The 57,671-nt window shown below is 45.3% G+C and carries 46 protein-coding genes (1 of these 46 running past the window's edge); 14 read left to right on the top strand and 32 right to left on the bottom strand.

Annotated elements, in window-relative coordinates; translation table 11 throughout:
* The 3 genes from H8K33_RS08265 to H8K33_RS08255 all read right to left on the bottom strand — a co-directional run.
* Positions 1 to 750, bottom strand: partial view of an O-antigen ligase family protein gene (locus H8K33_RS08265; protein WP_186890556.1) — the 5' portion only. 555 nt of this gene lie to the left of the window's left edge; only the first 750 of its 1,305 coding nucleotides appear in the window; it begins with the start codon at positions 748 to 750; its stop codon lies off the left edge, out of view.
* 1 nt (position 751) lies between these two features.
* Complete coding sequence (gene dnaE / locus H8K33_RS08260; RefSeq protein WP_186890972.1) at positions 752 to 4,252, bottom strand: DNA polymerase III subunit alpha; 3,501 nt, start codon at positions 4,250 to 4,252, stop codon at positions 752 to 754.
* Positions 4,253 to 4,523: 271 nt separating this feature from the next.
* On the bottom strand, positions 4,524 to 5,963 hold the full coding sequence (locus tag H8K33_RS08255) for an NAD(P)/FAD-dependent oxidoreductase (protein WP_186890555.1): 1,440 nt from the start codon (positions 5,961 to 5,963) through the stop codon (positions 4,524 to 4,526).
* 371 nt (positions 5,964 to 6,334) lie between these two features.
* Between H8K33_RS08255 and H8K33_RS08250 the strand changes: the two genes are divergently transcribed.
* A complete protein-coding gene (locus H8K33_RS08250; RefSeq protein WP_186890554.1) occupies positions 6,335 to 7,894 on the top strand; it encodes a sigma 54-interacting transcriptional regulator in 1,560 nt (519 codons plus the stop codon).
* 194 nt (positions 7,895 to 8,088) lie between these two features.
* Here the strand turns inward: H8K33_RS08250 and H8K33_RS08245 are convergent, their stop codons facing one another.
* The 7 genes from H8K33_RS08245 to H8K33_RS08215 form a co-directional block, all read right to left on the bottom strand.
* Positions 8,089 to 10,278, bottom strand: coding sequence for a serine/threonine-protein kinase (locus H8K33_RS08245; RefSeq protein ID WP_186890553.1), 2,190 nt, complete (start codon positions 10,276 to 10,278; stop codon positions 8,089 to 8,091).
* Between the two features lie 134 nt (positions 10,279 to 10,412).
* Entirely contained in the window at positions 10,413 to 12,572 is a 2,160-nt protein-coding gene (locus H8K33_RS08240) for a tetratricopeptide repeat protein (RefSeq protein WP_186890552.1), read from the bottom strand.
* A 145-nt stretch (positions 12,573 to 12,717) separates the two neighbouring features.
* Positions 12,718 to 14,043, bottom strand: coding sequence for a lanthionine synthetase LanC family protein (locus H8K33_RS08235; RefSeq protein WP_186890551.1), 1,326 nt, complete (start codon positions 14,041 to 14,043; stop codon positions 12,718 to 12,720).
* Positions 14,037 to 15,128, bottom strand: coding sequence for a T3SS effector HopA1 family protein (locus H8K33_RS08230; RefSeq protein ID WP_186890550.1), 1,092 nt, complete (start codon positions 15,126 to 15,128; stop codon positions 14,037 to 14,039). Before H8K33_RS08230 ends, H8K33_RS08235 begins: the two co-directional genes overlap by 7 nt.
* Positions 15,128 to 16,222, bottom strand: coding sequence for an aminoglycoside phosphotransferase family protein (locus H8K33_RS08225; RefSeq protein WP_186890549.1), 1,095 nt, complete (start codon positions 16,220 to 16,222; stop codon positions 15,128 to 15,130). The genes H8K33_RS08230 and H8K33_RS08225 overlap by 1 nt, the downstream gene beginning before the upstream one ends.
* A gap of 755 nt (positions 16,223 to 16,977) precedes the next feature.
* Complete coding sequence (locus tag H8K33_RS08220; RefSeq protein ID WP_186890548.1) at positions 16,978 to 18,318, bottom strand: hypothetical protein; 1,341 nt, start codon at positions 18,316 to 18,318, stop codon at positions 16,978 to 16,980.
* A 19-nt stretch (positions 18,319 to 18,337) separates the two neighbouring features.
* Positions 18,338 to 20,500, bottom strand: a complete 2,163-nt coding sequence (locus H8K33_RS08215) for a serine/threonine-protein kinase (RefSeq protein ID WP_186890547.1) — start codon at positions 20,498 to 20,500, stop codon at positions 18,338 to 18,340.
* A 307-nt stretch (positions 20,501 to 20,807) separates the two neighbouring features.
* Between H8K33_RS08215 and H8K33_RS08210 the strand changes: the two genes are divergently transcribed.
* Positions 20,808 to 21,698, top strand: coding sequence for a sulfurtransferase (locus tag H8K33_RS08210; protein ID WP_186890546.1), 891 nt, complete (start codon positions 20,808 to 20,810; stop codon positions 21,696 to 21,698).
* Positions 21,699 to 21,827: 129 nt separating this feature from the next.
* Positions 21,828 to 22,712: a tRNA glutamyl-Q(34) synthetase GluQRS gene (gene gluQRS, locus H8K33_RS08205; protein ID WP_186890545.1), complete on the top strand. Its 885-nt coding sequence runs from the start codon at positions 21,828 to 21,830 to the stop codon at positions 22,710 to 22,712.
* Between the two features lie 142 nt (positions 22,713 to 22,854).
* Here the strand turns inward: gluQRS and H8K33_RS08200 are convergent, their stop codons facing one another.
* The 4 genes from H8K33_RS08200 to H8K33_RS08185 all read right to left on the bottom strand — a co-directional run bounded on the left by H8K33_RS08200 (position 22,855) and on the right by H8K33_RS08185 (position 29,983).
* The gene (locus tag H8K33_RS08200; RefSeq protein WP_186890971.1) at positions 22,855 to 24,303 is read right to left on the bottom strand and encodes a DEAD/DEAH box helicase; all 1,449 of its coding nucleotides are present in this window, start codon (positions 24,301 to 24,303) and stop codon (positions 22,855 to 22,857) included.
* A gap of 238 nt (positions 24,304 to 24,541) precedes the next feature.
* Entirely contained in the window at positions 24,542 to 25,702 is a 1,161-nt protein-coding gene (menC, locus tag H8K33_RS08195; protein WP_186890544.1) for an o-succinylbenzoate synthase, read from the bottom strand.
* 11 nt (positions 25,703 to 25,713) lie between these two features.
* Complete coding sequence (locus H8K33_RS08190) at positions 25,714 to 27,132, bottom strand: transporter permease (RefSeq protein WP_186890543.1); 1,419 nt, start codon at positions 27,130 to 27,132, stop codon at positions 25,714 to 25,716.
* Positions 27,133 to 27,226: 94 nt separating this feature from the next.
* A complete protein-coding gene (locus H8K33_RS08185; protein ID WP_186890542.1) occupies positions 27,227 to 29,983 on the bottom strand; it encodes a TonB-dependent receptor in 2,757 nt (918 codons plus the stop codon).
* A gap of 344 nt (positions 29,984 to 30,327) precedes the next feature.
* Here H8K33_RS08185 and H8K33_RS08180 point away from each other — a divergent pair, with 344 nt between their 5' ends.
* From H8K33_RS08180 to H8K33_RS08135, 10 genes are all read left to right on the top strand, one after another.
* Positions 30,328 to 31,554: a cyanophycinase gene (locus H8K33_RS08180; RefSeq protein ID WP_186890541.1), complete on the top strand. Its 1,227-nt coding sequence runs from the start codon at positions 30,328 to 30,330 to the stop codon at positions 31,552 to 31,554.
* A 74-nt stretch (positions 31,555 to 31,628) separates the two neighbouring features.
* On the top strand, positions 31,629 to 32,879 hold the full coding sequence (locus H8K33_RS08175) for a M20 metallopeptidase family protein (RefSeq protein ID WP_222613355.1): 1,251 nt from the start codon (positions 31,629 to 31,631) through the stop codon (positions 32,877 to 32,879).
* An 8-nt stretch (positions 32,880 to 32,887) separates the two neighbouring features.
* Positions 32,888 to 34,006 carry a succinylglutamate desuccinylase/aspartoacylase family protein gene (locus tag H8K33_RS08170; protein WP_186890539.1) on the top strand — a complete coding sequence of 373 codons (1,119 nt, stop codon included), beginning with the start codon at positions 32,888 to 32,890 and terminating at the stop codon, positions 34,004 to 34,006.
* Between the two features lie 68 nt (positions 34,007 to 34,074).
* On the top strand, positions 34,075 to 35,085 hold the full coding sequence (locus H8K33_RS08165; RefSeq protein WP_186890538.1) for a GlxA family transcriptional regulator: 1,011 nt from the start codon (positions 34,075 to 34,077) through the stop codon (positions 35,083 to 35,085).
* Positions 35,082 to 36,125 (top strand): arginine N-succinyltransferase, encoded by a 1,044-nt coding sequence (locus H8K33_RS08160; protein ID WP_186890537.1) that lies wholly within the window; start codon positions 35,082 to 35,084, stop codon positions 36,123 to 36,125. Before H8K33_RS08165 ends, H8K33_RS08160 begins: the two co-directional genes overlap by 4 nt.
* 507 nt (positions 36,126 to 36,632) lie before the next feature.
* A complete protein-coding gene (locus tag H8K33_RS08155) occupies positions 36,633 to 37,907 on the top strand; it encodes a tyrosine-type recombinase/integrase (RefSeq protein ID WP_186890536.1) in 1,275 nt (424 codons plus the stop codon).
* A 46-nt stretch (positions 37,908 to 37,953) separates the two neighbouring features.
* A complete protein-coding gene (locus tag H8K33_RS08150; RefSeq protein WP_186890535.1) occupies positions 37,954 to 38,796 on the top strand; it encodes a hypothetical protein in 843 nt (280 codons plus the stop codon).
* Between the two features lie 355 nt (positions 38,797 to 39,151).
* The gene (locus H8K33_RS08145) at positions 39,152 to 39,796 is read left to right on the top strand and encodes a hypothetical protein (RefSeq protein ID WP_186890534.1); all 645 of its coding nucleotides are present in this window, start codon (positions 39,152 to 39,154) and stop codon (positions 39,794 to 39,796) included.
* Positions 39,793 to 41,364, top strand: coding sequence for a DNA primase family protein (locus H8K33_RS08140; RefSeq protein ID WP_186890533.1), 1,572 nt, complete (start codon positions 39,793 to 39,795; stop codon positions 41,362 to 41,364). Before H8K33_RS08145 ends, H8K33_RS08140 begins: the two co-directional genes overlap by 4 nt.
* A gap of 290 nt (positions 41,365 to 41,654) precedes the next feature.
* A complete protein-coding gene (locus H8K33_RS08135; protein WP_186890532.1) occupies positions 41,655 to 42,182 on the top strand; it encodes a hypothetical protein in 528 nt (175 codons plus the stop codon).
* 783 nt (positions 42,183 to 42,965) lie between these two features.
* On the opposite strand, the gene H8K33_RS08130 is transcribed toward H8K33_RS08135, so the two are convergent.
* The 17 genes from H8K33_RS08130 to H8K33_RS08060 all read right to left on the bottom strand — a co-directional run bounded on the left by H8K33_RS08130 (position 42,966) and on the right by H8K33_RS08060 (position 55,444).
* Positions 42,966 to 43,175 (bottom strand): hypothetical protein, encoded by a 210-nt coding sequence (locus H8K33_RS08130; protein ID WP_186890531.1) that lies wholly within the window; start codon positions 43,173 to 43,175, stop codon positions 42,966 to 42,968.
* Positions 43,176 to 43,559: 384 nt separating this feature from the next.
* Positions 43,560 to 44,405 (bottom strand): deaminase, encoded by an 846-nt coding sequence (locus H8K33_RS08125; RefSeq protein WP_186890530.1) that lies wholly within the window; start codon positions 44,403 to 44,405, stop codon positions 43,560 to 43,562.
* 259 nt (positions 44,406 to 44,664) lie between these two features.
* Positions 44,665 to 44,787 carry a hypothetical protein gene (locus H8K33_RS20075; protein ID WP_281387307.1) on the bottom strand — a complete coding sequence of 41 codons (123 nt, stop codon included), beginning with the start codon at positions 44,785 to 44,787 and terminating at the stop codon, positions 44,665 to 44,667.
* Between the two features lie 11 nt (positions 44,788 to 44,798).
* On the bottom strand, positions 44,799 to 45,278 hold the full coding sequence (locus H8K33_RS08120; RefSeq protein WP_186890529.1) for a hypothetical protein: 480 nt from the start codon (positions 45,276 to 45,278) through the stop codon (positions 44,799 to 44,801).
* A 40-nt stretch (positions 45,279 to 45,318) separates the two neighbouring features.
* Positions 45,319 to 46,182: a GIY-YIG nuclease family protein gene (locus H8K33_RS08115; protein ID WP_186890528.1), complete on the bottom strand. Its 864-nt coding sequence runs from the start codon at positions 46,180 to 46,182 to the stop codon at positions 45,319 to 45,321.
* Between the two features lie 15 nt (positions 46,183 to 46,197).
* Positions 46,198 to 46,719, bottom strand: coding sequence for an ATP-dependent Clp protease proteolytic subunit (locus H8K33_RS08110; RefSeq protein ID WP_186890527.1), 522 nt, complete (start codon positions 46,717 to 46,719; stop codon positions 46,198 to 46,200).
* A gap of 129 nt (positions 46,720 to 46,848) precedes the next feature.
* Complete coding sequence (locus H8K33_RS08105; RefSeq protein ID WP_222613354.1) at positions 46,849 to 47,463, bottom strand: DUF1643 domain-containing protein; 615 nt, start codon at positions 47,461 to 47,463, stop codon at positions 46,849 to 46,851.
* Between the two features lie 391 nt (positions 47,464 to 47,854).
* Positions 47,855 to 47,989 (bottom strand): hypothetical protein, encoded by a 135-nt coding sequence (locus H8K33_RS20070; protein WP_281387304.1) that lies wholly within the window; start codon positions 47,987 to 47,989, stop codon positions 47,855 to 47,857.
* Position 47,990: 1 nt separating this feature from the next.
* A complete protein-coding gene (locus H8K33_RS08100) occupies positions 47,991 to 48,491 on the bottom strand; it encodes a hypothetical protein (protein ID WP_186890525.1) in 501 nt (166 codons plus the stop codon).
* Between the two features lie 12 nt (positions 48,492 to 48,503).
* Entirely contained in the window at positions 48,504 to 48,788 is a 285-nt protein-coding gene (locus H8K33_RS20230) for a papain fold toxin domain-containing protein (RefSeq protein ID WP_186890524.1), read from the bottom strand.
* A 68-nt stretch (positions 48,789 to 48,856) separates the two neighbouring features.
* Entirely contained in the window at positions 48,857 to 49,102 is a 246-nt protein-coding gene (locus H8K33_RS08090; protein ID WP_186891009.1) for a hypothetical protein, read from the bottom strand.
* A gap of 18 nt (positions 49,103 to 49,120) precedes the next feature.
* Positions 49,121 to 49,615: a hypothetical protein gene (locus H8K33_RS08085; protein WP_186890523.1), complete on the bottom strand. Its 495-nt coding sequence runs from the start codon at positions 49,613 to 49,615 to the stop codon at positions 49,121 to 49,123.
* Positions 49,616 to 49,924: 309 nt separating this feature from the next.
* The gene (locus H8K33_RS08080) at positions 49,925 to 50,170 is read right to left on the bottom strand and encodes a hypothetical protein (protein ID WP_186890522.1); all 246 of its coding nucleotides are present in this window, start codon (positions 50,168 to 50,170) and stop codon (positions 49,925 to 49,927) included.
* A gap of 60 nt (positions 50,171 to 50,230) precedes the next feature.
* Entirely contained in the window at positions 50,231 to 52,243 is a 2,013-nt protein-coding gene (locus tag H8K33_RS08075) for a DUF4214 domain-containing protein (RefSeq protein WP_186890521.1), read from the bottom strand.
* A gap of 1,011 nt (positions 52,244 to 53,254) precedes the next feature.
* Positions 53,255 to 54,061 carry a hypothetical protein gene (locus H8K33_RS08070; protein WP_186890520.1) on the bottom strand — a complete coding sequence of 269 codons (807 nt, stop codon included), beginning with the start codon at positions 54,059 to 54,061 and terminating at the stop codon, positions 53,255 to 53,257.
* On the bottom strand, positions 54,054 to 55,142 hold the full coding sequence (locus tag H8K33_RS08065; RefSeq protein WP_186890519.1) for a metallophosphoesterase: 1,089 nt from the start codon (positions 55,140 to 55,142) through the stop codon (positions 54,054 to 54,056). The genes H8K33_RS08070 and H8K33_RS08065 overlap by 8 nt, the downstream gene beginning before the upstream one ends.
* Before the next feature lie 26 nt (positions 55,143 to 55,168).
* The gene (locus H8K33_RS08060; protein WP_186890518.1) at positions 55,169 to 55,444 is read right to left on the bottom strand and encodes a hypothetical protein; all 276 of its coding nucleotides are present in this window, start codon (positions 55,442 to 55,444) and stop codon (positions 55,169 to 55,171) included.
* A gap of 107 nt (positions 55,445 to 55,551) precedes the next feature.
* Between H8K33_RS08060 and H8K33_RS08055 the strand changes: the two genes are divergently transcribed.
* On the top strand, positions 55,552 to 56,439 hold the full coding sequence (locus H8K33_RS08055; RefSeq protein ID WP_186890517.1) for a WYL domain-containing protein: 888 nt from the start codon (positions 55,552 to 55,554) through the stop codon (positions 56,437 to 56,439).
* A 218-nt stretch (positions 56,440 to 56,657) separates the two neighbouring features.
* Here the strand turns inward: H8K33_RS08055 and H8K33_RS08050 are convergent, their stop codons facing one another.
* Positions 56,658 to 57,497, bottom strand: coding sequence for a transposase (locus H8K33_RS08050; RefSeq protein ID WP_186890516.1), 840 nt, complete (start codon positions 57,495 to 57,497; stop codon positions 56,658 to 56,660).
* Positions 57,498 to 57,671 lie beyond the last annotated feature (174 nt).

Raw genomic sequence — 57,671 nt, 5'->3', positions numbered from 1 at the left:
TGCGACATAGGAAATGCCAGCGCCGCCAAGCAACAAAGTGCCGGCAAGTGCACCTAACTGCCACCAACGAAAACTAAAATTCCGAAAAATCAATAAACCACATAAAAGTAAAAACAACAGGCTGGCAGTGCGCGATTTGGTGCATAAGACCAAGGCCGCGACTACATACGCAAAAGTCAGTGCGCGCCATAAATGTAAGTTCTTACGCAGTCGCCATTCATGTAACATCCATGCGGCAGCAATCGCCATCAGCAAACCCAAGAGTATGGATTTATTTCCTTCGTAGACAACATAGCTTTTGAAGAGTTTGATATCCGGCAAAACACCAATACTGTTCAGATAAAACAAGCTTGCTGCAATCACCGCACCCAAAAAGAAATTACGTATCGCTTTTTGCTGCCACTCACCACTCGCCAGACTCAGCATAGGGAACAAAAACCAATAGGTCTGATAATGCGAGAACGCTGCGGCAAATTCGCCAGCGGGATGTGGATGTAAGGTGCTGATGATAATCGACAGTAAACTCAAACAAACAACTGGTAACAACAATGCCGATGACTGAATCCGCGCTAGTTTATTACGCCAATCTCCAGACAAAGCCCAAGCCAATAGAAAGAAAATTAGCCCTGCATACATCAAGCCCACTTGGAAAAATAGTGTGAACGGCAGCAAAGCTAAAATCTGCGTTGGCAATTGCTGACGCCAATCAGACTTTCCATCAAGTGATACTAAGGTCTTGGAATTGCGCATATTAGTTGTACTCAACTTTCACATTAGAAGCATGCAACCAATCACCGAGCTTCTTGCGCAATTGATCGTCAGGATTCACGCGCCAGCTATCCGATAAATACAACTCCGCAGCAGCGGTCTGATTCGCATAGTCAATCAACACCGGACAACCTTCACTATTCAAATGTGCTTGCAAAATCTCGGCGAGTTTTTTCGTGTCGGCGTTCGCATCTAGTTTGATCCGCAAGCCTTGCGAAAACTGCACACGCGCGCGACCAATGTCCATCACGCGTTCTGCTGTGATACGCAAGCCGCCGTTGAACCGGTCTTCAGACACTTTACCCATCACCGCGAGGAATTCATCTTCTTTAAAAATGCCTTTGAATTCTTCTGCCAATTCTCCATACACCGTGACTTCGACGACTGCCGTGCCATCATCTAAAGTGACGATCAGCAAACGGCCACGCTGCGTCATTTGCGTGCGTAATCCAGCGATCACGCCACCGATCAAACGCAAGTCGCGCGATGGTTCAACTTTAGCCAAGGTCGTCTTGATAAACTGACGCACTTCCGGCGCATAAGCATCAAACAAATGTCCAGACAAATAAAAACCAAGTGCTTGCTTCTCTTCCAGCAAGCGTTGGCGATCTGACCAATGCTCAGCTTTGACATATTCTGGTGGTGGAATCATGTCATCATCGTCGCCAAATAAACTGACTTGATTCGCCGAGGCTTCTGCCTGTTCGGCAACTTCTAATGCGAAATCAACCGTCGCCAATAAAACAGCACGGTCTTGTTTCAGACAATCCATCGCACCAGCGCGGATCAAGGATTCGATGGTACGACGATTGACCTGACGTTTATCGACCCGTTTGCAGAAATCGAAAATATCGGTGAACGGACCACCATTTTTACGCGCAGTGACGATGCTTTCAATTGCATTTTGACCAGAGCCTTTGACCGCACCCAGACCGTAACGAATTTGCGTCGCCTTCTTACCTGCTTCACCCACTGGCATAAAGCGATAATCAGATTGATTAATATCAGGCGCCAACATTTTCAACTTGCAGATATCAATCGCATCTTCAACCAAGATTTTTACCTTGTCGGTATCGTCCATCGCCAGCGACATATTCGCTGCCATAAACGCGGCAGGGTGATGTGCTTTTAAGTAGGCGGTGTGATACGACAATAAGGCGTAGGCGGCAGCATGGGATTTATTAAAACCATAGCCCGCGAATTTTTCCATCAAATCGAAAATCTCATCGGCTTTTTCTTGCGGCAAGCCATCTTTCGCTGCACCATCGCGGAAAATCTGGCGATGTTCGGCCATCTCTTCGGCTTTCTTTTTACCCATCGCACGACGCAGTAAATCCGCGCCACCGAGTGAGTAGCCACCGACCACCTGCGCCATCTGCATAACCTGTTCCTGATACACCATAATGCCGTAGGTTTCAGACAAAATACCTTCGGTACGTGGATCAGGATAATCAAACTTTTCGCCGTGCTTACGCTTACAGAAGTCAGGAATCAAATCCATAGGACCCGGACGATACAAAGCTACCAGCGCGATAATGTCTTCAAAGCGATCAGGACGTGCGTCTTTCAACATGCCTTGCATTCCTCGGCTTTCTAGCTGGAAGACAGCGACAGTTTTCGCTTTGGTTAACAGTTCGTAAGAAGCTCTATCATCCAGCGGCAATTTGGATAAATCAAAATTCTCCATCGCTGGATCCAGCATTTTGATATAACGTACTGCGCGATCAAGAATTGTTAATGTGGTCAAACCCAAAAAGTCGAACTTCACCAGACCAACGGCTTCGACGTCGTCTTTATCGTATTGCGATACCACGCCAGAATCGCCACCCTGCGTGTAGAGTGGGCAAAAATCTGTCAACTTACCTGGCGCAATCAAAACACCACCTGCATGCATACCGATGTTACGGGTAATGCCTTCGACTTGTTGCGCTAAGTCGAGCAGGGTTTTAACTTCTTCTTCGTTTTCTTGGCGCTCTGCTAGCAAAGGTTCTTCCACAATCGCTTCGGCAATCGTGACTTGCTTACCCGGTTTAAAAGGAATTAATTTCGATACGCCATCGCAGAACATATAACCAAAATCGAGCACACGACCCACGTCACGAATCGCGCCTTTGGCCGCCATGGTTCCGAAGGTAGCGATCTGTGAGACCGCTTCTTTACCGTAACGATCCTTCACGTATTGAATCACGCGGTCGCGACCTTCCTGACAGAAGTCAATATCAAAGTCGGGCATGGAAACACGTTCTGGATTCAAAAAACGTTCGAACAGCAAGTTATATTGGAGCGGATCGAGATCGGTAATCAAGAGAGCGTAAGCGACCAAGGAGCCCGCACCAGAACCACGACCCGGACCAACGGGTACGCCATTATTTTTTGCCCATTGAATAAAGTCCGCAACGATCAGGAAGTAACCGGGGAAACCCATTTTAATAATAGTGTCGGTTTCAAACTTCAAACGCGCTTCGTAGCGTTCACGGTGTTGTTCGCGCTTTTCAGGATTGGGGAAAAGATTTTCTAAACGGAATTCCAAACCCCGCTTCGCTTCATACACCAGAAAGTCATTGATCGTCATCCCTTCTGGCGTAGGGAAATCTGGCAACTTCGGTTTGCCGAGTTCCAATTTCAAATTGCAACGTTTAGCGATTTCTACGGAGTTGGCGAGCGCGCCAGGAATGTCAGCAAACAAGGCCAACATCTCTTCGCGCGATTTAAAACATTGCTGATCATTGAATTTACGCGCACGTCTACCGTTCGCCAGCATTTCACCCTCGGCAATACAAGTCCGTGCTTCATGCGCGGTGAAATCGTCTTTGCTTAAAAACTGAATAGGATGCGTGGCAACCACAGGCAAGCTCAAACGCTGCGCTAGCTTTACCGCTTGCTTGACGTGCGGCTCCATATTCGGCTGGCCAGCTCTTTGGATTTCAATATAAAAGTGATTCGGGAAAATACTCGCCCAACGCTGGGCATTGCGTTCCGCCAATTCAAAATTACCGTTATCGATGGCAATCCCGACATCACCAAAATGTGCGCCTGACAAGGCAATCAAGCCCTGCTCGCTGTCGTTTTCAAACAGTTCTTGCAGCCATTCGAATTTAATTTCGGCGCGACCACGATGTTGATTCTCTAACCAAGCGCGTGCTAGCAGTTCACACAGACGTAAATAACCATGACGTGATTTCACCAACAATAATAGCCGTGATGGCTTATCTCTATCATTGTCGTTCGTGATCCACACATCGCAACCGGCGACAGGTTTGATACCTTTGCCACGGGTTGCTTTATAAAATTTAACTAAACCAAATAAATTACCCAAATCGGTCAAGGCGAGCGCAGCTTGCTTGTCTTTCACAGCAGCTTTAACCACATCATCTATACGCACCAAACCATCGACGATGGAATATTCAGAGTGCATACGTAAATGCACGAAATGGGGATAAGCGGAAGCAACGCGATCGACGTCTGCAGAGGAATTGGATGACATGGGGGAAGCGAGAGCGAGTTCTGTATTCATCTCGCTATTTTACCGTGTTGCAGCTTGCTTGGAAGACAAACCTAACTAGCTTGTGCCATGCAAGACCAAAGCGGATTGATCAGATTGCCCTCAATCACACCCGGTTAAGCGCAAAATCGCAAGAAGACAGGTTATGCTAGGACTTAAAGAGAGGTAAACCCAGCAAGGTCGCGTCTGTTTTGCTTAAGTCCGCTGTCTTCACCTTGCTGAATGATGCTTAATCGTGTTGCATATTTCTCATTCAATCAAAATACAAGCGTTCTGTATTAAAAAAAACCCGATCTTCTTCATCCTCGTTAGCAATTTCCAAATATCCTAGCTCAATCAACTCTTGCAAGCCCAGCAACACTTTCTGCTCAGGCAAATGCAAATGTCTCTGAACGAATCCGGCAATTACGTCTTTCAGTGGCTTTCCCAACTCACATAACAACCACAAATCTTGCAATTCATTTGCTTTCATATGGGTTGGATTAGGAGCCAGTTTTTGTTCAAAGTAATGCGTTGCAAATACCGTCGCTTCTTTCGATATCGCGATCACCGCGCGACGGCGTGCCCAGAACGTCGCTAAAGGCCAACGCGTTTCACGCTGATAATACTGCCACTGTGTTTGCAAAAATTGTTTGAAGTCTTGCTGAATCGCATTTGCGTAGGTCGTCAGTAAATCGCCGCTGGAGAAAAGTTGATCAACCGCGATAAATGCACCATGTATGCCACTGGCTAAAGCACGCGGTATGCCCGACGACGAAATTGGATCGTAAGATGCAACCGCATCACCGACGGCAACCCAGTCTTTACCACCCGCTTCTTGTAAATAGGATGAGAAGCAAGGGAATGAGCGCGGTTTATCAGGGAACACCAATTCTTCGGCTAATTTACCCATAAATGGCATCGCGCTCAATAATGCATTCCAGACTTCGGGCTTACAAACTTGAATTTTGTGCGCAATGTCAGGATCTGTCATTAAAGTTACAGAAACGCGATTATCGGGCATCGGTGACAAATGCCACCAACCATATTCACATGCTTCAACCTGGCTTTCAATCACGCGGCTATTGGTTTCTGGCAGAGTTCCAATACAAGCAACACCAATCAGCCTATCATGCACCGTCAGCGCGAGGTTCAAGTTGGTACGCATCACACCGCGCCGACCAGAAGCATCGATAATGTATTTGCAGAAAATCGTTTGCATTTCCTGTTGATGAGATTTCACCGTGACACACCAACCACCACTCGCCTGGCGCTCACAAGTAATTACCTGTGTATTACAAACTAATCTGCCTCCGCGCTTGACGAAGGTATTTGCCAATAAACGTTCAAAACTTAAACGATCTAAATTCCAGCCAGTTCCATGCGGCGTGAACATATAGCCTAAACGACGCTGCTGTTCATTGCCCCAAGTGACCTGACTCGAGAAGGGCGTCAAATTTTGACCTTGAGAAAAAGCTTGCCAAACATCCAGATATTCCAAAGTCGAGCGCACTCCAGATGATAGCGACTCGCCATATTTGAGTTCAGCATAGTCATCACGCTCTATCATCATGACATCGATATCACCACGCTTGAGCAGCGCAATGCCAGCCGCGCTGCCTGAAGGACCACCACCCAAAATCAGAACATCAGGAAACTGCGTCTTAACTGATTTCAGATCGCTATCAATGTGCGTCGTACTCTGAACGTCCATAAATTTGCTTGCTACCCAAGTGATTTAGTCAATATCGCCCAAATGTTAATTGGGCGCTCAACATGGCTTTCCATGTATCAATAGCTTTGAGCAAATCACGTGCCAGCTTTTTATTACGCAACAATCTGTCGTTTTTTACAGGAAAGACATGAAATAAACTTATGATGCCGCTAGAATGCTGATACATATATGAAACAGCATTCATCTTAATAAAATTAAAGCTACGAAATTTAAAATTACTGGTGTGAAAAATACCATTTTTGATGCTATTTTCCGGAAATCGAAGCGCAGTTCTCACTACATGTAAAATTCTTTTTACACGTAAATGAAGATTTTGCTAAACCAATTAACCGCTTTTTACGTTATCTCCAATGTCTAACGCTGATTACACCATCACCTCGCCACTGGCCTTTACCACGGCCAATAGTCGTCCTTTACTCAGCCTGACGATTGCTTGGCATCCAGACCCCACCCGAATTGGCGAGCAATTCATCGGCAATACTGAAGCAGAAGTGATAGAGCTGAGTCGCTTCTCTCCGGTATTTCGCCCTATGCATGGTGATGCTCTGCCGATTGGTCATGGTGGCGTCTCTCGCGATCCTTTACGCATCGTGCGTGACAATAGCGATGGAATCACCATCTGCCCACCGAATAGTCGAATGGTTGTGGAAGTGAACGGTGAAGAAATCAAAACGCCTAGCTATCTTAGTCCCGAACAAGTTGACACTGGCATCATCATCACGCTAGGTCGCGCAGTTTTTATCTGCCTGCACTGGATGCGTTGTCTGCCAAAACATAATCCTGTTGATGGTTTTATCGGGATAGGCAGTAGCGCGATCTTGACCAGAGATTTAATTCGTTTAGCGGCAACCAACGACAACACCGTTTTGCTGCTGGGCGAAACAGGTACAGGTAAAGAAGTCGCGGCACAGGCAATTCATAATTTAAGCAAACGAGCAGCCGCAAAAATGGTCTCGGTTAATATGGCCGCATTGAACGAGTCTTTGGCTGCTGCGGATTTGTTTGGCGCCAACAAAGGCGCCTATACAGGTGCGCAAAACAGTCGTGATGGATACTTTAGTGAAGCACAAAATTCAACCCTCTTTTTAGACGAGATCGGCAATACCCCACCGCCAGTACAACCTATGCTGTTGCGTGTCTTAGAAAACGGTGAGTATCGTCCTTTAGGTGCGACCCGAGATGCGCGCTCTACCGCAAGGCTCATCACCGCAACCGATCAAGATTTGTATCACACCAATTTCAACCACGCCTTAGTGCGTCGTTTAGAAAGTTTCATCATTCGCATTCCACCACTACGCAGTCGACGTGAAGACATCGGTCTGTTAATCAACCATCTATCGAAGCGTGCAGATTTTGCACAAGTAAATCTGGGATTAATTCCACCTGGTTTAATCAGCGATATGCTTAATTTCGATTGGCCTGGCAATATACGCCAACTCAGCAATGTCTTAAAACGCGCCTTACTTTCTTTACAGATGGGTGAATATCCACATCTGTCGAATATGGTGGAGAGCCCAAAGAATACACCACCAGCCAGCGCGGAGTTACGTAAAGCACAGAACAATGTCACAGCGCCAGTGGTGATAACACCACCAGCAACATCCACTGAAAACAGTCATATTGAACGTAAAAAATTACGCGATTTAACAGAGCAAGATGTGGTTGACGCCATGCATAGACACGGTTGGACTATTCAATATGCTGCTGACGATTTAGGAATTTCACGTCCATCGATGTACAAATTGATCGAAGCAAATTCGCAGATTCGCCGGGTTGAACAAATTCCTGCGGAAGAGATTCGAGAATATCTGACAGCAGCAAACAATCATGTCGAACAATGTGCTGCGCAATTGAAAACACCGAGCGAAGCATTACGCCGACATTTAAAAGGCTTGGGCTGGATTGATTAATTGATGATTGATTAACAGCAGGGAAAAGTAAGAAAAGCAGAGACCCCAAGAAACCTAAGGGGCCTTTGCGTACAAATGAAGCCGTAATATCTCATGTCCTTGAATTAGCACGATCCAATTTACCGATATCGTCGAAAATACGAAGACGCTATCGCCTATCCACCACTGCATCAAAGAGATCCTTGCACAACACGCTAACGTAAGTATTTAGGGTCGCGTCGCAGGCTGACTAATTCTGGCTCAGACTCTATGGATTTTACGGAATAACCCAATTCTTTGGCGCGTGCAATTGCCACCAAAGCCGGTGCCCGCATATCGATCATTTCTAAACTGACACCTGCGCGGAACTGTACTTCTGCGCTATTAGGAGCGAGTTCAAGTGATTTTTGAATATACATAAAAGCTTCTGCATTTTCACCTAACTTCGCGGTATACAAACCCATGCGCGACAGCAAATCTGCATCGTCTGGATTATTTTTCATACGTGGTTGCAATAGATTCCGAGCACGACTATAAGCTGTTTTAGCAACATCGGATTTTCCAGGCAGCCATGACATGGTATCGCCTAACTTTGCCCAGGCTAAATAATCATCCGGATTACCTTTGCCTGCCGTCACTGCACTTTCAAATGCGCTGGCAGCACCCACATAATCACCGCGTGAAAACAAACTATTTCCCAATGCTTTGTGCAGCTCAGCACCCGGTTTAAGCTTGATCCCTGCTCGCAAAGTTTGCAGACTCTCTTCGACGCGATTTTGCATCATCAAGGCATCGGCCAAACCCAGATACGCAGCACTTCCATCCGCTTTGATTTGCAAGCTAAGGCCATACGCTACCTCCGCCGCTTTGTAATCGCTCTTTAAAAGATAAATCTGTCCCATCAGGTCAGCGAACAAACGTTCGGAAGGAAACCGTTGAATTGCCTGCTTTAAAAAGCCTAGAGCTTCATCCGCACGTTGTGCCCGAATTAACAGCTCGCTCTTCACACCCAAAGCCAATACGCCATTCGGATCGAGTGCAATCGCCCTTTCGACTTCCGCAAAAGCAGCATCAAATTGATCTTTCAATCCCAGCACTTTTGCATTCGCGACGTGACTTAATGCCAGAAAATCGTTGGATTTCACCGCGTTTTGCGCGAGGCTCTGCGCTTTGTCCAACCAGTAGAGATTTTCTTCATCTTGTAAATAGCGATAGCTATACACCATGGAAAGACTGGCGGCAGCGGCAGCGTGCTGAGGTGAATACTCTAAGATTTTCAAGAAATGTTGTTCTGCACGATTGAGCATATCAAATCGATCAAAATTCGAAAATGCCTCTAGACCTTGTTGCATTTCTCGCGCTTCGGAATACGGCGCCATCGAGGAACGTAATTGTGTCCAATACGGTTGCGAATACCACACACCAAATAACACCGCGACAGTCAACAAAATAGCAAACAACATTCGCCAGCGTTGCAAGACCCGCTTCAAACTCATCGTCGAATTCGTTTGTGGCGGCATGGTCGACAATGTCAAATTGAGCGCCGCCAAATTGAATGTTCCAGAATTTAAAGACGGCGCATCAATCGCGGCAATTTGTGCACACTGATGCGCGACTTCTTGCATACTGGCGACGCGATGTTCAAGCTGACGTGCTGTCATTGCCCGAACTAATTGACGCAGAACTTGTGGCAAATGATCTGGCCATGGCCATTGATCAGAATTTGATTGAATTAAGGCTGCGGCCAATGCCAAACCAGATAAATTGGCAAATGGACGTGCACCGGTCAACATCTCGTACAAGATGACACCCAGTGCATAAATATCAGAACTAGGACGTAAACTAGTTCCAGTCAAGACCTCGGGAGCCATGTAGGCAATGGTTCCTTGCGGATCAGATTGCACCAGCGAAGTGGTGACATCTCGATCTGCCTGAATAGCTAAACCAAAATCAAGAATGCGCACCACGCCGCTTGGCTCTTGCATCAAATTGGAAGGTTTTAAATCGCCATGAACCAATCCGGCGGCATGCGCTTCTTGCATCGCTTGCGCCACTTGCAGAACAATATCGATGACATGAGAAATACTTGGAGTCTGCGTTTCAAGTACCTGCCGTAGGGTACGACCAGGTACTAATTCCATCACAATTGCTTGACTGTCTTCGGTCTGCTCTAAGGCATGCACTTTCACAAATGCAGCATGCTGCAAAGATGCAGCCAGCCTCGCTTCTTTCATCAGATCGACACTGGCCGCAATATTTTTTAAGTATTTAATAGCGACTTGCCGATGTAACTTAGCATCCCAAGCTTGATAGACATGCCCAAACCCACCCTCACCCAAGCTTTTACCTAGTTGATAGTGCAATAATTGTTCAGGTTGTGAGGCATTGTCTTTGCTTGCTGACATGAAGAGTAATAACTAAATCCGGTTGAAAAGACTACGTTCTGTATTCTAAACGAATTTCAATACAGAAACACGTAGACTCGCGCTCAGAACAACAAGCAACATGCATCAGCATGGAAAAGTTTTTATCACGACTATCACAACCCCGCGTAGCGCGAATCAGCCCGTAAATCACGCAAACCCGGATGCGTATCTAACATACGCATAGGAATACCAAAATGTTTTGATAGTTTCACTTCGGCTAATGCTTGCTCCCTTTCATGCAACAATTCAAACGTATAGGCCAGCCAAAAATGCACGTACGGATCTTCAGATTGAAGGGCCATTGTACGCTTCGCTAACACTCTGGCTTGGGAAAAATCATTGAGTCGCGCCATGATCATGCTTTTGATCGACAACAGGGTTTCATCATCAGGGGAGCGGTTAAAGCGTATATCCAATAATTCTAAAGAACGCTGATAAGCTCGCTTAGCATCTGGCTCACGCCCTGCAACCCACATTAGTGCCTCTGCATATTCGAACCAACGCAGATAACTGCCTGCGATACCCTTGTCCGGTGACACAGCTTGTGCAAATGCATCGGCAGCATCAGCATATTCCCCAACGCGAAACTTAGCATTCGCCAACGCGCCATACAGATTCGCATTCGGACGCACTTGCAAACCCTGTTGAATCACTTGCAAGGCATCTGCATTGCGTTCTTGCGCTGTTAGACATTCCGCTAATAATGAATAGGCCAACGGTGAATCTGGTTGACGCTGCAAACTCTTTTGTAAAACACGCTCAGCCTCGGCATATTTTTTCTGACTCACATACATGCCTGCCTGCAAGTCGAGCAAGTAGCGATCCAAGGGAAACTGATTAGCACCTTGCATCGCCAACGGTATCGCTTCTGAAAAACGCCGCATCTCCAGCAAAATACTGACATTGGTATGCCAAGACAACAAATTTTCAGGATCGAGACGGCGTGCCCGCACTATCATCGCCAACGCCTCTTCAAGACGATGATGCCATTGCAAGATTCTTGCATTCGCAACCAAGCTCATCGCCAACTCAGCATTCAGTGCCATTGCCTGTTGCGCGCTAGCTTTGGCTTTTTGAAACCAGATTTCATCACGCTTCTCGGCATTGTATTTGGACAAATACAAAATCGACATATAGGCCGCAGCGGCTGCATGTTCTGGGTTGCGTTCCAAGACTTTCTTCAAATGCGCTTCCGCAACATCAAGCAGTTTTGCATCGGTTTTATAGGTGTATTCAGTTAAATTACGCGCAGCTTGCGCCATCTCATTCGATTCGGAATAAGGCGTCAGATATTTGACTAACTGAGGAAAATAAGGTCTCAGTTGCCATCCACTGACACCCACGATCAACACCATCAACACGGCGATCATGCCCCAGTAGCCTAGACGTTGGCGCTGACTGCGTTGTAATTCTTGATGCAAAAATTCTTGCTGCAAATGACGCAAGTCTAGTTGGGCAGCGCTAGACGAAGAAGAGTCTTGCGAGAGCAAATGACGGCAACGCTCTGCGACTTGCTGACAACTAAGACCCTGCTCTTGCTGCAAATCTGTCATTGCGACAATAAGTTCACGCAGATCTTGCGGCAGTTTTTCAGGCCAAGGAAATACTGCATCCTGCAAAGATGTTCGCGACAGATCTGGCATCTGCCCAGTCATCATTTCAAACAACAATAGTCCAAGAGCTAATACATCATGGCGCAGTTCGTCGTGCGGATCATCAGTCAGGTCTAATCTGTGGGAGGTGGTCGTTTGATGCAAAACCAAACTGAGGCTGGGAACACGCACAACTCCTGCGTTATCCATTAACAAATTTGCAGAACGTAAATCGCCAACGACTAAACCTGCAGCATGCGCTTCCTGTATGGCAGAGGCGAGATGTATCACCTGCTTGAGAGCGATTGCTCGTTGACCTGCATGTTGCTGTATCCAGCTTGCGAAAGATTCTCCCTTGACTGCTTCTGTAATCAAGATCAATTGATGATCAAACTCTTCTAAAGCGTGAATACGGATAAAAGCAGCATGTTGCAAAGCAGCTCCCTGGCGCGCCCGCTGCAGGTATAAGATATCCTGATCATTACTACCAAGAATAACTGGGCTGGATGGGATCTCGGGGTGTAGCGGCTGTTGGCGAATAATATGCATCGACACTGCACGCTGTAACTTACTATCCCATGCCTGATAAACACTCAGCAAACTTGTATTCAAAACGCAAGCATCAACGCGATAGTGTTGTAAGTTCTCGGGCAATTGGAACTGAGCAGATGAGGCAAACATGCATGTATTTCAGCCTGAGCGCTGAGCAGATTGATCAGCGTTTGATTCTACCTCGAATTATGCTTGCTGATCTTATCGTAACAACTTGCTGCACATTTTTCACAACGCAAAAAATACGAAAGCAACACCTCAGCCAAGATTCCTCTCATTCAGCCCCAAGCAATAAGATAGATGGGACGCTTTGCACATCGTACATGCGTAAATAAAAATAGCCGATTCCTGCCGTACCTAGCATTAATCCTGGCGATTCGCCCACACCACCATTGCCACAAGGCCAAGGCAGACCTTGTTTGACATAAAAGTTATGACCATCTTGCGCCACTTTTTCTGCGACCGCCATCAACGCAGGATCTTGCAATTCTTTTGCCGCCATGATCATCAATTCTGCATTGCCAGCCGCACCATGACATAAAGAATAATTAAGCTTACCTGGCAACCAAGCCTGCATCAAGGCAGCAGAACTTGAATGTAAAGCAGCTTCCAAGTCTTGCTCAATTGCGCCTGAGTCGCTTGTTTCCGCGTTGGATGTTTGCATCAACAGTTGCCGATTTCTGATTCGCGACAATCCTATCCCCGGCGCACCGTGACACCAAGCCATACTGCAAGTGATGCCGTCTTGGCCGACTTGACCTATTTGCCCACGTTGGGCGAATCGACGTAAGTCTGCCCAATTGGATTGCCCTTGGTCAAACCAATGGCGCTCATAACGCAAAGCTGCTTGCGCAATATTCAGAAATTCCACATCTCTCGTGACGCCATACAATTCCAACAAAGCCGTGGCGATTCCTGCTGTGCCGTGTGAATGTCCAGTCAAATTCGACTGCACCGCAGCGCCTATGGTGGACCATGAACAACCATGTTCACCATGCTCAGCGAGTTGCAGCAAATGGCGTCCGTGCAACTGCGCAAACTCAGTCAGCTCTTCACGCTGATATTTTTTAGCGAGATACAGCAATGCCGGAATCGCACCAGCACTGCCAGAAATCACATCGATATTTTTTACGTCTAAAGGAACATCGCGTAAATTGAGCAAGATGGAAAACCCACGCTCGATCAGCACATCACGCTGTAACAATTCACCAATTCGTATCAAAGCAAATGCTATTCCGGTAGCACCTGAATAAAATCCGTGCTGGGAGTTCACCGGCAATCGTGCATAAATTGACCACGCCTGATTCACCGCGCCTTCGATAGTACGTAATTGTTGACGGTCATGTGTGAATTGGTAAAGCTCTGCCAAAAATAAAGCGATACCGCTAGTGCCACCATACAAATCCGCGCCACAAGCCTTGTATACAGGACTCATGCGCTGTCCGTGCATTTCCTGTGCCCAGCCCAACCAATTACATCGTGCTTGATCCCAAACCGCATCACGACATAAGGCATTGCCAAGACGATTGGCGATTTCCAAATACAAGGAATGGTGTATGGAATTCAATTCAGCAGACTTCAGATCGACTCGCTCTACCATTGTGTTTCTTTATCAAATAATTGGGTTTCGAAAATATCCGTGGAGCCAGGATTCAAATAAGCGCGATCCAAATCAAGTTGATGCGCTACAAACACTTCCTCTATCGCGTGGATTTTTGTCTCACCATCTTGCTTGCCCAACTGCCAAGCATTCACAAATCCTTGGGCTAACAAATTACAACGATGCATCCCGAAACTCATTCCCGCTTTAGGATCTTCTGCGATGCCCACACCGGGAATCAGCGTACGTGAAAACAAGGGATTACCCTCTTTCAAATAGATACAGTCTTCTCGCTGCAAGTCAATAATCAGTGTCGCCACAATCTGGTAATAACGTCGTGCGATATACAAAACTGCGGCATCGGTGCGCGTGTATAACTGTGCTTGTACCAAGGCTTTGAACTTAAACGGGATTTGATAACGATTGAGACTGGCAGTGATTTGCGCCATCAAGTTGGGTGCTTGCTCCGCACTCACATGAAAATAAAAACGTACCAACGCATATTCATCAAACTGATCCGACAAAGTACGTCCAAAGGCGAAGAAAAAACTAGGTTGTACATCGGTACTGCCAGCAAACATACGCACACTGACAAAATCTCCAGCCACTGGCGCGACGCCCGGCCATTTATAGGTGCTATATTCACCCGCCATCACAGCGCGACTGCGATCCCCTTTTTGCACAAACAATCGCCCTTCACCACCGGTCTGATAAATTTGCCAGCCGGGATCCCAGCCATCTTTATTATCATTGGCGGCATGGAATAAAGTTGTCAGATTTTCGTCGAGATTTTTTGCGTTACTGTCTTCCTCCGACGCGTATTCAGCACTGTATAAATGACGTACGTAACAACGCTCATAAAGTTGGCCGGCTAATTTTTCAATCAATTGCAAAGTCGAAGCTGCGTGACTCGTAGGTGCTTCGTTAGTCGGGATCTGAGAAGCGGAATGTATGACAAACTGTGCTCCCGCCAAAGTGAAAGTATCAATAGCTTCTATCTGCACGCTTTGACAGATTTTCTCTAATTGCGCACGCAAAGGATACGCAGAGATTGACGCAGTGTTTCGTTCTGGATTTTGCTTCATTAATTTTCCTCCGCAAAACCAAACAAATTCACTGCCGCTTGTGCAGGTGCATCTAAAATCTGTTGACTCAATTCCACCAAAGCTTGCGCGTGTTGGCTCACTTCCGCAGCACCATGCAAGGATTCAAATGCGGTACACAACATTCTGACCGCAGAAAACTCCAAACACTGCAGTAAATGTAATGGACGGTCTTGCACAGCGAGTTGCATACCATCGCAGTACGCTCGCCAGAAAGTGTCAATGCTGGCAAACATCATTGGCATGCTATCGACAGTATGTTGTAAAAGTTGTTCGCGCTTTTGCGATTGATCTCGGTAGTGGCGCATGATCGAATGTGACAGGTAGGCCTGAAATACCGAAGCGACATCCCAACGTCTGTCGCCAAATTCGACCAGTTCCCAATCAATCACTTTTAATTTCGGCTGACCAGCATCGTGATAAATCAAACAGTTATCCCACTTCAAATCAGCGTGGATCAAAGTTTCAAAACGCCATGTTTCGAATAATCTGTCCAAATGCTCAGTGAGTGCTGGCTTACTACGAAGAAGCTCTGCAAATTGCACAGCACCGACACTCAACGACTTTGGTGGAAAATAAGATTTTTTATAGTAAGTAAAAATCCAAGGGATTTTCTTTTGCAAATCAGGAATCGTCGCATCCAATGCATTCACGTCAAATGAAAGTCGATGATAACAACTCAGTGCCTCTGCCAATAAACCGGCCAGTGAATTGGGGAAAGTATTTTGCTGATAATAGTATTCACGCAAGTTTTGGCTGTCAGATATAAGCTCAAAAATCAGGCTATGTCTGGTCTGATCATAGTCCAACAATACCGGCATCGATGCCGCCCATTCAGGAAATTTTTGCGCCAATCGATAGACCTGCGCCTCCTTTAAGAGCGAACTTTGCGCAAGCCTATCGATGGCCTGAATTTGCTTCACAAAGATTCCGCCACGTGCGCCGGACAAAACTTTAAAATTACGATTATGCTGGCCCGCCTCGATCACGCTGAACTGTCCATCAACTACATCACAGGGTGAAACAAAACCTCGGGCAGTTAAATAATGGACTAGATTGGCTGCGGTTAAAAACATAGATTCATGAAAAAATAGAAACTGAAATACCCAAAGCACATGAAACACTCGAAACAAATAGAAAACCCGAAGCATTTTTTGCTTCGGGTTTTACCAGGTGTTAGGCAATGCCTATTTACCCACTAAAAACCAAGGATAGCAAACAGGTCTTCACATAACGATTAACAGAGGAAAGCAGGTGCCGCTTGAAACGCTTGAGATTGATGTCGATTCTGAGCAGGTGCGACAAAGTTTTGACGGGAGGACATAAGCTCTGAAGCACAAGTTTGAGAACATCCCACAGACGTAGGTCCAGTATCGCAAGTTTGCGAGCACCCAACCGTCTCTGGTCCGTCGCATGTCTGAGAACATCCCGAAGACGTTGGCCCAGTATCACAAGTTTGAGAACACCCAACCGTCGTTGGCCCATCGCATGTCTGAGAACATCCTGAGGACGTTGGCCCAGTATCACAAGTTTGAGAACATCCAACCGTCGTTGGCCCGTCGCAAGTTTGAGAGCATCCCGAGGACGTTGGTCCAGTATCACAAGTTTGAGAGCACCCAACGGACGTCGGTCCGTTCTCAATAGTTTGAGAACCTGTCATCGCTAGTGATGCGTTTTGAAATTCCACTGCATTCATTTCATTTTCCTTTTAATCACAATAAAAAATAAGATACATCCTCGCTGACACTACTACTTCTAATTACTCATTTCTGCTACCGCTATGCTCGTAAATCAAATTAATTAAATCAAAAGACTACTCTATTTAATTTCTTCATCGAATTTCTTCAGATAACAAATCATAAGGAATATTTCCGCCATAAATTTGTATCGAGCCATAACCGCCAGCAAAATAATCACTGAAACTTCCTACCTCTAAAATCGGCTCAGAAACATTCAAGCTAATCACGTTTTCAGTGCTCAAAAATTGAAAATCTGCTGGATATTTATTCGGGTCACAACCTTGTGCCGGATTCTTCACTTGTGCCAATTGTGTATGCGCGCTGTACTGGGTTCCATTTTGCGTCGACGTATAGTTGGTATAGACAGACTGTACACCAGCCACATTATCGGCTTGTGGTGTAACGCTATTATCGAGTGCGCACCAGCCATCAACATTAAAGACAAATCCGTTTGCCCCCACAACCACACATTGCTGCATGATCACAGATCCACTCGAAGGTACTAGTTGGATTTGTAGCGTGGTATTTGTTATCGGCAAATTCTCTCGATTCATGTTTTTTCTGAGTCGCGCGTCATCGTGATCGAGACAAATTTCTATGCCGTAGTTAACCGTAGATGGAACATTATTTTCTCCAAAATTCTGGCTAAAAATTGCGTGACTATCATGCACATGTTTCTTCACATCGCCATCGGATAAATCGATGTACGGATAAGCCACCATTTCTTCGGTAATAACATCTTGATTATTGGTTTCAAACAAAACAAAATCAATCGGTGACAGGAAATACTTCTCGGTCGTTAATGATTGATGTGCTTGGGATTTACCTGGTAATTGCAGACCCAAATTGCTGAACACTAAAGCGCGGTCACGTACTTCAACCGCAGGATTCACACGTAAGTCGGTAATTGTATTATTCAAAATCTGCTCGGTAACACTGCGCGCATTACCAAACTCAGCTTCTGCATTCAGAGCTAAACTTTCCACCAAGCGCTTACGCATCTGTACCGCAGGTGACTGAAACACCGCATCGATATTGGCGACTTTCGCACTGATCATCGTGCCAAACACAAAAGTCCAATTAGGATAGTCCTGAGGATTGAAAGTCTTCGCCAACAATTTCAAAGCAAGTTCAGCCGGATCTTCCTCTACATGACGATAAATATAGGGTCCCAAAGGGCCATGAAAATAAAACTCGGGCGCCATGAAAATATTATTCACCAATTGCGTGTCTTCATCGGCCGGCAATGCCTGTTTAGCGGTATCGACTGCATTTTTTAAGATCGCGATACGCGCCGATAAGTCTTGTAAGACATCTGTCGCGCCAAGATAATTACCCACCAAATACTTCGACAAAATTAATTTATCTTGACTAGGTCCGGTTGGTATTGCATATCCAATAAAGCGACATTGAGCGTATTTGTTTGTGGTCATTACCTTTAATTTCCAACTGTTACATATTTTTAAGTAGCTCTTTCAAAATCGGTTCGCTACGAATCTTTGCCTCACTAAAACCTAATTGTTTCGCCTTGTCGATTTCTGCTAACGCACTAGTTCGCAACCCCATTAATTCGTATGCACAAGCAGCTTGAAAATGTACATCTGGATTATTTGGTGCAAGTGCCAATGCTTTATCCAATAAAGGAAGTGATGTCTTTCCCTCACCAAGACGTACATGAATCATTGCGATTGTTACCATCAGCCATCCATCACTCGGACGTTGCTCCAGCCTATCCTCTAGCAATTTGCGTGCCTTCTCATAGGCTTTTCTTGCATCTACCTTTCTATCAGGTAACTGAATCAAAGCATTGGCGAGACCAACCCAATTTTCATAGTTTTGCGGATTGCCGAGGGCCGCTTTTTCCTGTGCGTCTGCAGCCGCCACAAAATCGCCTTGACTAAACTTAATTTCACCCAAACGCCCATATAAATTCACATCAGAACGGACCTGCAAGCCTTGCTGCAATACCTGCAAAGATTCTTCTATACGACCCTGATATTCCAGCGCCATTGATAAAAAATTATAAGAGAGCATCACATCGGGATGCGTTTTAACATTTCCCCTGAATATAGCTTCGGCATTTTGATATTTCGCTTGATTCATATAAGCGATCCCCTTCAAGTTGGGAATTAGCCAATCATTCGGAAATAGCTTTAAAGCGGAATCTGCACTTTTTATAGTTGCTTCAAATTGACGCGCGATCAAGTATGTACGTACCTCAGTTTGCCAAGCCAATAAATTATTCGGCTCCATTTTTTTAGCTTTTTGCACTGCAGCCATCACCGTATCAAATTGACCGTGCGGGTCTAACGCCAACGCGTAAGCAATTTGGGTAATTGCCAAATCAGGATTCAAATTGATCGCTTGCTGGGCACTTGCCAAAGCACGTCCGCGCCACACAACATCTCGACTATTGCTGCGCAAGCGATAGCTATACACAATCGACAACCCTGCCGCCGCACGCGCATTATTCGCGTCGTGCTCCAGCACGGTATTAAAGTGTGCAGTCGCTTCATCTAACTTACCTAGCTTATCGTACATCGCCAAGGCTTGCATTCCTTGTCCTAGCTCTACCGATTCTGAGTAAGGCTTTAGTGCCTTTGCGATTTGCGCCCAATTTGGCTTGGCCTGCCAGATCACCATGCCACCAACGCATAGCAAACCAGCCAACACCAAGCCATAACGCCAGCGACGACGGCGGGCTTGTGCGTCTAAATGCAACTGTAGCGCATGGATTTTCGATTGACTCACACTGCTGGACGGAGATTCTTTTACCACCAATTTTTGGCATTCATCCTGCACTTGCTGCCAGTTAAGACGCTTGCTGACATCACGCTTGGTCATACCTAAAATTAAATCACGCGAGGCTGACGAAACCGATGTTGGCCAAGCCCATTGTTCAGACGCAGTTTGCGCTTGCGCTGCCACCAAGACTAAGCCGCGTAAATTGCTAAATGGTGTTGCTCCAAGCAGCATCTGATACAAGATCGTTCCTAGCGCAAAGACATCACTCGCAGCAGTTGCCGCTTGCTCAGAAAACCGCTCAGGCGCAAGATAAGCGATGCTTGCTTGCGGATCAATCTCTGCCACATTTTTCACCACGTGTGGGTCGTAATGTGTTGTGAATCCTAAATTTAAAATACGAATTTTGCCAGCGGCATCCACCATTAAATTCGTTGGTTGAAGATCGCCATGGATAAGTCCGGCTGTGTGCGCCTCTTGCAATGCAGCAGCAATTTGCTTGATATGGATTAAGGCAAGATTTTCTTGGCCTTGATGCTCTTTCATCCACTGACCAAGTGTTTGTCCTTGCACCATTTCCATCACAATATAAATATCGTGATCGACTTCTTCCAATGCATGAATTTTGACAAAAGCTGCATGCAGCAAGCCAGCAGCAGTTCTGGCTTGCTTGAGCACAGCATCAAATTCACCGCCAAGATTACTTAGACGCTTAATCGCAACTACCCGATGTAGTTTTGTGTCCCAAGCCTCATACACCGGTGACAGCGTATCTGCATCGATACAATGGCGAATTTCGTAATGCTTGAAGGCTTCCATCGTCGTCAAATTTTGCCCTTGATCACTGCCGCTATTAAAATTTTCTGGGTGCATTATGTCAGTGCGAATATTTATTGTTGTTATGCGTTAATTTTCGACTTTACCATCAAAGCGACAATTCATCGTTACCAAAATAGCGATTTTTACATGTCAAGTAGGTTTTTTACAAATTAAAAATTCATCGTTGACATGTAATTCTCTTGGGCTTCATTGCCTAAGCTGACTGGCTTAAAAATCAAATGGCTGCTCATAATGATTTGTCTAAGGAGCAGTCCGCCCATCTGAAGCGAGACGAATGCCTCCATTTCGTCTTATAATGCTGCCAAATCAAAGACTTACTTCAATCTCATTTAAATTATTCATGCAATCCTCCGACACACCCTACGTCAATATTTCAGCCTATAAATTTATTACCTTTAACGATACGGCTGAAAAACGCCAAGACTTTATCGATAAATGTCAGGAGCTCAATTTAAAAGGCACCATCTTACTCACACCAGAGGGAATCAATATGTTCTTGGCGGGTTTACGTCATGAAATCGATGCCTATATGGATTGGCTGCACACCGACCCCAGATTTTCTGACATCGTTGCGAAAGAGAGCTTTTCTGACCGTCAACCATTCACCAAGTTATTGGTCAAATTAAAGCCAGAAATTATTACTATGCGCATGCCGCTGATCAAACCTGAAGATGGTCGCGCCCCTTCCGTCGAAGCAAAGACATTGAAACGCTGGCTTGATCAAGGACATGACGATAACGGTAAGCCCGTTGTCATGGTCGATACCCGCAATGATTTTGAGGTGGATGTCGGCAGTTTCGACAACACGATTGACTATCGAATTACAAAATTTACCGAATTTCCGGCTGTCATTGAAGCGAATCGCGAAGCACTGAATGACAAAACTGTCGTGACCTTTTGTACCGGTGGCATTCGCTGCGAGAAAGCGGCGATTCACATGCAAAATGTCGGCTTCGACAGCGTGTACCAACTCGAAGGCGGCATCTTGAAGTATTTTGAAGAAGTCGGCGGGGATCACTATCACGGCGACTGTTTTGTATTCGATTATCGTACAGCGCTCAATCCTAAGCTCGAAGCTACCGACACCACGCAATGCTATGCCTGTCGCGCTGTTGTCACACCACGCGAACAATTATCACCTTGGTACATTGCAGGAAAATCCTGTCCGCATTGCAAAAAGTTGTCGCGCGAAACTACTGAACAGGATGTTCAAAATGCTGCCTCGGCATAAACTAGCAAGATCAATTAAGAATGTGGCGCTGCCTTGCTTGGCAGCGCTATATTGAGCTTCCTTCTTAGATCACAAGTCATGATTTAGACGAGATTTTCTAGCTGTCTTGCCTGAGTATCACATCACACTATGTCTAGTTATCGCGGTCGTTTCGCCCCTTCACCCACTGGCCCCTTACATCTCGGTTCATTAGTCGCCGCAATGGCAAGCTATCTGGATGCGAAGGCGCATCAAGGAAGCTGGCTGGTAAGAATAGAAGATGTTGATTTCGATCGCAATGTTGCCGGTGCAGATCAGGCCATCTTGCAATCACTACAGCGTTGCGGCATGCATAGTGATGAAGAAATTCTTTGGCAAAGTCAACGCAGCGCTTTATATCAATCTGCCTTAGATCAATTAGCCGATCACGTATTTGCTTGCAGTTGTTCACGCAAAGAAATTGCCGACTCTCGCTTACGTGCAGGCTTATCTGATTCGCAGATTTATCCTGGCACCTGTCGTGCAGGTATCGCCAATAATAAAGCAGCACGCGCCTATCGGCTACGCGTGCCTGATGGCTCGGCAGCGCAAATTGAATTTGTGGATCGCTTGCTTGGTCCACAGCGCCAAGATTTAAGCTCTGCAGTCGGTGACTTTGTTTTGAAGCGTGCTGACGGATTTTGGGCTTATCAATTAGCCGTGGTGGTCGATGACGCCTTACAGGGAATCACCGATGTTGTGCGTGGCGCAGATTTACTCGATTCCAGCGCCAGACAAATTTACCTACAACAATTACTTGGCTATCCCACACCACGCTATTTGCATGTACCTGTGGTTACAAATTCCGCCGGAGAAAAACTATCCAAACAAACTGGCGCTGTGGCATTTGATCTTGGAAATGACGATATCTTGCAAGACGCCTTAATTCCAGCCGCCCGATTTCTGGATCTGCCACTCACATCGACACCATCAAGCGTCGCTGAGTTTTGGTCAGTTGCGACCACATTGTGGGCGAACAAAATGGGCATACGATAATGTCGTCAGACATTTCCTGCTACTAAGGCCATCGAATCTATTGATTAATCTATTCATTAAGCACTCAGGCTTAACAATAAAAAAAAGCAGAAAACAAATCTTGTTTTCTGCTTTTTTTATTGAAGCAATTTGCATTTTCGATTTAGTTGGTTTTCACGAACCCGCCTAACAGTGCCGCTTTCTTTTGCGGTTTCAACACTTCGTTTGTGGCATTACTCAATAAAGGTTTACTTGGCGCCGGACTAGCACTTGGCTCATAGGGTTTCAAAAACCATGGATCCACTTTTTCGCGTGGTGGCTGATAACTACGCACAGGACGTTCCGCCGTACGCTCAGCTGGGCGTGGACTACGCTCTGGACGATCCGCAAAACTTGCTGATTTACGTTCTGTGTGCAAAGAAGTAGCGATAAATCCAGCCAGTTGCAAACGCACGATTTTTTGCTTAATCAATTTTTCGATATCAACCAACAAACGTTCGTCTTTATCAGTATGCAAAGAAATCGCATCACCCTTTGCGCCAGCGCGCCCGGTGCGACCAATTCGGTGCACGTAATCTTCGGCGTTATAAGGCAAATCGAAGTTAATCACACATGGCATTTCAGATATATCTAGACCACGCGCAGCCACATCGGTAGCGACCAGAATTTCGACTTCACCACGTTTGAAGGCTTCTAAAGCGGCCATGCGTTCTTGCTGAGATTTATCCCCATGAATAGCGGTAGCCTTAATGCCCTGCTTCACCAAATGTACCGCGACACGCGAGGCACCTATCTTGGTATTCGAGAATACAATGACTTGCTTTAATCCACGTTCACGAATAATGAAAGCAACTGCATCACGCTTTTCATCTTCCTGAACTTTATACAAAACTTGGGTAACATTTTCTGCTGTCGCATTACTACGCGCCACTTCTATCGTGACCGGGTCATTTAAGAAACTTGCCGACAATTTCTTAATCTCGGGCGAGAATGTCGCAGAGAACATCAAATTCTGACGCTGCTTAGGCAGTAAATTAATGATGCGCTGTAAATCAGGGAGAAATCCCATATCCAGCATACGATCCGCTTCATCCATAATCAGAATCTGCGTCTGTGAAAGATTCACAGATTTTTGAGCGACGTGATCCAATAAGCGACCTGGCGTTGCGATAACAATTTCCACACCATTGCGCAATATTGCCGTCTGCGGCGCCATATCCACACCACCAAACACAACCGTCGCACGCAATGGTGTATGTCGTGAATACGCCTTCACGTTTTCTGCCACTTGATCAGCCAATTCACGCGTAGGCGTTAAAATCAATGCTCTTACAGGATGGCGCGCTGGTGATGCGCTGGTATTGGCATGTGCCATCAACAACTGAATAATCGGTAACGAAAAACCGGCTGTTTTACCAGTTCCTGTCTGTGCTGCGCCCATCACATCTCGACCTTGCAGCACCACAGGGATTGCCTGTGCCTGAATTGGCGTTGGATGCACATAACCCTGATCATTCAGTGCGCGCAAAATTTCTGGCGCCAAGCCAAAAGAATCAAATCGAAGAGTATCAGCAGCCAGTTCGGCAACCGTTGGAACAGAGGTTTCGGTCATGTTATGCATAGTGTGCCTCCCGCGGGTCTAACACTGCATCAAAGGTGGAAATTTGTGATGTTGCGTCAGCAAAGAGTAAGGCGTGGAAGAAATTCAACAGGGCGCATTATAACACCATGCATGTCCAGAACTATTTTTCGATCATGGTTATCAAAAAACCTACTCTAAAAAATAGTCAATTAAATGCACGCTTAGTGTGCGATCTACCCAAGGGATGCCACATGAGGTCGAGAACTTATTAAAGAATTGACTCACGCGCCAAAGTAAAGCGCGCCACACGGTCTTCCAGCACAGTGACGCCTATGCCAGGCCCCTTAGGTAAATCAATGAAGCCATCATCTGCCAAAACCACAGATGGTGCAACGATGTCTTGGTTAAAATAACGTGCCGTTTCTGAGGTGTCTCCTGGCAAGTTAAAGCCCGGTGCAGTCTGTAGTTGGAGATTGAAAGCGCGACCTATGCCCGTTTCATCCATACCGCCAGACCAAACAGCGATGCCAGCCTGCTGGCACAAAGCGGCAATACGCAGCGACTCGATCATGCCGCCGACTCGTCCCTGCTTAATATTGATGACACCGCAGGCCTTCAGTGCCAGCGCCGAACGGGCATCGTCAAGGTTGTGAATCGATTCATCCAAACACAGTGGCGTAGCCAGCTCACCTTGTAACGCAGCATGTTGGACGATATCGCTGTAAGACAAAGGTTGCTCTATCATCGTCAAATGAAAAGCATCAAGTTGGCGCAAGTGTGTTGCGTGTTCAAGGCCATAGTCACCATTGGCGTCGGCCATCAGCGTCAGCTTTGGATAGGCAGCGCGCACCGCGCCCACCCACGCAATATCTTTACCTTGCATGATCTTCAGCTTCACACGGTGATAGGGTCGACTTGTCGCTTCTGCCACTGCCTCTAGCAATGCTGGAATTGATTCTTGAATGCCCAAACTAATGCCCGACTGTATGCGCCTTTCTGAGAATCCCAATAAGGCGTGCAAAGGGCGATCTTGCTGTCGAGCGATCAAGTCCAGCAAAGCGTTTTCGACCATCGCTTTTGCCATGCCATGTCCCCGCACAGGACTCCAACGTTGCAGCAACTCACCGATGGTTTGTCCAGGCGTCAGCAATGGCAATAGAAATTCCTTAAAAATATGACGTACGGTTTGCGTCGTTTCACTGGCATAAAAAGGATCGGGATCAGCCACACATTCGCCCCACCCCACCACGCCATCCGATTCTAGTCGTAACAACAAGGCTTCTTTTACAGCCCAAGTATGGACGCTGGTAGCAAAAGGCTTTACAAACGGTAAACGTACTGTGATCAAGTCGATGCGATGCAGAACCGGAATGTGCGCATCAACTGCCGGAGAAATCGGTACTGAACAATGCAGAAATTGTTGATCCATTTTCAAACTCCTCAGGCATAACCAATCGTTACGGCAAAAGCCACCATCGCCATTGACATCAGCAAGATCAATAATTGGAAACGCCAAATAATGCCAAACCAACGCGTCCAAGGCACGCCAGCGACGCCTAAAGACGCCATCAAAATTGCGCCAGTTGGCACGCTCATATTCGCCATGGCATTACCTAATTGGTAGGCCAACACAGCTGTTTGCCGCGTCACACCGACCAAATCGGAAAGGCCAGACATTAGGGGCATATTAATCGCTGCCTGCGCACTACCGGAATGGATCACAAAGGTGAACATCGTTTGTACTGCCAACATACCTTGTGCCGCCATCTGCGCAGGCCAAGTTTCTAACATAGTTCCCATGCTGTGCAAAAAGGTATTCAAAACCGAAGGCGCGTGTGGATTCGCGCCCCCCAATAAATATTCGATCCCTTTCGCCAAAGAAATCACCATCACCGCCGACATGAGTTGCTGCGCTCCACCAACAAAAGCTTCGGCTGCTGCATCGGCGGTCAAACGTTTGGCAATAATGGCGACAATCGCAGCGAAGAAACATAAGCTGACAAACTGAGTCGCAATTTCTGGAATAAAGTAACCCGCAGTGACGACACCCCAAACGATCCAGACGATAGTCGCAACGATACCAGCAAGGATCAATCGATCCGCAAATGCAAGTGGTGGCGTATCCAATGGAATCGCAATTTTTCCATCGGCTCCCAACTCAACCTCGGTACGATGACGTTGCGCATACCAGAGCGTAAATGCGATCCCGGTGCTGACAAATATAAAGAACATGGCAATGCGCAAAGGGGCGCCTGACAGTAGCGGCACGTTGGCGATGCCTTGCGCCAAAGCGACTCCAAACGGATTCATCCATGAGGTACCGAAGCCGATCTGACTGGCGACATAGGTAATCATCACCCCAACTTCGGGCGGATAACCCATACGCAAAATCAGCGGTAACAATAAGGCCAAGAAGGCGATGGTTTCCTCGCCCATGCCAAATACAGCACCACCCGTGGCAAAAGCAGCGAATAAAGATCCCAACAACAAACGTGGATGATGTCCGGTAATCGCAATCAGACGTAACAAACCACGATCAACTGCGCCGGTCGCATTGATAACACCAAATGCACCACCGACCAACAGAATGAAAGCGATCACACCAATTGCAGAACCGCCACGACTACCTGATGTCATGCCTTCAAATGGCGCGTTGAGAAAGCCAATTTCCTTACCTGTACCAAACACCGAAATACTGATGTTATGTTCTGCGACCCGATAAGATTCGAGCGAAATTGGAACACCTTTTTCAAAATAACCTGCCGATACCCAAGGTACCACCAAGGCAATCAATAGCGCGCCAAAGAGCAAGATGATCAGGGTATTGGGAACTTTAAATGTACTTGGCTTGTTGCTCATGCTTGTAGCTCCGGCTAACAGTTCAGGCAGTTTTCCCTCTTATAAAAAAGCCCCACCTGAGTGGGGCGCAAAGGGCTGGGGGAGGTAATTCGATCTACTTAAATTTATACTGCAAATTAACAAAGAATGAACGTCCACGCGGATCACCATAAGTCGGATCCCAAGTCACGTGGAAGTAGCGTGACTGATTCGTAAATGGCGGCGGTGTATCTAACAGATTGATCACACCAGCACGCAGCTTCAAGTTCTTGGTGAACGCATAGCTGCCAGACAAATCCCATAAGGAATAAGCTTCGACATCACGATCGTTCCAACCAGCATCTGCCAAGCCCGGAATATTTTGATCACGATACCCAGCAAAGTAAGTGTTACCCAAAGTCAGATTAAGTTGACCATATGCCCAATCAAGATTGAGCTTATGACGCCAACGCTGGACAGCCTTATCGTCACGGAACACACCAAGACCATTCGTCAATGGCGAATTTGGGTCGGACTGGAACTTATACTCAGTCAAATATGTGGCGCCGAGATTAGCACTGAAGCGACCAATAGAAGTGGCATCACCACGCCAGTTGAGTGCCAGATCAAAGCCCGAGGTATTTAACTTGCCACGGTTCTCTTTCTTAAACTGCAAATAGGACACAAATCCATCGGAATCACGAATAACAATGTTCGGATTATTGTAGTAAACCGGATTATCAAAAACAGTCTGCTCGCCAATTTCTGAAATAATGTCGGTCTTGCGAATCATCCAATAATCAATACTACCGTTCCAGTTTTGATTAGGTTCCAAAACCAAACCAATCGAGAATTGTTTTGACTTTTCTGGTTTGAGCAAAGGGTTACCATAGCGATCCAAATCAAATTGCGCGATTTCACCTGAAACTGGATCTTTCACAAAACTCGCGATCGTACCGGAACGCACCGGCAAGAACATTTCAGAAATCGAAGGTGCCCGGAAACCAGTACCGAAAGAAGCACGACCTAACATCGCTTTGCTTGGACGATAGCTAAGAGCGATCTTGGGATTAGTCGTATCGAGATTTTGTGAAGTCAATCCTGACAGTGGATCTTTAACACCTTTGTAGTGATCGTAACGTACCGCAAATTGACCTTCCCATTCTTTGGTAAATGGTGCATTCACTTCTGCGTAAAAACCAGCAATATCTCGTGAATTCGATGAATCTGCGAGCAATTCATCGGAGCTGGAACGGTCGCCTTGCACATCATTCGTTTTTAACGCAGCAGTCGATGTGAATTCCGTTTTTTCACGACGTAATTCCGCACCGAGAGCCAACATGACATCACCGCCCGCCATAGCCATCAAGGAGCGAGTCAATTTACCATCAAAACTATCGCTCGTGCCTTGAGAAATACGCGCAGCCCCCGAAATCTTAATCGAGTTCATAAATTTTTTGCCAGAGTCATCAGTTGGCGCGACGAATGGGTTATATAGACCTTTAGCGATACCATCCAGCAGTTTAGAGCGTGATACCCAACCATCGATATCGAGATCTGTCGCTTCATTGACGCTATGGTTATAAGCCGTATCGTAATCCCAGCTACCAATACGACCATTGGCACCCAATACAATACGCGAGCTTTCACTGGTGACCTCAGTGGTGCGACGTCCTGCGTCAGTTAAGCGAAAGCGGAAATTCACAGGCGTCGTGATACCGGTTTTGGCTTGCAAATCTTTGGGCAAATAAATTCCCGTACTGGTGCCGTTGATGCTACCTGAGGTCGCAGGCGACGCAGCATATGCTGTCACCGCTTTGCTCTTCAAGGCTTCGAAAAATAGTTGATGATCATCCGAAACCAAGAAAGTCGCGCGACCAATAAAACTTTGTTTTTCGCTCTTTGGATAGACTTCCGAATCCCCCATGTAATTAAACGAACAGCCCTCCGTACCGCCTGGGCCAAGTGGGCGAACAACATTCGGGCTGCCATCGACACAGGCAGCTTTACCAAAACTCACGCGTCGGCCTGGTGAAGGCAACCACTTACCGCCAGGCCCAGAACCAAATAAATAAGAGGAGTTATTGAGTGCAGCAAGCTGGGCTGCGCTTAAATCAACGTTGGCTGGAAATGAGGTGCTCGATAACTGAGGTGATAAACGATCAGGCAAGCTATATTCCTGCATAAACTTGCGCTCTGAAGTGGCAAGGCGTTCCATTCGCTGAACATCTAAAGCACCAAATACATTAAAACGGTCTTTTCCAAGATCACCGAAGCCGCCAGAAATAGAAGCGGTTTTTTTACCGCCACCACCTTCAGATGTATTTAACGCATAAACATTGATGTCCGCACCTTGATAATCCTTGCGCGTGATAAAGTTAATCACCCCGCCCATCGCATCCGTACCGTAGATCGCTGAAGCACCATCCTTCAACACTTCCACGCGCTGAATCGCGCCAGCGGGAATACTATTCAGATCGACACCAGAGTTATCACCAGGGCTGGCAAAGTTGGCGAGTCGGCGACCATTGAGCAACACCAAGGTACTAGAGACACCGAGTCCACGCAGATTAGCGCCGTTAAATCCACGCTGCCCACCCATCACATCGCTGACGCTAGTGCCATCAGTGAGTCCGCCAACATTTGAAGATATCTTCTGCAGCAATTCAGCAGCCGTTGTCACCCCGGTCTTGTCAATATCTTCGCGTTTGATGGTTTCGATTGCCAATGCTGTTTCGCCTTCAATACGCTTGATGCTGGAACCTGTGACTTCGACACGCTGCAAAGATTGTGCGACAACGTTCGTGCTCAAGACGCTCAGAGCGAGTAATACTGCATGGGTGCATCGGGAGCGGCGGAATACCAACGCCGCAGGCTTGCTGGCTAGTTTCATGCGAAAAATCCTCGAAAATGTGTGTATTAGACGCAAGCACCGTGCTTGCAGTGCCCCTGCGCAACTTTGGAACGTCTTCAGTGTAAGCAGTGTTCAGTTTCTTGGGTTTCCTATTATTCGATTGGGTCGCACAGTGAGAAGCTGGTGTCGCATTCTTGCAATGTTGTTCGGCATAGAGTGTTGCAAACTTCCGACAGTGCGACATGCATTTACTAATGTGCGCAAAGATCACTCCCTACATGTCAGAAGAGGACAGATTGATGGCAACATCCGCTTCAATGAGTTCTTAGCGAAAGGCCTATCCTTTGAAATCCCTAACTATAGTGGCGCTGCTCGCAGCGAATTTGACAACTAATTTTGTACACGCCGAACAAACTTCAACAAAACCTTCGTTCCAGCCAATACCAGGAATCGTTGTTCCTATGGGGGGAGCGGTGCGTGGCGATAATGACGAGTTGCGACAGCGCTTGGTAGAACTTGCCGGCGGTAAGGGGGCGAAATTTGTCGTCATTCCGACTTCCTCAGGAAATCCGATTGCAACAGGTGAAAATGCCGCACATGAACTCAGACGCCGTGGTGCGCAAGTAGAATTGCTGAAAATCGCACCGCAATGGCCAGGAGAAAATCTTGAGTCAGCGCGCCGCGCCGCAGCTGATCCTGACAATGTCGCGAAAATTCGCGCGGCGAATGGCGTGTACTTTACCGGTGGTGCGCAAGAACGTTATGCCGATGTACTCAATCCAAATGGCGTGGCATCGCCAGTGCTGCAAGCTGTACGTGAATTACAAGCACGTGGTGGTGTGGTAGTTGGAACGAGCGCGGGTGCGGCAATTATGAGCAATGTCATGTTTCGTGATGCACTCAATCCGCTATTAGTGCTCAAAGGCTTATTGAGAGATGGTAAAGAAATAGAACGCGGCTTAGGATTTGCTGGCGAAGAAATTTTTATTGATCAACATTTTCTTAAACGCGGAAGAATTGGTCGCCTGCTCGCTGCCATGCTCGCTAAAGGTTATAAGATTGGTTTAGGCATCGATGAAAATACCGCTGCCGTGATTCGCGGCAGCGACGTCGAAATCGTCGGCGCTACCGGTGCACTTTTAATTGATCTGCGTGATGCGACGATAACGCCAGGTCCCGTCAATGTGAGCAATATTCGCATTTCTTATCTGGATAATGGCGACCATTATGATTTAGCCAATGCACAAGCCAGTGTTTTTCCCGCTAAGCGCGGCAAAGGAGAACTAAAATTCAGGCAGCCTGGTTTTGTTCCTGAACTGGAAAATCCGCGTCTCGATTTCCCCGACATCTTGGGTGAAAACGCCATTCAACGTGCCTTATCACAACTGGTGGATGGCAATTTCGATCACGTCATTGGTTTTGCCTTCAGCCTGCTTCCTGCCAAGGACGATCCCGCACCTGATCTCGGCTTTGAGTTTTTGTTACGGCGGGATGAACGTACACGTGCTTGGGAGAGTACAGGCATCGACGGCAAAGACTATTCAGTGTTTGATGCGCGACTCGACGTGCGACCAATACGTATGAACACTCCACACTACAAATCATGGTAATGGCTATGCGAAACCTGCGACATTTCTGTCTGCTCATACTTTCCACTGCACTATGTACGCAGAGCGCTAGCCTCATGGCACAACAGCGTTTGTTTGATCACGCAATGCTGGATGTCGCTGCGGCACGTGTATTACCTGAAGTGATTAACTGGCGACGCGATTTACACGCACATCCAGAGCTCGCATTTCAAGAACATCGCACTGCGAACCTCGTCGCAACTGAGCTTGCGCGCATGGGCTACGAAGTGCGTCGTGGCGTCGCAGGAACTGGCGTTGTTGGCTTGCTCAATACTGGCCGACCAGGCCCTGTGCTTGCATTACGTGCAGACATGGATGGTCTGCCTGTTGCGGAAGACACCGGCCTGCCGTTTGCGTCGAAACAACGAATCAAACAAGGCAACACCGAAGTCGCCTTAATGCATGCCTGTGGTCATGACATGCATGTAGCGATGCTATTAGGTGCGGCGCGTGTACTCGCCGATCTGCGCGGACAACTTTCCGGTACCGTTAAACTGATATTTCAACCAGCGGAAGAAGGTGTCGCAAATGCGGCAAATGGCGCAGAGCGCATGGTGAAAGCAGGCGTCCTCGACCATCCTAAAGTCGATGCCATGTTCGGTTTGCATGTCGGCATCACGCCTCAACCAACTGGCACACTTTCGCTACGTACACGCGGCTTGATGGCAGGCAGTGATACCTTTGATATTGTCGTCAAAGGTCGCCAAACGCATGGTGCTTTACCATGGAATGGCGTCGATCCGGTAGTGGTCGCGGCGCAGATCGTATTGGGGCTGCAAGCTATCGTCAGCAGGCAAACCAATCTCACAGTTGCGCCAGCTGTCATTACCGTTGGCACTATACATGGTGGACAAAGAGCGAACATCGTTCCGGGCGAAGTCAAAATGAGTGGCACCATGCGTAGTTTTGACCCCGCCGTGCGCGATCAGATGCTGGCACAACTTAAGCGTACCGCAGAGAACCTTGCTTTCGCTTCCAACGCGACAGCAGAAGTGAGCATTGATGCTGGTTATCCGGTGACATGGAACGACCCAGACCTCACCACAAAAATGCTGCCAAGTTTGCGCCGTGTAGCAGGTAATGCGGTTCTGACGGACATACCGCCAACCACAACTTCTGAGGATTTTTCTTTTTACGGACAACGTATCCCAACAATGTTATTTTTTCTCGGTGTCAACCCGCCTGGCACACCCCCTGCAGACTGGGCACCGAACCATTCACCTCGTTTCAATCCTGACGAAGGTGCCTTACTGACTGGCGTACGCGCACTCGCTAGCCTGGCCGCTGATTATTTGACAGGGAACTGAAACCTCTCATGGAACTCATATCAATTCCCCTCCCCTCGCCTGCCGCCGGCACTAGTCGGGCGCTGCCGTTTTTGCGATTTGGAAAAGAAGGAACTGGCCGCAAGGCTTATATTCAAGCATCACTTCATGCTGACGAGCTACCTGGTATGCTGGTCGCTCACCACCTGAGAAATCAGCTTACCGAGCTTGAGCAACAAGGTCAGCTACTTGGTGAAGTCATCTTAGTACCCACCGCAAATCCGATCGGACTCGCACAAACCTTGCTGGGCACCAGCCAAGGCCGCTTTGATCTGCGAACCGGACAAAATTTCAATCGCCTGTTTCACAATTTATCAGAAGAGGTACTAGAGCGCGTCAGATCTCAACTAAGCTCTGATCCACACGCAAACCAAAAACTGATACGAACAGCGATTCGCGATTATCTGAAAGAACAAACCACCATAGACGAGTTATCTGCACAACGACTAGCGCTAATGCGTCTCGCGGCCGATGCCGATGTGGTACTCGATTTACATTGCGACTGTGAATCGGTACTACATCTCTATACCGGAACACCATTATGGGATCGCGTTGCACCATTGGCAGGATTGCTCGATGCGCAGGTCGCCTTACTGGAGACTAATTCCGGAGATGACCCTTTTGACGAAGCTTGTTCACGAATTTGGTGGGACATTGCAGCCTTGGTTGGGAATGAATTTCCGATACCTTTAGCCTGTCTTGCGGTGACCGTTGAGTTACGCGGCTTTACCGACGTCAGTCACGACGTCGCTGAACGCGATGCTAATGCATTGATCGACTTTCTGCGCTTACAAGGCATCATTGCCGGCCCTTTATCACAAACCATGCGACCTGCCTGCGAACCAACTCCGTTAGCTGGTTGCATACCGCTGACCGCACCTTCAGCCGGACTGGTCGTCTACTTGCGAGAACTTGGCGAAACCGTCAAAGCTGGAGACCCACTGATCGATCTGATTGATCCGCTGAGTGGTGAGGTGCAACAATTGTTATCGCCAGTGGATGGAATTTACTTTGCCCGCGAAAATCGTCGTTTTGTGCCGCCTGGGACCCGTCTGAGCAAAGTTGCAGGCCATCAAGCGGTACGGCGCGGCTCACTGCTGTCGGCTTAACACGATCGAATTGTCCATGATGTCGTCATTGAATATAGAATCTAGCTAGCATTCCCAAGAAAGAATCCATGCCGACGCCTTTTTCTGTTTCGTTGATATTGCTTCCTGGTTTTTCACTGTTCGCCTTAGGTGCGATACGCAGTGTATTCGCGGCGGCCAACGAAGTAAGTGGCGAGCTGCTTTATCAAATCGAACAATATGCGGCAGATGGCGCGCAAGCTCTGACGCAATGCGGTATTTCACTAAAAGCGGAATCACTCGACAAACTAAATTACCAACAGGTCGACTTGCTCATGCTGATCGCTGACGAACGTGTCGATGAACATATTTCCCATGTCGTCGGCGAGCATCTCGTACAAGGATTACATCGCTCTCAATATACTGGCGAGGTCGTGGTAGGTGCATGTGGCACAGCGGCACAGATCCTCGCGGAACACGGCCTATTGGATGGTCACCGTGCTGCCATTCATTGGCAGATTCTGGCAGATGCAATAAAACGCTACCCTGTAACTGTATTCACGCCGGGTTTGTTCGAGATCGATAGAAATAGAATCAGTGCGGGTGCAGGTGCTGCAGTGCTTGATTTACTCTTGCATTGGCTTGAACTGCGTCATGGCAATACTTTTGCCGCTGAGGTAGCAGCGGGACTAGGTTTGGATAGATTACGTGGCAGCGACGAACGTCAGCCGGTACCAGCATCAGCGCAACCGGCACTTGGATCGGCGCGCTTAAAAGAGGCGTTAGAACTGATGGCAGCCAATCTGGCCGAACCTTTGCAAGCGGAAGATATCGCACAATTAGTCGGTGTGTCGCGCAGACAATTAGAACGATTATTTCGCCAGCATATGGATACATTTCCATCACGCTATTATCTCGAGTTACGACTCAAACATGCACGTCGCCAATTGAAGCAAACAACGCAATCAATTCTGCAAGTCGGGCTTGCTTGTGGTTTTACTTCAGGCCCGCATTTTTCCACCACCTACCGTAATTATTTTGGTTACACTCCGCGCGAAGAGCGCGCCCGCCACAGCATGCCGCAAGTCGTGACGAAAAACGCCGAAGAGGACATTCAATGAATCACATGGACTATCTGTTACGCCCCGCAACACTAGATGATCTCGATGCTATCGAGCGCTTCTCGAAAGCTAGTACTTTCGGCATTCATACATTAAAACCAGGCCGAACACGATTGGCGGAACGACTTGAACGATCGCTGAAAGCCTTTGCAGGCAGCGAACCAGTGCGCGGCGATGAAATCTACCACTTCGTTCTCGAAGATCTCCGGGCAGGTCGTGTCGTCGGCACCAGTGGCATCGTCACCAGCGCAAGTGCCAACCGGCGTTTTTACTGTTATCGAAATGAATTCTCGGTACATGCGAGTGAAGAACTCGGCATCAGCAATCGAGAACATACGCTGCGTCTATGCGAAGACTTGTCTGGTCACACTTTGCTTAGCTCGTTTTACATCGAACCGGAATATGGCGCGACCCTAGCACCACAATTGCTTTCGCGCGGACGCTTACTTTTCGTCAGAAACTTTCCCCATTTGTTTGCGGAAAGAATAGGCGCGGAAAATCCTGGCTTATGCGACGAAGCTGGAAATAGTCCATTTTGGAATGCATTAGGTGGGCGTTTCTTGAAAATGCCATTTCCTGAAGCTGAGCAACGCACTGGTGGAAGATCCAAGAGTTTCATCGCCGAATTAATGCCACGTTCACCAATTTACGTTTCCTTACTCGCCGAAGATGCTCAATGGGCGATGGGACAATTACATCCTGATGGAGAATTACCATTTGGAATTTTGGTGGCGGAAGGATTTGATGTAGATTCCTTCATCGATATTTTTGATGGAGGACCGATTGCAGAGGCGCGCGTGGCAATGCTAAACACGGTCGTGTCCGCGCAAGATGTGGAGTTGCGGACAGCACATGATTTGAAAGGCGAAGCCTGTTTAGTCGCGAATATGGAACATGCAGGATTTTGCGCAACATTGGCACTCGGCGAATTCATTGACAATACCCTTCAACTGAATCCCTCTGCAATTGAGCGACTCAAATTGACCGTAGGTTCACGTGCATGTGCTATACGTGCTAATGAGTCGTCATTAGCAGTGTAGTTACCCATGCAACTAAGCTTGCAATTACGACAGCCAGAGCGTCCTCAATCCACCAGCAATTATCAGATTTGCTTGGATCGCACCGTGCCGTTTATACATTTCTGATGTCACAACATGCGGTTCGATCTTACAAAACGCAAAGGAACAAACAGAAAATTTCAGCAATTAAATGATGAAGATTTATTTAATCTAGATGCTTCCTACAAGGTCAGCATCTTGAATGAAAGCAGCCACAAAAATGAAAAAAGCTCCAACGATTTCTCGTAAGAGCTTAATTCAAATACCTAAATTCTGGTGGGCCTCCCGTGAGTCGAACACGGTACCAACGGATTATGAGTCCGAATAAATCAAAGTTTATTGCTATTCATTTGTGTTGATGAAAATCCACATCTGCTATGAGATTCAATCAAACTATGAATTCAGAGTATCTATTGGTGTTGATAAAAATTGTTTGGTATATACTTTAAAAACCTACATAACGCCTACATAGTCTGAGATTCTTTAACCATGAAAAAAGAAAATTTTACGCGAGAAAGAATTGAAAATTTTCAGTGCGAAGAAGGCAAGGGGCAAAGTATTTTTTGGGATGCAAAAACACCATCCCTGGGTCTTAGGATCACATCCAATGACGCAAGATCCTTTATCTTTGAAAGCAGAATCAATGGCAAGACCATTCGCATCACAATTGGAAACACAAAAACGTGGAGCGTAAAAGAGGCACAAATCCAAGCAAATAAATATAAAATACAAACTGACAACGGTATCGATCCACGCTTAGTCAAAGCAGAAAGCGTAGCAAAAGCGACTTTAGAAAAGCTTGAATTCGAAGCAGCTCAATTAAGAGACAAAGTCACTTTAGCTGAGGTATGGGCTATATACATCAAAGACCGCGAAACCAAATGGGGGGAGCGTCACAAGTCAGATCATGAAAAAATGATCAAATGTGGTGGCATCCCTAGAATGAAAAGTAATAAAGAAGTAACGAAAGATGCCCCACTAGCATCACTCGCGAAACTTCGATTAGTCGATTTGTCCAGCGAACGAATTGAAAAGTGGGCTGAAACTGAATCAAGCACCCGACCAACACAAACGCGCTTGGCCTGGAGAATGCTCAAGGCCTTTATGACTTGGTGTGAAGAGCACGAAACTTATGGCCAGATTGTAAAAGCGAACACGGCAAAGAGTAAAAAGATTAGAGAGAATCTCGGTAAGCCGAAAGTAAAAAATGATGTTCTTCAACGTGAACAATTACGTTCTTGGTTTAGCGCTGTTCGACAAATAGCGAACCCAGTTATGTCCGCGTATCTGCAGTGCCTTTTGATTACCGGCGCAAGGAGAGAAGAAATACGCTTACTTAAATGGGAGGACATCGACTTTAAGTGGAAAAGTTTAACGATTCGAGACAAAGTTGACGGCCTTAGAACTATTCCTTTAACTCCTTATATTGAGCAAACACTTTATAGTCTTCCACGCCGGAATCAGTGGGTGTTTTCTAGTCCCATGTCTGCTGATGGAATAATATCCGACCCCAGTAAGCCACATGACAAAGCTTGTACGATTGCTGGGCTGTCACTATCAATTCATGGATTACGTCGTTCTTTTGCTAGCCTCTGTGAGTGGACAGAAACACCGGCGGGAATTGCAGCGCAAATTCAAGGGCACAAACCTCAAGGGGTTAGAGAACAAAACTATATTCGTCGACCATTAGATTTGCTACGCGTTTGGCATACCAAGATTGAGGCTTGGATGTTGAAAGAGGCGCAGATCGAATTTACAGCGTAAAAGCAGATTTACTAGCATTCTATACTCGAGCATTATTCAATAAATTATGCCAAAGAATTTTTATACGTTTCCTGAAGCGATTCGCTTAATTTCCAGCAAAACTAATATTGAGTTTTCAAGAAATGACTTATTGCAATTAAACGAAAAAGGCCTTGCGCCAATTTACTTCGAATACAAGGGAAACATTGGTATTTTCCATGAATATTCAAACGAGGTGTCTCCCTGGCTCTTCCCAAAAGCGGTTTTTCAAATTTACATCAACGGAATTATTAAAAGCAAATCAAATTGCCAGAGAAATATTACATCTACAACAGAAAATTTTGGAAAACCGCAATCAAAAATTAACTTACGCCAGCACAAATCGAAATCAGACATTTTAATACCACATAAAATTGAAATTATACCAACTGAAATCATTCATTCAAATCCTAATCTAAATGAAATACCAGTGGCATTTAATAGTCGTGAATTTTTTGTAGGGCGCGTACGAGAGGGTACAAAACACGAACTAGACACGACGACGATGATTCCAGATTCGGAGTGGTTGTTTAAAATTTCTGATTTATTAGCAATTGTGAACTCTGAGGGCGAAAATCAATCGATCGAATCTGGTTCAAATCAAATAACAGAACATCCCTCAAAACGACTTAAAAAAAGAGAACAGCAAATTTTAGCAATAATCTATGAGGCGAAAAAAGCGGGACATGATCTGTTAAAAATTGAAGATGGAGGGAAACAATCATTAATGGCAAGCTGCAAAATCAATTATCCCAAACTATTTGGCGCTGGCAATGATCCGTTTTTAAAAGCTTGGAGCGTAGCTGTTAATTCAAACCCTCCTAGGCTACGGATGCGAAATCATAGTATGTACGCAAGTGGGAGTAGGTAAAAAACAGCCTACATACACACTCTTGTCAACCTACTCCCCCCTTGGTTTCTAATGCATCATCTTCAACACGTAGCGATACGGAAAGGTGATTCAAAATGAAGCACAATCAACGTCAACAGGTCAACTCAGCGCAAGGCTCGTCAGTTGACAACAGGCTTAATAACTACACGTCACTAGAAACAGAAAGTCGCACACATGTCGAGACTGCATGTGCGGCATTCCACCTAACAAGAAAAAGCCAAACTTTGCGAACTTGGGCTTGCTTTGAAAACGGTCCGATACGTCCGATTCGCATAAATCGGCGACTTGCATGGTCGGTATCAGACATTAAACGAGTATTAGCAGGAGACATAATATGAACTCCTTCAAAAATACCTCCTCGCGCACAAGTGAGTTTCACAACCTATGGATTTCAGAGTTTCGAAATTGGGTTCAAAAAGAGTTTGACGTCAATCTTGTGCACCCAATACCCGATGGTTTCGAGCATCAAGTTTCTGGTGTTCGATATTGCTTAAAACTTAACACACTAGATCCGAATGGATATGTCGACATTGGATATGGTCGTAAAGACTGGCAGCCGAAGTATCGGGATGAAGCAGGCAAATTGGATTCTCGTCAACTGATAGCTGCGCATGGATTATTTTCTGAGAAGTCGGCGTGGCATTTTGATAAAAAATTTGAACCCAAGTTCATCCATGAAATAAAACTTCCCACCCGTGCTGAAATCATTCCCGCAATAATCGCTTCTATCGAAGTGGTTAGCCTTTCCGGAATTTGGGGAGGCCCTCGATTTTCAAAAATTCAGGTGGTCTTTGACACCGAATTTGGATCCGTATCTGTTCCTATAAATATCGACTGCACAAGGAAAATCGTTCCGGCTGGATGCGGATCACTATCGGCTGGATCTAAAGTTTTATTAGACCTGGCTCAAAAAACAGGCCGCCTTGTCCAATTGAAAGCAATATATGAGGACGTAACTCTTTGTATGGTGCAAAGATGAACTTCTGGTCTAGATTAAGTGATGGAAATCAAATTATTCCAAAAGAAAATCGAAGCGAGTCATCGCCCAAAAGGTCTAATAAAACATCGTCGAAAAACTATAGTCCATCTATGGAGGGAAAACACCTAAGTCAGGCATCTTACTCAAGCACTTTAAGCAATCAAGCTAAACCTAAAATTAGAGCGCCTAATGCAGACATTCGAGATGGCACTAACGGTCATCCACTTACCGAACTTGGAAACGCGGGACGACTGTACGACCTGCATCACAAAAAACTTAAATACTGTCCTGAGATGAAAGCTTGGCTGCACTGGGAAATTAATCGTTGGGAATGGGATAACGATGGAAGTCGTACTCGTGAACTAGCCTGCCAACTACCTGAAATTATCTACGGAGAAGGCGTCAAAACCCTTGAGAATGACTACTATTTGAAATGGGCACGAAAATCCGGAGAACGAAGAACGATCGATAATGCAGTGACTTTGCTATCTGATCGAATTGATATAAGAATCGATTTAGCGTCAATTGATAGTGACCCTTTCGTCTTAGGAATTAATGAAGGGCGCCAGCTTGTTGATCTAAGAAATGGCAACGTGCGTAACACGCAACCATGCGACTTCATTACAAAAAAACTTATGGTAAATCGCGTTGGTGATGCTGCAGATGCAATCAAATGGATTCGATTTCTCAATCAAATTTTTCTAGGTGATCAAGAGTTAATTGAATGGATTCAGCGACTATTGGGGTATTCACTCACCGGGAGTACGCAAGAACAAATGTTCTCCTTCGGATTTGGATCGGGATCAAATGGCAAAGGTGTATTGATGTCATTACTAAGACAAATTTGGGGAGACTACTATCGAACTGTAGCAGTGGAAACACTCATGAATCAAAAACGCACAGGTTCTGCACCCTCTCCAGATTTAGCAGATCTTGTTGGCGCACGTTTAATAATGTCTGGCGAAACGGAGTCGGGTGCTGCGTTGTCGGAATCCTTAATCAAACTGCTAACCGGTGAAGATAAAATTAAATGCCGTCGGTTGCACAAAGACCCATTTGAATTTACACCTCAATTCAAGATATTTATGGCTGGAAATCATAAACCAACTGTGAAAGGTATCGACAATGGTATCTGGCGTCGCATCCGCCTAATTCCGTTTGACAAAATCTTTACCGCGGATGAGCAAGACAAAACACTAGTCGCCAAATTACTGGAGGAGCGGGAGCACATCCTTGCATGGCTAATTAATGGATGTCTCGCTTGGCACAATCATGGCCTTCAGAATATTCCTCATAGAATCAGGTGTGCGACAGAAAATTACCGTGAAGACCAAGACATTGTGGGTCAGTGGTTAAGCGAACGCTGCACACTCACTCCTGACGGGAGAACGATGGCAAGAGATTTATACAATGATTACGTAATTTGGGTATCAAAGGCCGGTGATCATAACCAACTAAGTGAAGTCAAATTCGCTAATAATCTAGCAGTACGGCCAGGAATAGCGAGAAAATCAATTTCAGCCGGCCGTATTTATTTAGGCGTTTCGTTACAACCAATGTCATGCTGACGATAGCAACATCCATCGTTGATGATGGGTATGGTGGGTTTAATCCAGTTATTACTAAATGCACTTGGAACTATTGTATTGACTGACTATATAAAAAAGTCTATCAACCCACCACCCTACCATTACGTCTAACAAAGCACAAAAAGCCAACACTCAATAGCAACAAAGTGTTTTTACAGGCCAACGCCTAAGTGCAATTCCAAAATCACTTTTTTTGGGGAGTTTTAAAACCCAAATAATGCCACGCGAAGTGTCGTGAAATCACATTGGTATTTTCGAAAGGAAAAACCGTGGATATCAACTACACTTCACCATCAATCGCGCCAAACCTGACTCTTTTTGCTTGCGAAAAACTTCATGCGCAGCTGACACCGCAAAGCTGCTCCAACCATTTTGAGAATAGTCGATACATTCAATGTGTCGGCTGTCCAATTGGCGAATACCATACACCGAAAGTGAGTAACAATTGTTCAAACAATCGATCACAAAACATGGCTCCAAATCCAGCTTGCACAAGGTGCCAGAAAGCTGGAAGACGTCTTGTATTTAAAAAGACATTATGCATATCCTGCGCAAACCGAGAATACGAGGTTCGTAAAGGAAAAAATAGTAAAGGTACCGAGCCGATTCTTGCACAGTCTCGGCTTAGAAGAGTAGTGGTAACTCTTATTCACAAAGAAAATGAGTGTAATTGGGAAGGGCTCGTAGTTGATGAATCTGAGGCAAAACGAGTGATTGAAAGATTGTATTTTGGTGCGTTGATTAGCACTGTTTTCTTCTACGAACACAGCGATGGTGGGAACCAATCAAAGGAGTAAAACAAGCTCAGACTTTTGCAGTCTCAATTTTGTCTCAATCAAGTCTCAATGAAATCTCAAGCTAGTCTCATTAAGAAACGTGAACGACAAGACTTGATTCATAGATCGTCGATACAATTTCAGCTTACGGTTTGATCAATACATTTTTTTCAGTGCTCAAAATCGAGAAAGAAAATATCACTACAATCTGAATGAGATGATAAACAGATTAAGCTAGCGCGAATTTACAAGAGCACACAATTATGATTTAAGAAGACCAATACTGACCTTCAGACAATGACTCAAGTTGCCGTTTACGCTCAACATAAAAATTTTTCGATATCGAACAATTTCACTTATTTGTCGCCTTCAGACATATGGTACTTCGCATAATCTTGAGCGACCTTGAGGACGAAATCCCGGCCCGTATCAGGCAAATCATTAAGATGGGAGTTACCCGATGACCTTCTCCAGTCTTCGTACTCTAGCCTTCGTTTAGATATCGATTCGGCTTACCGTTGGATTGCTAACTTGTTTCCTGCAACTGATAGCCCTCAAATTCGATAACTTGAGCGGCAAAGATCAACAATACCGGTAGGACAGATGTCGAGAGTTACTTCACAATATGAAAAAACAGGTGTCGCGTTCATTTAACAACTGGAATAGCCCCGCCCTTATTTGCGCTCTGTTACGTCGAGAATCCAATTGACGGGGGAGGTTAAGTTCATTGCATTGATGACAGATGATCACATTCCCTATTTGGGTAAAGACTAATTTGATCTTTTGCGCTTTAATTGTGGCAGTTCACAAAACCTGAGTTGCTGCGATTGGCTGCAATGGATCATTAAATTTTACATTTTCTAATTCGACTTTTCTCTCATTTTGATCTGGTACAGCAGGAATAATGATCTCTCCGAGGTCACCAGTAACACTTAGCTTGCTTCCTATACCAACCTGACCGCTGGCCGCAGCAAATTGTGTCGTTTGTTGACCGCATGCAGCGATAGACAACACGCCGACTAACCAAAGCTGTTGGCGCGCACTCGATTTTGACTAGCCGGGGGTGCGGATAAAATCTTGGACTACGTTTACCTAGTCAATTTTGGATGCGCGTCAACAGTCCTTGACCAAATTGTGTGTCTGACGGTTTTATATCACTTTTCCATTGAGTCAACGACGGCCGGTCTTGGTTAGTTGGCAAGTCTAGATAAGTTTCAAGATTCACTATTTTTCTTCCTCACTTCTTTTACAATCCATCAGTGAATAGAATGGTTGTTTCGACGTTAAATTTTATATCGCTTCTGTGGACAATTTCTTTGCCGCTTCGATCATGCATGCACAAAGTACCGAGCACAATTTTAGCCTACCTGGCATGAATAAATAAGTATCACCAACCGACTACCATGTTCCAACTTGATAGGTTATTTTTAGAGAGGTATTTGGTGAACCAAAGTCAGGACCGCTATGAACTTCCTCAATTCGAACTAAGGCAAAGCCTGTTTCTGATGTGAACACGACAATTTCTCCTTCCTTTGGCCGAACCATGTGCTTACTGAAATCAAATGCCTTTGGATCGTCGATCTGGTCAAAGGAGGTCGCATATTTTGCAAGAGCGACCTTGACATCGCCGTAGGCTAGTGCCTGAATAGAGCGAACTCCACTTAGTGTCCAACAAGTCCTGATCGATCTTATGTCATCCTGCGAATAACATATGTCAAAGTTCCCTCCGTTCAAATTGTAATCAAACTTCGCCCCTCCCTTCGGCCCTTTCCCCTGAACGAAACAAGTGACAAAATCCTTGTTCAGATCATCTATCTCATTGCGAAGCTCATCAGTGAAGTCCCTGCATACAATACCCGCGTCAGTAAGGTGTTTCCACCCAAGGCGGTTGATGTCTGGATGCGTGTCGTACCTGCCGATGTAAGCGTGACTAATTCCACATTGGGCGATAAGAGCGGAACACGGCTCTGTCCTGGAAACCAAACTTACACAAGGTTCAAGAGTTGTGAAGATCGTCGTGCCCTTCAGTTTTACTCCCGCTGCGTTGGCAGCTTCGATTGCTACACGCTCCGCATGCTTACCGTTGTGCCGGTATCCTGTGGCAACGACTTTACCTTCCTTCACGATGACTGCGCCTACCTTTGGCTTTCCCTCACATTTTTGCATCTCAGCAATCGCCAGACGCATAAATACTTGGGCTTCTGGTTCTCTCATCTCTTCTATAGTGTCCGAAGATATAGTCATATTTACCTATGATAGAAAATTAAAAAAATTGTGCGTCTATCGTACCGAACAGCACTTATATAAATTCACCCTTCGTAATCTCTACCGTCCACGCTCGATACAGATCTCGGAAAACGATCCACAGCCGCGCCTGTCCTTCTGGAACACTGTCTGAAAGCATTGGTGTTGGCGCGCACTCAACTACTTTTACATGGTCAATTTGGATGCGCGTCAACACATATGCAACTTCTAGGTGTCGCACACCACCTTCTAAAGCAGATTAGTGACTTTCAAAAATTGGTGCCGAACAAAATGATTTGATAGAACTTCCTTCAGGCGCGATCACAACAACTGAAAATTTTTCCGAATCAGAATCAAAAACAGAATCAATATTAGTTTTCATAGAATTTTTCCTTAAATACAGTACTTCTGGCCAATACCAACCGCTTCGTCTATCGCAGTTTGCGTTTTATTGACCAAGTTCTCAATATCGTCTTGATAGTTACCTTGCGCGCTGTGATTTAGTTCCACAATTGCATTTCGCATTTCTTGATAGTGTCCAAGAAGCGATTCTAGTTCGTTCGCCTTAAAAAGAAGGAGAAGAGTACTCAGGTTTTGTCGAATCGTTCGTAATGCCAATGGCAGGTCATCAGATATCAACTCGCGCTCTTTCACTGCAAGTACAGTCACTCCCATGACTTCCATATGTTTTGATTCAAAGTAGAATCTCACGGCTTCCAGACAATGAACGACGCTTCGTAGCGCTTCGTATCGATCCACCCAAAGCCGCTCTCGCTTTGATTTTAAAACCGCGAAATAGGCACCAAGCGCAGCCCCAAAGAATGCGACCAGTAATGGTATTAAACCTGATATCGAAATACCTTGTGGTGTCATGGATTTTTCCTAAGTTAGATGTATTTTGCAGCAGATTTTTTTACGTCAGTTCTATTTCATTCTTACTCACGATACGGACGGTCACAATTTCTTCAAGACGTTTATAGTGCTCAAACCAATTTTTTAATGCACTCCTTCCGTAAATACGGGGGGTGTGGTTTACTTGATTCGTTTTCCTGTCGACTAAAGCACGTATCAAAGCGCGTGAGTCACCACAATAGATGGAAATTTCAGTACCGTGCTCTGGAAAGAAATCGGAGAACTTCATTGGAACATTAAAGAACCCATTTTGATAGTAAGTCTTGCCAAGAGTAACCTGAAACATCGGCGATACTTTCATTATTCCCGCATCTTCTAATGCCTGCAATTCAATTGTAGATGCGGCTTCATCTTCATGGCTCGCAATTGGCCGAAGGGACGTAAGTGCTATCGCAGCATCCATCGACTTAACACTGATCATCGACTCTGATTGCTGCAAAGTAAGTTCAGGAATACCAATTTCGGCTTGAATTGGAGACCGGGTACCATTCCAAGGAGGCATGACAGTCTTAATAATACTGTCTTCCAATCCGGCAGCATAATTCAGGTGGAACTCCCCGATTCTGTGATTGCCTGAATCTGCCCAAGCGTAAATTTCGATGTTTTTGTTCCGTCGTAGCAGCTCTAGCAATGCCTGATTATTTCGAACGTTGGTTCGCTGCGTTGAATACGGCTTAAGGTATCCACCCATCCTGCTTTCCAGTGAAGCAGTGGTCTTACCAACATAAAGAACCAACGTATCCTGGATAAAAGCGTATAAAACATTGCGTTGTGCATTCATCCTCGTTAGTTCTAGCGTTAATTTATGGTCGTGTAATTGCCAACTCCCGACTTGTTCAAAACCAATTGCAAGCAACCGTTTCATCAACATTTTTCCTGATTAGGGTACAAACACATTTAGAATTTCTGCGCCTTCTGGAATTTCTAAATCCAATACCTCATGAGCCATACCGAATTCAACTGAATCATCAGGAGAAATATATTGTTCTAGGCCAGAAGAAAAGTATTTCTGAATTCTGTCATCGTCCCAATGAGCAATCTGACGAAACGGAGCTGAGATGAGGCTTGTGTTCTCGGAAACTTGAGCGACTCGTGAACCGTCCACGTAAGTTGCTGCATGCAAAGAAAACATTGATGCCTTGGCAGTCGTTCGCCTCGCGCCAGCAAGGAACATTGTTGCAGCAATCGATCCGCACATCCCAAAATTGTGGATGCTGATCTGAACTGGAAGTGATTTTAAGAAATTGAAGATTCCAATTCCAGAAGTTACGTCACCGCCGCCACTGCACAATAAAAGGCAAAGCTCAGTCGCACCATCTTTCACAGCACTCAACACTAACGTTTGCAAATTCATGGTTCCAACATGGTTGATTGGCCCTTGATAAACGATAAATTTTTGCACTTCTTTCCTTTGTTGGTAGACGGGTAAGTGGCTTCTATCCACATGGCCTTCTATTGCACCAGCACACCCTGAGTGTGGGCAAATCAAAAGCATACCCGTCCATTGCAATATTTCCCGATGTTTAACGCCTCAAACATCGGCGCAGCCTTGCTGCGTCCGAGTGATTTGACTTGTTACGTGCTGAACCCACTCAAGTTGTTTTACGTAGATTCTCGGTAGTGGGTGGTAGTACGAGTATCTTGTGTTTGGCTTTAAGATCCCCAAAGGGTTGTTAATACGCAAGGATTCCATTGCATTTTTCGCAAACGGAATTAAAGCTTGGTTTACGCCCCAGCCAAAAATCACTGGAACGTCATTGACGAATAACTCCGCCAATTCAGATTTACGGTTAGTCGAAAAAATAGAATGTTCTACAGAACTACACGTTTCGGATTTCAAGAAACGATATAACTCATTGGAATCTGATGTACGGATGTCCGACAAATTTAGAATTCTTGCGTAGTTAAACGCCGCTGCATCCATGACCTTCATGATTTGTTGCTGTGTTGTATCTGGCTCTGCCTCTGACGGCATGGCGTTATTATCTATACCGTCCAAAGGGTAAGAGGAACCAGGATTCATCATTACAACCATGAGATCAGGATCATTTGCTTCTGCGCTAACTCTCTTGATGTCGAGATACTTTCGTAGCTTGTGTCCGTTGGTCTCATAAAAGAGCCCTGTAACTTCAAATTTAGTACGCAACTCTTTTCCTCTCTTATCAGATTCCACCGCCGATTACCGGTTGTCGCCTGTCGCTATTTGCGAGAAATCTGAATACTTACTGGCTTTCCACACTTAAGCGCATTTATCCCATTCGCAATAAAAATCTTCTCTATGAGATCGAAGCTCATACCGATATTTTCCGGACTATGATTTGATTTATCACTCAAATATTTGAGACGAACTTCGCTCGGTATTACGATGCAATTCAATTTCCTTTAAAATTAATTAAGAAATTTCCATTGCACATTGATTTAAACTCATCTGATACCTCTATAGGTTTTTGAACAGGCACAGCGCTTACCCATAAGTAGACGATACCTTGAATAACCAAAGTGATTCGAGTCGATATTTCTCTAGTTGATTTTTCCTATTAGCCTTGTTTCGGTGGTTTAATTAATGGCATAGGAGGTGCCGGACGTGTTGGTGGCGGAAGATTCGCTCCTTTTTCCACGTGATCGGGACGATTTGTAGGTTGATTTGGTTGAGGTCGATTAGGTGTTGCCATTTTAAATATCTCCGAAATGATTGCTAAGGTACTGCTCTGCCTCTACTGTCGCTGCCTCTGTCAATTGCTTGTTTTTTGGCAAGCCATCTAGTGGAAAATGGTTTTTCAAGGCTTTGGATATTTTTGATTGTAATTCTACGCGCGCCTTGGTTATTTGCGTTTCTGTTAGTTCGCCATCAGCTATGTCGCACCATTTCGCCTCGGCCCAATTTTGAATATCACGATAATCGTGAAAGCATGCTGCGGAAGCCTTGAGTCTTGAAGAGTATGGTAAGTATTTAGCGGTGGCCGTAACTATCTGTGTAGCAACAATGATACCTGCCCAAAGAGTAGGATAAACTTTAAATATTGCCCATATTCCTAGACTCGATGTTGATGCCACGGCTAAGATAATTTTTACCTTACGATCTACTTCGGCAGCACGCTGGCAATGCATTTGCAAAAGATATCCATGTACAACTAACTCATAGAATGCATTCCAAAACCTATTCGGAGAAGTCATTTATATTCCCGTTCAAAAACGAACTGTATCAAAAAGGACCGAATCATTAGATATGGTGTAATCAGTGATGGTTAAATGCGTTGGGCACTCCAAATGATTAAGATAAAAAAACTTTTCTAACCAGGCGTCAATCTGCATCCCATCAGGATAATGATTGGAAAATACTTTATTGTGCAACACAACTCCGTAGTGATTCCATTCTTTCGAAATGACGTCACCTCTGGGAGATTCCTTCACAATAAACGGGTAGGATGCATTCACTTTCGTGTTAACGTAAATGACATCTGTGAACGTCATCCATACCTCGAAAATATTGAATTAGTTTTGCTTCAACTACACTTAAAATATACGTTTCCATTTCTTTCCTAGTTTCGGTTGATTGGCGAAAATCCAAGTGCCTTCATTCTACCTTCATAGGTATCTAACCCCAATCGAGTTCGTTCTCTCGCACCTTTCTGAATTTGATCTTTCATTCTAGAGATTCGTTCTTCATGGCTAATTTCTGGAAGCTGCATGCTACGGTTGCCATGGACTTGATCATATTGCCGATTAGTTCCGTTTGAACCAAGGTTTGCATTCTGCATGTTGGCTTCATTATCTTTTGGTTTCATTTACTTTCCCTTGCTCTCTTAAAACTCAAGATTAATTAGGTTGCGGCCACTTGCCCATCCAAAGATAAACTGGCGTAGCTCTTTCACTCGATCTGCTACATGTAATTTACCATTCTGCATTTTGACCGTTGCCCCAGCGTCCACGAGGTAATCAATTAAGTTCAAGGTATCTCGATATTTACTAGAATCGTGATAGCCTGGATTTAACCATTGCACGTAGAGCTCGTACCCATTATTGATAAACCACGGCAAAGTAGCATTATTGGTGACGTACTGAGTGGAGCACAAAACGACACGTGCACTATGTGCGGCGAAATTATTTGCAATTGGTTCATTGCGCTCCTCAGGCGAGCCGTTCACTAAAAACACGTCTTCCATGTAGTGACACTTGGTTAAATTGAGCCTCCTTCCATTCTGCCCTGTTCGCACTTGCGCCCCAAAGAGCTCATACCAAGTAGTTGATTTTCCAGAATTCCTGTTACCTAAAATTACAACTGCAAGCTTATCTTTCATGGCAATTTTCTCTCAATTCCATTTTTCAAAAACTGACCACCGGCTAGCACGTATTTCTCTATGACGCCGATCGTTTGGATAAAGTGTTAAAGCAATTCCTTAAAAACTGCTCTGGCTCAGGCATTGGATGTGTTTTACCTGGTTTTGTGTCGCGTTCATGATCGCAATATGTCTTTTGAATTCTTGCCCAGTCTTTAGGATGTAACTCTTTAATTTCATACTAAAATCATTTGACGAAAAGCCAGTCGGCAAAGTCGCTACAACAACGGCAATCTTCTCAGTTTTTTTACAATTACTACCATATTTTTCCTAGATAACTTTTACGAGCGCCACTATTGACGTTTTTTGTTCGTCAACTTGACGTTGTGCCACCGTCAATTTCATACTGGCTTGACGCCCCATTTCATCGTGACGGGCATCTTGGGCGCTGCTACCATCACGACGATTTAAATCTTGATCCTGCCAGTTGGACAGCCCCCGCTCTGCGCCCGCAAGCTCAGTTAAGTCACTTTCCAATTTTGCGACAGCCTGTTTAAGCTCTTCAATTTTGTTCATGTATTTCTCCTTGTGTTTCTCTTTTGATGTATTTTTTTATGAAAGTCAATTTGAGTGCGCTTACTTCACTGGAATTACATTCACATCTAAAATTTTATCTGTGAACTGGATATACTCCACATCTCTAATGACGATCGATTTATCGATTAAAAGGAGTGAATCGGTTAGTGAACCCGGTGAGTACCTTCCGTAACCGAACGCAGCTACTTTTTTGAGTGCAATCCCAGAGCTGGAAAAACCAACAACGAGCGTATCGGTTCCAGGTCCACCATCAACAAACGACGAATTGTATTGATATGGTTTAATTTCGATTAAATCATTTCCCGCACCTGCATAAATCATGTTGTTTCCTTTGGTCTTTCCAACAATTTTGTCATTCCCAGACCCACCATAAAAGCCAAAATCAATGTATTCAGCATACTGCCCAGTCGCAAAAGTGGAGAGGTCAATTTGTTGCCCTCCATCGATTCCTTTGGAATCCGTATTCACCTCAATAACCAAGTCTGCATTTTTAAATACGGGTGATGTTCGTGAAGTCACATCAACGTAAAGGTATCCACTCTTTGCAACCAAAAGTCTTCGAAATATGCTTGATGTGGTGCTTGAAGATGGAGCACAAGAAAGTCCTAAAGAAAGTCCAAAACTATAACCAGCCTCATCGTATATCTGCATGCATGGTCCCCAATACGAAGAGGAAGAAAACTGATAGAAATATCCTTGCGTTACAGGTACTTTAAACAATCCTTGTCTCGCATAAGTAGCTTGCATCTTCCATCCTGCGTCGTTAGATGGTGATGCTCGAAAAGCGGATTCATCGGCAAGAGTTGCCAAAGCTGCCGTTGCATTTGTTAGACGAAAAGTTCTATCAAGGTCGACAGGGTAAGTGATATAGGGGGATACCGTGAGTAGTGGTGTCGGAGCTGCAGTAGCAGACACTTTTGTCGTTGCAGAATGATTGCTCTTCCCATCACTGACAGTCAGAGTAACAACATATTCACCAACTAAATCAGCAGTGAAAGTCGATACGACGGAAGTTGGTTGAATGAGAAAGGCTTTGCTACCTTCTGGTTTGGAATCGAGCATCCATGAGTAAGTCAACTTGTCGCCATCCGAATCAGTACTTGCGGCACCATTCAAAGTAATTACGCTGCCCATAACTACATTTTGGTGGGTTCCAGTTTTCGCGATCGGAGGTGTATTAGTTCCCACGGGAGTTCTCGTGTTTGCAGCTCGCTCATCGACCAGTTTCATGGCCTTTGAAGTGTCCTCCGCCGTGACTAAGGCTAAAATAGCCATGCCGTTAGAAATAGACTCACTTGGGCTATTGAATGTCACTCCACCAAAATTCGCAAAATTATTGGCTACGATGAATTTGTTATCGAGTAAATCCGCGACTCTACCCCATACTGGATCACCTTTAAAGGTATGCGCTGAGTTAAGGATTGTCCGGATTAACGTGCCCCGTGTTTCGGATCCATTGGCGAGCGATTTAGACCAATAGGCTAACCCTTCTTGGTCAACTTCACTTCTTCCAAGTACATTTTTATAAATGATTTTGACGAAATCCTCATTCGTCATATTAGACGTGTAGCCACTGAGGTCACTATATTGGAGTCCAGCGTTATAGAAACTATTGGCAATGTCATCGATGCTCATGCCATCCTTAAATCTCGAAATCCAGTAACTTAACCCTTCGGCATCTGGTAGCCGATTAAAGAAAGCAATATAGAGTTCGATCAAGTTTTTATAGTCTCCACTGCCTATTTTCGAAATGGTTTCACTCATGTTCAATGTGAGTGTGACATCTGAAAATTTGATTTTTTCGACCAGAGGTATACGCTTTAAGCCTTCGCTTCCGACTACATCCTGGACACTGTAATCGTTAGCATTTTTGACGATGAAGTAGTTAGATCTTGGCCCAAGAAAAGTAGGCATATTTATTGGTGCGCCGGTCATTGCTGGATTAGCCGACAGCTTTAATTCTTCGATTGAATTTCCACCACATCCACTCAGGAGCGCTGCTGAGACAACGAAAGATCCAAAATATGAGTATTTAGATAGTTTGGATGGCATTCGTATGGCCTTTTTTTGTATGATTTGAAAAGAACAGTGTAAGAACAACTGGTGGCTAAGAATTTCGTAAAAGCAATTAACGTGCCGATGAATATGATTTCTTCAAGGTTACTCAACTAGTACATAAGTATCTTTATACTGCAGACGTACTTCAGCGAACTTAGTCAGTTCCGGGCAATTCAAATTAGCCCCAATCACCCATTGTTTACATGTAAATTACATGAAAAATGATTTTCACATGTAATATCCGATCTTTCTTTAATCTACAAACCAACCACGTTTATTAAATTCACGCAGCACATAAAATACATGCGTCTTTGAGTACAATTTTTTAATCCACCTCTAATTCATCACCTTTAAAAATATCCGCGTAGATCAAACTAGGTATGACACGATCTTGATTAATGTCGCAAAAATCATAATCCCCTCTTCGTTTTTCGATTCAACCCCATCATCGCCTCACACAAAACCTTAGTGATAACTCGCCATCTTTCCTTTACTTGATTCCATTCTATGCCAACTCGGCTTCAGAGCGCGTCGGCTTTTTGCCCCCACGCCTCTGCTCCGCCTTTCAACCACTTAGCATCGTGAACCGCGTCGGAGGATTCTGCGAGACGACTGCTCATATTCTGTAGGTTCATTTTGAACTAAGCGAACTCTAGTCGTCGACACCTGAGGGTGATACCCCGCATCGCTGAGTCCATCGCAGCATGCCGCTTCTGGAACACAGATTTGCCATCCAAGTAATCGAGGCAGTCGGCAACCTCAAACTTCTCGGTGCGGCAAAATCAGCTGAGTGGTTCTCCATGAACGCTTCCGATTAAACGGCGGACAGGAACCTTTATCAGTTCGTGTGCCTGTCGCACCGGATGGGTGCTGCATCAGCAACCGCTGATCGCACGGTTGGCCGTGACGATAACGTAACGTGATTTATCTTACCTGAGATACGTATCAAGTTAGCTTCATAAGTCGAATTAAAAATATAGATCTAAATGATTTTTTAATTCAAGTTTATTTCTCGTCGGCAAACTTTTTTGCTTGAACATGAAACTCTGAAGGGGCAGCCTCAAGAATTGCATCTATATATTCTTTTGAGGGAGAAATTCCTCCGTCATAGTGATCCAATAGTCGATGAGTGATTCCAGCATATTGCTCTTCAACACTGCTATTTGCAGCATTAATTTGAAACAGTTGATCTAACGTCTTAAGTACTTCGCTGAGTTCGAAGCGGTCAAACAATTCGATATTAAAATCTACAACTTCAATATATTCCTGTTTCAATACGAGATTCATGGTTCGAAAATGCGCTTGAAATTTACTGTTTGCATCTATTTCTGTCACCAGATTCGTCGCATCTACCTTATCAAAAAATGCACCATTCAAGTATCGATAACAGCCATCACCATGATGTGTCTCATACAGATCTTCTTTTAAAATCGCGTATGCATAACATTCATTATCTGACTGCTTTTCTAAGAATTCTGCAATGCATCGATAATCACTAGCGCGAAACGAATTTATTGATGGCTCTAGTCGATCTTTGATCTCCAGTGTTGGAAAAACATACTCAGGTAAATCCGGAAGACTTTCTACTTGATATGCCGCCAAAGAGGTTGCGCGTTGATTCCTATAAATGCCTTGATGATAGTAATCAAACTGCGGTGAAGCATCTGGCAAAAATTCCCATTCTGAGCGCCCATCTACCAAGGTCTTAAGCTTAAACATTGCAATCGCTGCCATCACGCCAACGCAGGCAATTATTGGGCCGTCAACATCGTAGTACTCTGCCGCATTTTTCTCGATCAAGATCTTACTCATATTGGTAACCTAACTTTTTAATGCTCGCTTGATAGCCTATCGTTTCTACTACTTCGCCATCATCGAAACACAAAGTACGCTCTGGCCAACGAAGTGCCGCCAACTTAAAATCAGTTTCAGGAACCTTGCTTTTCTTGCGCGCGACCCAGCGACCACCAACCGAGAAATCCACACAAAAAACATTACTATGTATTCCGTGCCATGCGTATGGGTGCGTACCGGAAAACAAATCAGGATCACCTTTTCCAACAGTACTACGATCAATCTTGCTAACTCGACGCCAGTAATGCCCTATCACCACCGGAACCTGACTATCGTATTCATCCCACCATTGAACTCTTTCGGAAAATCGCCATTTCCCACTCGAATAAAATGGAGAGCCACCTTTGCGCTCTACCCCAGAAGTCAGAACTCGAAGCGGATTCATCATTTGCTTAACTGAATCATGGGCTGCATGTGCATGCAAAAATGGCGGCTCGTTATGCTGATCTTCTAAACTGAAATTCCAATCTTCTAATTCAGTTTTCATTGACGATAAAAAATCACTCGCATGGTCATGCGCTAATTGATCCCACTCGACATAAGACTGGATTTGACTTCCGATGGAACGACTTTTTAATATTTGAACTTGATCCTGCATCCATGCTGCATGCACAACCCGAAGATCTTCCCGCTCGAGAGCTATTGGCAGCGTCAATAAGAAAGAGATGATTTTTTCTCTATCGAGTTGCTCCACCTTCTTATATGGCGAGTACTTGTGATTATCTCGCTCAACACGCTCAGTGAAAAACCAACCCGAGCCATCTTTAGCTTCTGCACGAAGGAGATTAAGTTCATGATTCCCCAAAACAGCGACCGCACGTTTGGCAACAATCAGTTGCTCAATCAATGCGAGCACCGCTGGACTGTTTGGGCCTCGATCGCAGAAATCACCAACAAACACAATTGTGCGGCCATTTGGATGATTTCCAGCATAGTCATAACCTAAGTGTTTCAGTAAATTTAGTAAAGCATCGTATTCCCCATGAATGTCACCAATAATATCTAGCGGGCCATCAGGTATTTGCTGAATCAAACTCATTCTTTACCTTTCAACTTAATCATCTGCTACAGATCCAGAATCGCTTTCTGCAACACGGTTAGCATTCCCAAAACTACCATTTGATTATTAGCGTTCAGTACCTCACCCTCCAACAATAGTTGGTAAGCACCATCACTCTCCAAAGTAGCAGCAACGATACCCTTCACTTTGCCTGCCTCAGCCTGTTTTAGTAGTGCGCGCAACAGAACTACCGTATTCAAACAAACCTGTGGCTGCGGCGGTTTTGCGACTACGAATGGGAATGCAAAGGGAACTTGCGGCGGATTTTTGGTATCGTCCATTTCAATTTTCAATCGAATCAAAAAGATCTTATAAATAATATAGCATCAAAATGATTCGAATGATAGAATGTTTTTGGATTTATTGAGATTTATTTTAGGTCACCGCAATGTCAAATTTTTTACTCGATACACTTTCAACTTCTCAGCGCGAACGCTTGGCGTTTATTGAATTTAGGTTGTGGTTCTTGGGGAAAGTAAGTCGCAAAGATGTATTAGAACGATTTGATATAGCGACCGCCGCAGGCACACGTGATTTAGTGCTTTATAAGGAGCTAGCTCCCAACAACCTCATTTATATTGGAAAGGCTTATCAATATGGCTCAGACTTCAAACCAATATTTCAACACCAGCCCGAACGAGTCTTCTCTGCACTGACTTCGGGCTTTGGTGATGGCGAACGAGGAACAGATTACACGCTACTACCGAATAGTGTTCCAGCTCGATTGAATCAACCACCCTTGAGACTTTTAGCGACCATTACGCGTGCAATTCACAATCGAAGGCCGCTCAAACTGATCTACCACTCTATGAAAACCGGTGCTAATCCTCGTGAGATTGTTCCACTTGCCTTGGTGGATTCGGGTTTGCGATGGCATGTTCGCGCTTTTGATCGCACAAAGAATGAATTTCGCGACTTGGTTCTTACACGAATGGAAAAAATTTCTGAGTTCAATTTAGGAGACATAAGACAGGAAATACAGACCCACGAAGACTTACAATTTGATGAGCAATGGCAAGAAATCGTTGAACTTAATTTAGTGCCACATCCATCCCACCATCACCCAGAAGCAATCATGCGTGACTATGGAATGGTTAAAGGAGTCCTTAGAGTAAAAACCCGTGCAGCCTCAGCTGGATATGTATTACGCCAATGGCAGGTCGATTGCTCAAATAAAGGAATATTGTCTGGGGCTGAATTTAGACTGTTTTTGAACAATAAGAAAGAACTAAACAAGGTCGATAATTTAGTCCTTGCACCTGGATACAAAATATAACTTATCAAGTATTTATCGAGGGAACCTTAAAATATTTTTTCTCAATAGCCTATAAACTCTATGGCAGAAATAACTTATCTAAAGTTTGCCGTGATTGCCGCATGTTTCAATCTAAGGTCGACTGATATAAGAATTAGTCTTATATGCAACTTTGCTTTGATTATAAATTTAGAGGTTATAAAATTTTTTGGGTTGCCTCGTTACAAATTCATAGAGATCTAAACAGATTCAGAGGCACGAACTGCGCGACTTACCGTCATGTAATGTACACCAAAGTAATCTGCAATTTCTGTCCTCGTATAGGCACCAGAGTGGTATGCTAGTACCATCGCCTCGTTACGATTACTTGATTGGATTTTATATTCGAGCAAACTCAATGCCAAGCTACGCTTGTGTGCAATTGACAACTCTCGCAGATTGCCATCTTTGAATGTCGCTTGATGTTGTTTGATGAAATCCTCGTCACCCAACAATAGTTGATGTTTAGTTGCAAGCAAAGGGGAGGGCAACCCTACACCTTGCAAGACAAATTCTTTAAAAGTCAGTCGCGCTGCATTGCGCCGAGTTCCAAATTGCCCCAACAGCCAATCGGTATCAAGCCATTCAGGTGCAAAAATATCGGAGATCACAAAAGGATAACTACTCCAAGGCCACTCTTCTGCCAAGTTGACCATCTTTGCCCGCACTGGGTTGAGTACTACATAGCGTGACAACTCCAAAAGATGCCCCTCCTTTTGCACCAAGATCGCCTTGTACCGACCTTGAAACAAATGCCCAACCATGCCATGCCGACGATTAAAACGCTGGGTATACAAACCATTCAACTGCCGCATCCCCGCTGACAAATTACCCTCAATGGTCTCCGCCAACAGATGATAATGATTCGTCATCTGACAATACGAATGCACCACCCAGTTAAAGCGATCACATACCAACGCCAACACCGCCAACCACTCACGCCGGTCATCGTCATCTAAATAAATATCCTCACGCCTATCCCCACGGGATGTCACGTGATACACAGCGCCAGCAAATTCTAATCTTAAGGGTCTCGCCATTTCAGAAGACTACTATGTTTTGCTTTCTAAATGTTTGAATGTTAGAACTGATAATCATCTAGCCGCCTCCCTCCAATAGCGTATGTCGTTGGAGTAAAGTTGAGTTGCGAAACGAAACTTTAACGGGGAGGACGGTATGTTATTTTGCGGCATAGACCTACATTCGAACAATAG

The organism is Affinundibacterium amnicola (assembly GCF_014284275.1).
In the GTDB taxonomy this organism is placed as follows: Bacteria; Pseudomonadota; Gammaproteobacteria; order Burkholderiales; family Burkholderiaceae_D; genus Undibacterium; species Undibacterium amnicola.
The sequence above is the reverse complement of the archived record's forward strand: the minus strand, read 5'-3'. Positions and strand labels throughout refer to the sequence as shown.

What these genes read in the sequence shown, in the direction of transcription:
- dnaE (WP_186890972.1), bottom strand. Translation starts at nt 4,252, where the DNA reads ATGTCATCCAATTCCTCTGCAGACGTCGATCGCGTTGCTTCCGCTTAT.
- H8K33_RS08255 (WP_186890555.1), bottom strand. Translation starts at nt 5,963, where the DNA reads ATGGACGTTCAGAGTACGACGCACATTGATAGCGATCTGAAATCAGTT.
- H8K33_RS08250 (WP_186890554.1), top strand. Translation starts at nt 6,335, where the DNA reads ATGTCTAACGCTGATTACACCATCACCTCGCCACTGGCCTTTACCACG.
- H8K33_RS08245 (WP_186890553.1), bottom strand. Translation starts at nt 10,278, where the DNA reads ATGTCAGCAAGCAAAGACAATGCCTCACAACCTGAACAATTATTGCAC.
- H8K33_RS08240 (WP_186890552.1), bottom strand. Translation starts at nt 12,572, where the DNA reads ATGTTTGCCTCATCTGCTCAGTTCCAATTGCCCGAGAACTTACAACAC.
- H8K33_RS08235 (WP_186890551.1), bottom strand. Translation starts at nt 14,043, where the DNA reads ATGGTAGAGCGAGTCGATCTGAAGTCTGCTGAATTGAATTCCATACAC.
- H8K33_RS08230 (WP_186890550.1), bottom strand. Translation starts at nt 15,128, where the DNA reads ATGAAGCAAAATCCAGAACGAAACACTGCGTCAATCTCTGCGTATCCT.
- H8K33_RS08225 (WP_186890549.1), bottom strand. Translation starts at nt 16,222, where the DNA reads ATGTTTTTAACCGCAGCCAATCTAGTCCATTATTTAACTGCCCGAGGT.
- H8K33_RS08220 (WP_186890548.1), bottom strand. Translation starts at nt 18,318, where the DNA reads ATGACCACAAACAAATACGCTCAATGTCGCTTTATTGGATATGCAATA.
- H8K33_RS08215 (WP_186890547.1), bottom strand. Translation starts at nt 20,500, where the DNA reads ATGCACCCAGAAAATTTTAATAGCGGCAGTGATCAAGGGCAAAATTTG.
- H8K33_RS08210 (WP_186890546.1), top strand. Translation starts at nt 20,808, where the DNA reads ATGCAATCCTCCGACACACCCTACGTCAATATTTCAGCCTATAAATTT.
- gluQRS (WP_186890545.1), top strand. Translation starts at nt 21,828, where the DNA reads ATGTCTAGTTATCGCGGTCGTTTCGCCCCTTCACCCACTGGCCCCTTA.
- H8K33_RS08200 (WP_186890971.1), bottom strand. Translation starts at nt 24,303, where the DNA reads ATGACCGAAACCTCTGTTCCAACGGTTGCCGAACTGGCTGCTGATACT.
- menC (WP_186890544.1), bottom strand. Translation starts at nt 25,702, where the DNA reads ATGGATCAACAATTTCTGCATTGTTCAGTACCGATTTCTCCGGCAGTT.
- H8K33_RS08190 (WP_186890543.1), bottom strand. Translation starts at nt 27,132, where the DNA reads ATGAGCAACAAGCCAAGTACATTTAAAGTTCCCAATACCCTGATCATC.
- H8K33_RS08185 (WP_186890542.1), bottom strand. Translation starts at nt 29,983, where the DNA reads ATGAAACTAGCCAGCAAGCCTGCGGCGTTGGTATTCCGCCGCTCCCGA.
- H8K33_RS08175 (WP_222613355.1), top strand. Translation starts at nt 31,629, where the DNA reads ATGGCACAACAGCGTTTGTTTGATCACGCAATGCTGGATGTCGCTGCG.
- H8K33_RS08170 (WP_186890539.1), top strand. Translation starts at nt 32,888, where the DNA reads ATGGAACTCATATCAATTCCCCTCCCCTCGCCTGCCGCCGGCACTAGT.
- H8K33_RS08165 (WP_186890538.1), top strand. Translation starts at nt 34,075, where the DNA reads ATGCCGACGCCTTTTTCTGTTTCGTTGATATTGCTTCCTGGTTTTTCA.
- H8K33_RS08160 (WP_186890537.1), top strand. Translation starts at nt 35,082, where the DNA reads ATGAATCACATGGACTATCTGTTACGCCCCGCAACACTAGATGATCTC.
- H8K33_RS08155 (WP_186890536.1), top strand. Translation starts at nt 36,633, where the DNA reads ATGAAAAAAGAAAATTTTACGCGAGAAAGAATTGAAAATTTTCAGTGC.
- H8K33_RS08150 (WP_186890535.1), top strand. Translation starts at nt 37,954, where the DNA reads ATGCCAAAGAATTTTTATACGTTTCCTGAAGCGATTCGCTTAATTTCC.
- H8K33_RS08145 (WP_186890534.1), top strand. Translation starts at nt 39,152, where the DNA reads ATGAACTCCTTCAAAAATACCTCCTCGCGCACAAGTGAGTTTCACAAC.
- H8K33_RS08140 (WP_186890533.1), top strand. Translation starts at nt 39,793, where the DNA reads ATGAACTTCTGGTCTAGATTAAGTGATGGAAATCAAATTATTCCAAAA.
- H8K33_RS08125 (WP_186890530.1), bottom strand. Translation starts at nt 44,405, where the DNA reads ATGACTATATCTTCGGACACTATAGAAGAGATGAGAGAACCAGAAGCC.
- H8K33_RS20075 (WP_281387307.1), bottom strand. Translation starts at nt 44,787, where the DNA reads ATGAAAACTAATATTGATTCTGTTTTTGATTCTGATTCGGAAAAATTT.
- H8K33_RS08120 (WP_186890529.1), bottom strand. Translation starts at nt 45,278, where the DNA reads ATGACACCACAAGGTATTTCGATATCAGGTTTAATACCATTACTGGTC.
- H8K33_RS08115 (WP_186890528.1), bottom strand. Translation starts at nt 46,182, where the DNA reads ATGAAACGGTTGCTTGCAATTGGTTTTGAACAAGTCGGGAGTTGGCAA.
- H8K33_RS20070 (WP_281387304.1), bottom strand. Translation starts at nt 47,989, where the DNA reads ATGGCAACACCTAATCGACCTCAACCAAATCAACCTACAAATCGTCCC.
- H8K33_RS08100 (WP_186890525.1), bottom strand. Translation starts at nt 48,491, where the DNA reads ATGACTTCTCCGAATAGGTTTTGGAATGCATTCTATGAGTTAGTTGTA.
- H8K33_RS20230 (WP_186890524.1), bottom strand. Translation starts at nt 48,788, where the DNA reads ATGACGTTCACAGATGTCATTTACGTTAACACGAAAGTGAATGCATCC.
- H8K33_RS08090 (WP_186891009.1), bottom strand. Translation starts at nt 49,102, where the DNA reads ATGAAACCAAAAGATAATGAAGCCAACATGCAGAATGCAAACCTTGGT.
- H8K33_RS08085 (WP_186890523.1), bottom strand. Translation starts at nt 49,615, where the DNA reads ATGAAAGATAAGCTTGCAGTTGTAATTTTAGGTAACAGGAATTCTGGA.
- H8K33_RS08080 (WP_186890522.1), bottom strand. Translation starts at nt 50,170, where the DNA reads ATGAACAAAATTGAAGAGCTTAAACAGGCTGTCGCAAAATTGGAAAGT.
- H8K33_RS08075 (WP_186890521.1), bottom strand. Translation starts at nt 52,243, where the DNA reads ATGCCATCCAAACTATCTAAATACTCATATTTTGGATCTTTCGTTGTC.
- H8K33_RS08070 (WP_186890520.1), bottom strand. Translation starts at nt 54,061, where the DNA reads ATGAGTAAGATCTTGATCGAGAAAAATGCGGCAGAGTACTACGATGTT.
- H8K33_RS08065 (WP_186890519.1), bottom strand. Translation starts at nt 55,142, where the DNA reads ATGAGTTTGATTCAGCAAATACCTGATGGCCCGCTAGATATTATTGGT.
- H8K33_RS08060 (WP_186890518.1), bottom strand. Translation starts at nt 55,444, where the DNA reads ATGGACGATACCAAAAATCCGCCGCAAGTTCCCTTTGCATTCCCATTC.
- H8K33_RS08055 (WP_186890517.1), top strand. Translation starts at nt 55,552, where the DNA reads ATGTCAAATTTTTTACTCGATACACTTTCAACTTCTCAGCGCGAACGC.
- H8K33_RS08050 (WP_186890516.1), bottom strand. Translation starts at nt 57,497, where the DNA reads ATGGCGAGACCCTTAAGATTAGAATTTGCTGGCGCTGTGTATCACGTG.